This is a genomic window from Vibrio hepatarius (assembly GCF_011806575.1).
GTDB classification, from domain to species: Bacteria; Pseudomonadota; Gammaproteobacteria; order Enterobacterales; family Vibrionaceae; genus Vibrio; species Vibrio hepatarius_A.
This window is the reverse complement of sequence record NZ_JAATOO010000025.1, coordinates 1-57,671: the sequence shown is the minus strand read 5'-3', so window position 1 is coordinate 57,671 and position 57,671 is coordinate 1. Positions and strand designations below refer to the sequence as shown.

47 protein-coding genes (1 of these 47 running past the window's edge) are annotated in these 57,671 nt (G+C 46.0%); 12 read left to right on the top strand and 35 right to left on the bottom strand.

What is annotated here, in order from left to right; translation table 11 throughout:
- From HCZ42_RS17570 to HCZ42_RS17530, 9 genes are all read right to left on the bottom strand, one after another.
- Positions 1-111 carry the 5' end (the start) of a cell division protein ZapC gene (locus tag HCZ42_RS17570; protein WP_053408612.1) on the bottom strand. The gene continues 435 nt to the left of window position 1, outside the view, so only the first 111 of its 546 coding nucleotides appear in the window; its start codon is at positions 109-111; the stop codon falls past the left edge of the window.
- 195 nt (positions 112-306) lie between these two features.
- Positions 307-1,317: a quinone-dependent dihydroorotate dehydrogenase gene (pyrD, locus tag HCZ42_RS17565; RefSeq protein ID WP_167422070.1), complete on the bottom strand. Its 1,011-nt coding sequence runs from the start codon at positions 1,315-1,317 to the stop codon at positions 307-309.
- Positions 1,318-1,405: 88 nt separating this feature from the next.
- Positions 1,406-6,247 carry an NAD-glutamate dehydrogenase gene (locus HCZ42_RS17560; RefSeq protein WP_167422069.1) on the bottom strand — a complete coding sequence of 1,614 codons (4,842 nt, stop codon included), beginning with the start codon at positions 6,245-6,247 and terminating at the stop codon, positions 1,406-1,408.
- A gap of 188 nt (positions 6,248-6,435) precedes the next feature.
- A complete protein-coding gene (locus tag HCZ42_RS17555; RefSeq protein WP_167422068.1) occupies positions 6,436-6,654 on the bottom strand; it encodes a DUF2835 domain-containing protein in 219 nt (72 codons plus the stop codon).
- Between the two features lie 176 nt (positions 6,655-6,830).
- Positions 6,831-9,437 carry an aminopeptidase N gene (pepN, locus tag HCZ42_RS17550; protein ID WP_167422067.1) on the bottom strand — a complete coding sequence of 869 codons (2,607 nt, stop codon included), beginning with the start codon at positions 9,435-9,437 and terminating at the stop codon, positions 6,831-6,833.
- Positions 9,438-9,784: 347 nt separating this feature from the next.
- Positions 9,785-10,447 (bottom strand): hypothetical protein, encoded by a 663-nt coding sequence (locus tag HCZ42_RS17545; RefSeq protein ID WP_167422066.1) that lies wholly within the window; start codon positions 10,445-10,447, stop codon positions 9,785-9,787.
- Between the two features lie 133 nt (positions 10,448-10,580).
- Entirely contained in the window at positions 10,581-12,575 is a 1,995-nt protein-coding gene (prc, locus tag HCZ42_RS17540; protein WP_167422065.1) for a carboxy terminal-processing peptidase, read from the bottom strand.
- Positions 12,576-12,592: 17 nt separating this feature from the next.
- Entirely contained in the window at positions 12,593-13,222 is a 630-nt protein-coding gene (gene proQ / locus HCZ42_RS17535; protein ID WP_053408606.1) for an RNA chaperone ProQ, read from the bottom strand.
- 98 nt (positions 13,223-13,320) lie between these two features.
- The gene (locus HCZ42_RS17530; RefSeq protein ID WP_167422064.1) at positions 13,321-13,794 is read right to left on the bottom strand and encodes a GAF domain-containing protein; all 474 of its coding nucleotides are present in this window, start codon (positions 13,792-13,794) and stop codon (positions 13,321-13,323) included.
- A gap of 94 nt (positions 13,795-13,888) precedes the next feature.
- Between HCZ42_RS17530 and HCZ42_RS17525 the strand changes: the two genes are divergently transcribed.
- From HCZ42_RS17525 to rsmF, 4 genes are all read left to right on the top strand, one after another.
- The gene (locus HCZ42_RS17525; RefSeq protein ID WP_167422063.1) at positions 13,889-15,685 is read left to right on the top strand and encodes an ABC transporter ATP-binding protein; all 1,797 of its coding nucleotides are present in this window, start codon (positions 13,889-13,891) and stop codon (positions 15,683-15,685) included.
- Positions 15,686-15,718: 33 nt separating this feature from the next.
- Positions 15,719-16,975 (top strand): paraquat-inducible protein A, encoded by a 1,257-nt coding sequence (locus tag HCZ42_RS17520; protein ID WP_167422062.1) that lies wholly within the window; start codon positions 15,719-15,721, stop codon positions 16,973-16,975.
- The gene (locus tag HCZ42_RS17515) at positions 16,968-19,598 is read left to right on the top strand and encodes an MlaD family protein (RefSeq protein ID WP_167422061.1); all 2,631 of its coding nucleotides are present in this window, start codon (positions 16,968-16,970) and stop codon (positions 19,596-19,598) included. Before HCZ42_RS17520 ends, HCZ42_RS17515 begins: the two co-directional genes overlap by 8 nt.
- Positions 19,599-19,696: 98 nt before the next feature.
- On the top strand, positions 19,697-21,121 hold the full coding sequence (gene rsmF, locus HCZ42_RS17510) for a 16S rRNA (cytosine(1407)-C(5))-methyltransferase RsmF (RefSeq protein WP_167422060.1): 1,425 nt from the start codon (positions 19,697-19,699) through the stop codon (positions 21,119-21,121).
- A gap of 205 nt (positions 21,122-21,326) precedes the next feature.
- Here rsmF and HCZ42_RS17505 read toward each other — a convergent pair whose 3' ends face one another.
- Entirely contained in the window at positions 21,327-22,160 is an 834-nt protein-coding gene (locus HCZ42_RS17505) for a CvfB family protein (protein WP_167422059.1), read from the bottom strand.
- A gap of 89 nt (positions 22,161-22,249) precedes the next feature.
- Here HCZ42_RS17505 and HCZ42_RS17500 point away from each other — a divergent pair, with 89 nt between their 5' ends.
- Positions 22,250-23,635, top strand: coding sequence for a hypothetical protein (locus HCZ42_RS17500; protein ID WP_167422058.1), 1,386 nt, complete (start codon positions 22,250-22,252; stop codon positions 23,633-23,635).
- Here the strand turns inward: HCZ42_RS17500 and HCZ42_RS17495 are convergent.
- Together HCZ42_RS17495 and HCZ42_RS17490 are read right to left on the bottom strand one after the other, a co-directional pair.
- On the bottom strand, positions 23,604-24,083 hold the full coding sequence (locus tag HCZ42_RS17495; RefSeq protein ID WP_053408599.1) for a PaaI family thioesterase: 480 nt from the start codon (positions 24,081-24,083) through the stop codon (positions 23,604-23,606). The two genes, HCZ42_RS17500 and HCZ42_RS17495, sit on opposite strands and share 32 nt — an antisense overlap.
- A gap of 113 nt (positions 24,084-24,196) precedes the next feature.
- Complete coding sequence (locus HCZ42_RS17490; protein ID WP_167422057.1) at positions 24,197-25,084, bottom strand: putative PEP-binding protein; 888 nt, start codon at positions 25,082-25,084, stop codon at positions 24,197-24,199.
- A 209-nt stretch (positions 25,085-25,293) separates the two neighbouring features.
- Here HCZ42_RS17490 and HCZ42_RS17485 point away from each other — a divergent pair, with 209 nt between their 5' ends.
- Together HCZ42_RS17485 and HCZ42_RS17480 are read left to right on the top strand one after the other, a co-directional pair.
- A complete protein-coding gene (locus tag HCZ42_RS17485) occupies positions 25,294-26,343 on the top strand; it encodes a 3-deoxy-7-phosphoheptulonate synthase (protein WP_167422056.1) in 1,050 nt (349 codons plus the stop codon).
- Positions 26,344-26,364: 21 nt separating this feature from the next.
- A complete protein-coding gene (locus tag HCZ42_RS17480; protein WP_167422055.1) occupies positions 26,365-26,850 on the top strand; it encodes a YajQ family cyclic di-GMP-binding protein in 486 nt (161 codons plus the stop codon).
- 64 nt (positions 26,851-26,914) lie between these two features.
- On the opposite strand, the gene HCZ42_RS17475 is transcribed toward HCZ42_RS17480, so the two are convergent.
- Complete coding sequence (locus tag HCZ42_RS17475) at positions 26,915-27,850, bottom strand: precorrin-2 dehydrogenase/sirohydrochlorin ferrochelatase family protein (protein WP_167422054.1); 936 nt, start codon at positions 27,848-27,850, stop codon at positions 26,915-26,917.
- A 449-nt stretch (positions 27,851-28,299) separates the two neighbouring features.
- Here HCZ42_RS17475 and HCZ42_RS17470 point away from each other — a divergent pair, with 449 nt between their 5' ends.
- The 4 genes from HCZ42_RS17470 to HCZ42_RS17455 all read left to right on the top strand — a co-directional run bounded on the left by HCZ42_RS17470 (position 28,300) and on the right by HCZ42_RS17455 (position 32,478).
- Positions 28,300-29,328: an amino acid ABC transporter substrate-binding protein gene (locus HCZ42_RS17470; RefSeq protein ID WP_167422053.1), complete on the top strand. Its 1,029-nt coding sequence runs from the start codon at positions 28,300-28,302 to the stop codon at positions 29,326-29,328.
- Positions 29,329-29,400: 72 nt separating this feature from the next.
- Positions 29,401-30,606 carry an amino acid ABC transporter permease gene (locus HCZ42_RS17465; protein WP_167422052.1) on the top strand — a complete coding sequence of 402 codons (1,206 nt, stop codon included), beginning with the start codon at positions 29,401-29,403 and terminating at the stop codon, positions 30,604-30,606.
- Between the two features lie 2 nt (positions 30,607-30,608).
- A complete protein-coding gene (locus tag HCZ42_RS17460; protein WP_167422051.1) occupies positions 30,609-31,706 on the top strand; it encodes an amino acid ABC transporter permease in 1,098 nt (365 codons plus the stop codon).
- A gap of 22 nt (positions 31,707-31,728) precedes the next feature.
- A complete protein-coding gene (locus tag HCZ42_RS17455) occupies positions 31,729-32,478 on the top strand; it encodes an amino acid ABC transporter ATP-binding protein (protein ID WP_053408591.1) in 750 nt (249 codons plus the stop codon).
- A gap of 192 nt (positions 32,479-32,670) precedes the next feature.
- Here the strand turns inward: HCZ42_RS17455 and HCZ42_RS17450 are convergent, their stop codons facing one another.
- From HCZ42_RS17450 to fba, 22 genes are all read right to left on the bottom strand, one after another.
- Complete coding sequence (locus HCZ42_RS17450; RefSeq protein ID WP_167422050.1) at positions 32,671-34,857, bottom strand: PAS domain-containing hybrid sensor histidine kinase/response regulator; 2,187 nt, start codon at positions 34,855-34,857, stop codon at positions 32,671-32,673.
- Positions 34,850-35,323, bottom strand: a complete 474-nt coding sequence (locus tag HCZ42_RS17445; RefSeq protein WP_167422049.1) for a hydrogenase maturation protease — start codon at positions 35,321-35,323, stop codon at positions 34,850-34,852. The genes HCZ42_RS17450 and HCZ42_RS17445 overlap by 8 nt, the downstream gene beginning before the upstream one ends.
- 10 nt (positions 35,324-35,333) lie before the next feature.
- Complete coding sequence (locus HCZ42_RS17440; protein WP_167422048.1) at positions 35,334-36,857, bottom strand: nickel-dependent hydrogenase large subunit; 1,524 nt, start codon at positions 36,855-36,857, stop codon at positions 35,334-35,336.
- Entirely contained in the window at positions 36,857-37,810 is a 954-nt protein-coding gene (locus tag HCZ42_RS17435; RefSeq protein ID WP_167422047.1) for an NADH:ubiquinone oxidoreductase, read from the bottom strand. Before HCZ42_RS17435 ends, HCZ42_RS17440 begins: the two co-directional genes overlap by 1 nt.
- Positions 37,811-37,902: 92 nt before the next feature.
- A complete protein-coding gene (gene hypF / locus HCZ42_RS17430) occupies positions 37,903-40,266 on the bottom strand; it encodes a carbamoyltransferase HypF (RefSeq protein ID WP_167422046.1) in 2,364 nt (787 codons plus the stop codon).
- A 49-nt stretch (positions 40,267-40,315) separates the two neighbouring features.
- Complete coding sequence (locus HCZ42_RS17425; RefSeq protein WP_167422045.1) at positions 40,316-40,945, bottom strand: HupE/UreJ family protein; 630 nt, start codon at positions 40,943-40,945, stop codon at positions 40,316-40,318.
- A gap of 50 nt (positions 40,946-40,995) precedes the next feature.
- The gene (hypE, locus tag HCZ42_RS17420) at positions 40,996-42,066 is read right to left on the bottom strand and encodes a hydrogenase expression/formation protein HypE (protein ID WP_167422044.1); all 1,071 of its coding nucleotides are present in this window, start codon (positions 42,064-42,066) and stop codon (positions 40,996-40,998) included.
- A gap of 36 nt (positions 42,067-42,102) precedes the next feature.
- Positions 42,103-43,257 (bottom strand): hydrogenase formation protein HypD, encoded by a 1,155-nt coding sequence (hypD, locus tag HCZ42_RS17415; RefSeq protein ID WP_167422043.1) that lies wholly within the window; start codon positions 43,255-43,257, stop codon positions 42,103-42,105.
- Positions 43,258-43,276: 19 nt separating this feature from the next.
- Positions 43,277-43,549 (bottom strand): HypC/HybG/HupF family hydrogenase formation chaperone, encoded by a 273-nt coding sequence (locus HCZ42_RS17410; protein ID WP_167422042.1) that lies wholly within the window; start codon positions 43,547-43,549, stop codon positions 43,277-43,279.
- Between the two features lie 70 nt (positions 43,550-43,619).
- Positions 43,620-45,113, bottom strand: coding sequence for a sigma-54-dependent transcriptional regulator (locus HCZ42_RS17405; protein ID WP_167422041.1), 1,494 nt, complete (start codon positions 45,111-45,113; stop codon positions 43,620-43,622).
- A 21-nt stretch (positions 45,114-45,134) separates the two neighbouring features.
- Positions 45,135-46,046 carry a hydrogenase nickel incorporation protein HypB gene (gene hypB, locus HCZ42_RS17400; RefSeq protein ID WP_254868987.1) on the bottom strand — a complete coding sequence of 304 codons (912 nt, stop codon included), beginning with the start codon at positions 46,044-46,046 and terminating at the stop codon, positions 45,135-45,137.
- A complete protein-coding gene (gene hypA, locus HCZ42_RS17395; RefSeq protein WP_167422040.1) occupies positions 46,043-46,384 on the bottom strand; it encodes a hydrogenase maturation nickel metallochaperone HypA in 342 nt (113 codons plus the stop codon). Before hypA ends, hypB begins: the two co-directional genes overlap by 4 nt.
- Positions 46,385-46,776: 392 nt before the next feature.
- The gene (locus HCZ42_RS17390) at positions 46,777-47,280 is read right to left on the bottom strand and encodes a Crp/Fnr family transcriptional regulator (RefSeq protein ID WP_167422039.1); all 504 of its coding nucleotides are present in this window, start codon (positions 47,278-47,280) and stop codon (positions 46,777-46,779) included.
- A 29-nt stretch (positions 47,281-47,309) separates the two neighbouring features.
- Positions 47,310-47,804 (bottom strand): hydrogenase maturation protease, encoded by a 495-nt coding sequence (locus HCZ42_RS17385; protein ID WP_167422038.1) that lies wholly within the window; start codon positions 47,802-47,804, stop codon positions 47,310-47,312.
- Positions 47,788-49,254 (bottom strand): Ni/Fe hydrogenase subunit alpha, encoded by a 1,467-nt coding sequence (locus tag HCZ42_RS17380; RefSeq protein ID WP_167422037.1) that lies wholly within the window; start codon positions 49,252-49,254, stop codon positions 47,788-47,790. The genes HCZ42_RS17385 and HCZ42_RS17380 overlap by 17 nt, the downstream gene beginning before the upstream one ends.
- 20 nt (positions 49,255-49,274) lie before the next feature.
- The gene (locus HCZ42_RS17375) at positions 49,275-49,901 is read right to left on the bottom strand and encodes an NADP oxidoreductase (RefSeq protein ID WP_167422036.1); all 627 of its coding nucleotides are present in this window, start codon (positions 49,899-49,901) and stop codon (positions 49,275-49,277) included.
- Positions 49,898-50,602 (bottom strand): 2Fe-2S iron-sulfur cluster-binding protein, encoded by a 705-nt coding sequence (locus HCZ42_RS17370; RefSeq protein ID WP_167422035.1) that lies wholly within the window; start codon positions 50,600-50,602, stop codon positions 49,898-49,900. The genes HCZ42_RS17375 and HCZ42_RS17370 overlap by 4 nt, the downstream gene beginning before the upstream one ends.
- Positions 50,599-52,440, bottom strand: coding sequence for an NAD(P)H-dependent oxidoreductase subunit E (locus HCZ42_RS17365; protein WP_167422034.1), 1,842 nt, complete (start codon positions 52,438-52,440; stop codon positions 50,599-50,601). Before HCZ42_RS17365 ends, HCZ42_RS17370 begins: the two co-directional genes overlap by 4 nt.
- Before the next feature lie 404 nt (positions 52,441-52,844).
- Entirely contained in the window at positions 52,845-53,540 is a 696-nt protein-coding gene (gene rpe, locus HCZ42_RS17360; RefSeq protein WP_167422033.1) for a ribulose-phosphate 3-epimerase, read from the bottom strand.
- A 10-nt stretch (positions 53,541-53,550) separates the two neighbouring features.
- On the bottom strand, positions 53,551-54,585 hold the full coding sequence (locus tag HCZ42_RS17355) for a class 1 fructose-bisphosphatase (RefSeq protein ID WP_167422032.1): 1,035 nt from the start codon (positions 54,583-54,585) through the stop codon (positions 53,551-53,553).
- A gap of 10 nt (positions 54,586-54,595) precedes the next feature.
- Positions 54,596-55,522, bottom strand: coding sequence for a phosphoribulokinase (locus tag HCZ42_RS17350; protein WP_167422031.1), 927 nt, complete (start codon positions 55,520-55,522; stop codon positions 54,596-54,598).
- A 13-nt stretch (positions 55,523-55,535) separates the two neighbouring features.
- The gene (fba, locus tag HCZ42_RS17345; RefSeq protein ID WP_167422030.1) at positions 55,536-56,600 is read right to left on the bottom strand and encodes a class II fructose-bisphosphate aldolase; all 1,065 of its coding nucleotides are present in this window, start codon (positions 56,598-56,600) and stop codon (positions 55,536-55,538) included.
- A 466-nt stretch (positions 56,601-57,066) separates the two neighbouring features.
- Between fba and HCZ42_RS17340 the strand changes: the two genes are divergently transcribed.
- A partial coding sequence (locus HCZ42_RS17340) for a RuBisCO large subunit C-terminal-like domain-containing protein (protein ID WP_254868986.1) occupies positions 57,067-57,671 on the top strand: 605 nt, incomplete at its 3' end.

The window sequence follows — 57,671 nt, the reverse complement described above, 5'->3', positions numbered from 1 at the left end:
GAGTTTACGAGGAAGGTTTGTCTTGAATACCATGCCATCACCCAAGTCGAGCATTAAATGCCCTTCTGAGTCATCATAGTACCAAGTCCATTTGTCACTGGGTTTAAGCATTATTCCAATCTCTTAATTAGTTGTGATTCTAGGTAAAACGCTTAATTACCTTTCCAAGCAATAGATTGAATTTTATAAGCTCGTAAACGAAAAAAAAGAGGAAATGAAAACTCATTTCCTCTCGATAAAACGCTATAAAGTTAAGAACATCATCGCGTGACAATGTCACGACAATCAATAACTTATTGTCAGACCTTAAAGGTTTTTGACGATCTTCGCCACTAGGCCAGGACCGTGATAAATGAAACCCGAGTAAACTTGTACAAGTTTGGCTCCAGCCATCATTTTCTCTTTTGCTGCCACGTAGGAATCAATACCACCTACTCCGATAACTGGAATCTGTTCACCAAGTTGGTCGTGAAGTTGGCGAACCACTTCAGTACTTCTTGATTGAACCGGACGACCACTTAGACCACCCGCTTCATTCGCATGCTTCATACCGTCAACCATGCTACGGTCTAGTGTCGTGTTGGTTGCGATAACACCGTCAATGTTATTTTTGATCAATGATTCACAGATCTGTTTGATCTCATCATCGCTAAGATCCGGTGCGATCTTCAGTGCCAGCGGTACATACTTATCGTGCTTCGCCGCCAACTCTGATTGTTTCTGCTTCAGCTCTGCAAGCAGCTCATCCAATGCTTCACCGTATTGTAGTGAACGTAGTCCCGGGGTATTTGGTGATGAAATGTTTACCGCGATGTAGCCTGCGTATTGGTAAACCTTTTCCATACAGATCAGGTAATCTTCCGCGCCCTTTTCGATTGGCGTGTCTTTGTTCTTACCAATATTAATACCGAGTACGCAATCAAACTTCGCTTTCTTAACGTTCTCAATTAGATTATCAACACCTAGGTTATTGAAACCCATGCGGTTGATGATCCCTTCTGCTTCTACTAAGCGGAAAAGACGTGGTTTGTCATTGCCTGATTGAGGACGTGGTGTAACCGTACCTACTTCAACAAAGCCAAAGCCCATTGCATCGAAAGCTTCAATACACTCACCGTTCTTATCTAAACCCGCAGCAAGTCCTACTGGATTACGGAATGTAAGCCCCATGCATTCTACTGGACGAGTTGGAAGTTGTTGACGATAGAAAAGATCGAGAGGAGTGCCGGTGAAACGTTTGAAGTTTTGAATTGCAAGATCATGTGCCTTTTCGGCATCAAGTTGAAAAAAGCCAGTTCTGGCTAGACGGTAAAGCATCGTGCCTCCGAAAGAAAAAAACCCCGTTATAAACGGGGCTGTATTATCAAATGTTTTACCGAATAATTCAATTAATTATGAGTAATCATTACTCAATAGCTGAACAATTCAGATTTAGTAACATTAGTTCGCGCAATGCAACGGAGAACTTGGCAAACTCGTGAACTGAACCCACTTTGAACTCGTTTAGGATGCTTTCCCAACGTTGAAGTGAAACTTCGTTCGCGTTCACCCAGTCTTCTAACGCTTGCATTACGTCTAGCGCTTCAGAAGTACAACCGCAACTTAGCACTTGTCCAGTTAACTGGCGTTGTTGCCAATCGAGATCTTCACGGAATGCAGCACGAGCCAGTGCTTGCCAGTTGTTGTCTACCGCTTGGTTATTGATTTGTTTCAAGAACCAATGCAGTGACAAACGATCGCCAAGGTTGAAGTACAGTTTTGCACTTTTCTCAACTGATTTGCCTGTTTCACGGGATACTGTGGAAATATCCAGTACTGAGTATAGGCTAGACAAACGAGATACGTAATTCGCTAGTTCAGCGGTCACACCTTGCTCAATCCAAGCTTTCGCCATTTCGTCATGCTCTTTTACTTCTGCAGGAACCAGCATGTTGTCTAGATCAGCTTTGATTGTCGCAACGTCCGCTTGGTATAGCGCAATCAGTTCATTGACAGATTGCTTACCGGTACGATTACGTAGCAACCAGCGTGACAGACGACGTAGTGTACGACGAACATAGTACATCATATCGTACTGAGCTTGCGTCGACGCTTGGTTGTCTAACTCACGCAGTTCTTCGAACACTTGTCCTAGTCCGTAGATTTCACGAGCTGCAGCATATGCGTTTGCAATATCAACAACTGAAGCGCCCGTTTCTTCTTGTAGACGAGTGACAAAGTTACAACCCATTTCGTTAACCATTTGGTTTGCCAATGCTGTTGCAATGATTTCAACGCGCAGCGGATGGTTAACCATTTGGTCCATGTAGTTACGGCGTAACTCTGTTGGGAAGTACTTAACTAGCTGTTCTGCGTGGAATTTATCATCGGCGATCTCAGCTTGTGCAAGATCTTCTTTCAGAACCATTTTCGCGTAAGCGATCAATACTGAAAGCTCAGGGCGTGTCAAAGCTTGACCTTGTTTCTCACGCTCAAGCAGAGTTTCATCATCCGGAATGTATTCCAGTGCACGGTCTAAGTGACCAGATTTTTCCAGAGCATGGATGAAACGAATTTGTTCTTTCACCAACGAAGTACCCTGCTGCTCTGTCACTGAGATAGACTCAGATTGGCAGTAGGCGTCATCGAGAACAATCTCACCCACTTCGTCTTCCATTGACTCTAGGATTTGGTTGCGCTGTTTGATCGTGAGATCACCATTCGCCACAAGACCATTTAGGAAGATCTTAATGTTAACTTCGTTGTCCGAGCAGTCTACACCACCAACGTTATCAACGAAGTCAGTGTTAACACGGCCACCAGTAAGAGCGTATTCAATACGACCTAACTGAGTCATACCTAAGTTACCACCTTCGCCGACGACTTTAGCGCGTAGGTCACGGCCATCGATACGTAGTACGTCGTTTGCACGGTCACCAACATCAGTATGCGTTTCAGTTGATGCTTTCACGTAAGTACCGATACCGCCGTTCCATAGAAGATCCACTTTCATGCTTAGGATCATCTTGATGAGCTCGTTTGGTGCCATCGAAGCTTTCTTAGTACCGATCATTTTTTGGATTTCAGGTGTCAACTCGATCGATTTTGCACGACGTGAGAATACACCACCACCCTTAGAAATGAGTTCTGGGTTGTAATCTTCCCAGCTTGAACGCGGAAGATTGAACAAGCGATTACGCTCTTCCCAGCTTGGAGCTGACTCTGGGTTTGGATCGATGAAGATGTGCATGTGGTTAAACGCAGCTTGCAAACGAATGTGCTTAGAAAGCAGCATACCGTTACCAAATACGTCACCCGCCATATCACCCACACCAATCGCAGTGAAATCTGTGGTTTGACAGTCAATGCCCATTTCACGGAAGTGACGTTTCACTGATTCCCAACCGCCTTTCGCAGTGATACCCATTGCTTTGTGGTCGTAGCCATTTGAGCCACCCGACGCAAACGCATCACCAAGCCAGAAGTTGTATTCTGCTGAAACTGAGTTCGCAAGATCCGAGAATGTCGCTGTACCTTTATCCGCTGCAACAACCAAATATGGATCGTCTTCATCGTGGCGAACAACACTCTTAGGTGGTACTACTTCACCTTCGATGATGTTATCTGACACGTCAAGTAGTGCGCGGATAAAGCGTTTGTAACAACGTTGACCTTCAGCGAAGATCTCGTCGCGGCCATTCATTGTGTGCTGACGTTTACAAACGAAACCACCTTTCGCGCCCACTGGAACGATTACCGTGTTCTTAACTTGCTGCGCTTTCACCAGACCAAGAACTTCGGTACGGAAGTCTTCTTGACGATCCGACCAACGTAAGCCACCACGTGCAACTTTACCGCCACGAAGGTGAACACCCTCGATATCTGGTGCGTAAACGAAGATCTCAAACGCAGGAACAGGTTGTGGGATTTCCGGTATGTCACTTGGTTTCATCTTTAGAGATAACCAAGGTTTCGGCTGCTTGTTCTCGTCCAACTGGTAGTAGTTGGTACGTAACGTCGCCGTGATCATCTCCATGTAGCGACGAATGATACGGTCATCATCCAAGCTATCTACGTGGTCCAACTGCTCGGTAATCTTCTTGATAAGATCGTTTTGACCTTTTTCGCTACCTTTGAATTTTGGATCAAAGCGTTTCACGAATAGATCGACTAAGCCTTTCGCCAAATCTGGGTAGTGGCTTAACGTATCTTCAATGTATTGTTGACTGAATGGGAAACCTACCTGACGCATGTAACGAGCGTACGCACGTAGAATCGAGATTTCACGGCCAGTTAATGAAGCTCCAAGCAACAATCGGTTGAAACCATCGCTTTCTAGCTCACCTTCCCAAATCGCAGCAAACGCTTGTTGGAAACGATCGCGAGCTTCACGAAGATCCACCGTTTTCTCGCTCTTATGTAACATCGAGAAATCAAGGATCCAGTACACTTGGCCATTTGCTTTGCGTACTTCGTAAGGAGACTCACCGATAACGCGCAGACCAAGGTTTTCCAACATTGGCATCACGTCAGATAGATGGATTGGCTCGTCGCGATGGTAAAGCTTCAAACGTACGGCTTTTGAATCGGCGCCTAACTCTTGTGGGCGGTAGAACAGCATGCCTAGTTTGTTGTCGTCGCTCAACGCTTCTAAACGCTGAATGTCATCAACCGCAGAGCCCGGCATAACATCTTCTTTGTACGAACGTGGGAATGCGCGCATGTACTCTTTCGAGAAAGGCAGACCTTTGCTTTCACCAAAGTTCGCTACGATCGCGTCAGATAGGCGATCATCCCAAGTTGAAGATGCTTCCATTAAATTTTGCTCAATCGTTTTTACGTCTACGTCGATATTGTTGTTATCAACACGAACAATATAGTGTGTTCTTGCAAGCGGGCTTTCAGAGAAGTACGTCGTAAACTCCACTTCTTTATCGCAGCCAAAGTACTGCTTCAGAATGCGTTGAGTTTGACGGCGCAATTCAGTGTTGTAACGATCTTTAGTCACATACACCATGCAGCTGAAGAAACGACCGTAAGGATCACGACGAACAAACAAACGCAGTAGATCGCGATCTTGCATTTGCACCACGCCCATACCGACTTCAAGCAACTCTTCTTCTTTTGCTTGCAGCAGTTCATCACGCGGGTAGTTCTCTAAAATATTGTGCAGTGCTTTGTACGAGTACGAACCTTCACGGTAGCCGCTCGCTTTCAGAATACGTTGCACTTTTTCACGAATCAGTGGAATACCTGCCACACTCTGGTTGTACACTGCAGAAGTGTAAAGACCAGTAAAACGGTGCTCACCGATAACTTTGCCTTTCGCATCAAACTTCTTGATGCCGACATAGTCCGTGTACGCCGGACGGTGAATACGCGAAGGCACGTTGCCTTTGGTCATATTCAATAGGAATGGTTTCTTCGCTTCGAGACGTGCAGAGTCTGGGAACTCAGACAACTTAACTGCACGTACGCGAGATGGGTCAGAGAACAGACCAAGACCCGCTTCTTCGGTCGGACGAAGTTCAGTATCGCCATCGACAGAAACAAGGTCGAATTCTTTGTAGCCCATAAAGGTAAAGTTGTGCTGGCCTAACCAACGTAGGAAGTTAATCGTTTCTTCATAACGATCACGTTCTACTTCTACTTTGCCTTGTTGTGCTTCTACTTGATTGGTTACCACTTCAAGTTTTTCAACCATCGGCTGCCAATCTTGTACCACTAGACGAGTATCTTTAAGAATGCTTAGCAGTTCTTCTTTTAATGAACTCATCGCAGCTTTGTCGCTCAAGCGGTCAACTTCAATATGGAATAGTGACTGTAACGCGCCCTCACCCTGGTTAATGCTAGAGATATCACCAGTTGAAGAACGAGCAATTTGGGTTGGACCATGGAGCATTAAGTGAGATGCCAAGTCCAAACGACTAAGTGCCATCTTAATCGAGTCAACCAGGAAAGGACCATCTGGAACTACGATTTCAACAATAGTGTGTGTGGACTGCCAGCCTTGACGGCTAACGGTAGGGTTAAAGACTCGAACAGAAACATCCTCTGCACCCTTTTCACTGATGTGGTGCCAAAGGCTAACAACAGCGCCATAAAGGTCAGATTCGTTACGTTCGATTAAGTCATCTTGTGAGATATTGCTAAATAAATGCTGAGCAAGTTGAGTGACTAAGGGTTGATGAGCAAGCTCGAGTTTGTCTTGAATAAGCTTGTACACTTTTTCAAGAAGAACCGGCATCAATGTTTCACGCGCGGTCATATTCACACTCCACTATTAGAATATTATGTATTTGCAGGGGATGTCGTAAGCATAGTGCTTAACACGGGTAATGCAGGGTTATTGTAAAAGCTTTATTGACAAATAGTTAATTGTTTTGGGAGTGGTATGAGGTGAAATGTTTGATAATGTGACTAAGGTTCTATTTAAACTTCTATAAAATCAGTTTCTCACAGAACTTCTAACTTCATAAACTTATTATTATGGTCAGTTGTTAAGCGAAAACGGCCTTTTACGCCAATTTGGCTCAAGAAAGGTCTGAATCTGGATGCTGGCAATTGAAGGCGCAATCCATTGTCGGTAGTCACAAGAACGTTACTAGCCGCACCATTATAGTGCGAAAGAAAAGTTTGATATGAGATGTTGAGCGAAAAATAGTAATAATTCATTCTAGTTGTTCAAAAAAGTAGCGTTTTTAGCGAGATAACAAAACCACTGTATATATGCACAGCTATCTTTAAATTAACCGCTGAAGTACGTGTCATTTGCTTTCAGATACCTATTTCACCACAGATTACCGATAAAAAAATAGCACCCTGAGGTGCTATTTTTCATTTCTGTCGACTTAAGCTTCGAGCGCTTTGGTCACTTTCTCGAACAAGTCTTTAGCCAGGTTATCCATTGACTTAAGTACTTCTAGTTCGGCTCTGATTAGAGCTTGACGCTCCTCATCGTACTTACGGAACTTAAGTAGAGGGTCTATTAAGCGTGACGCTACTTGCGGGTTGCTGCTGTTGAGCTCGCGTAGAATTTCACCCGCGAACTTGTAACCTTCACCCGACTTAGCGTGAAAACGCACTGGGTTCATATTGAGGAATGAACCAATCAAACTGCGAGTGCGGTTTGGGTTTTTGAGGCTGAACGCCTCATGTTCCATAGTCGCTTTGATCACTTGCAGTACGTTATCTGCTGGGTTTGTTCCTTGCAGCGCGAACCACTTATCCATCACCAAGCCATCATGTTTCCACTGTTCACTGTAGCTAGCCATCAATGCTTCACGGCACGCAAGCTGCGCACTATTGGCAGCGCTCATCGCCGCAATGGTGTCTGTCATGTTGTTTGCGTCAGCATACTGTTTTTCTGCTAACTCATTACCCAATGCAGTATGTGCAAGGTAAGCCAGAGCGGTATTACGTAGAGAACGTTGGCCAATTGCCGCGTGCTCGATGGTGTACACATCTTGCTTTAAGCTATGGTAAATCGCGCTAAACTCGTCGATTAACTCGTTCGCCAATTGAACTTTGATCGCTTTCAATACGCTAGCAACCGAATCTACATCCACCTGTTTGTACCAACCAGACACTTCATTGTGGCTTGGTAATGCCAGCATCTCTGCGATAAACGCTGGTTCAAGATCTTGTGATAGCAATACACCACGGAAAGCATCGACAACCGCGGCTGGCAACTCAACGTCTTGCCCACTTTGAACGCGTGTTACGTTGCTGCGAATGTATTTCGCCAGTAGCATTTGTCCGGCATCCCAACGAGCGAACTCATTCCGCGCGCGAACCATTAGGAACACTAGTTCTTCATCGCTGTAGTCGTATTCCAGTACCACTGGCGCAGAGAACTCGCGCAGCAGCGATGGAATTGGCTGTTCAGCAACGTTTTCAAACACAAAGGTTTGCTTCGCTTCGGTCACATCCAGTACATTACCAACTGCCCTTCCGTTACAGCGTAACTCAATCACATCACCATTTGCTGCATATAACTCAACGTCGAATGGAATATGCAGTGGTTGTTTGTCTTTTTGGTCGTGAGTGGGTTCGGTTAATTGCTCTACCGTTAATGAGTAAGTTTGCTTGTCGGCATTAAACTCACTGCTGACTTTCACCGTAGGTGTACCTGATTGGCTGTACCAAAGACGGAATTGTTTTAGATCGACGCCACTTGCATCTTCCATTGCTGCGACAAAGTCTTCACAGGTTGCCGCCGTTCCATCATGGCGCTCAAAGTACAACTTCATGCCTTTTTGGAAGCCTTCTTCCCCGAGCAATGTATGCATCATGCGGATAACTTCACTCCCTTTTTCGTACACAGTCAAAGTGTAGAAGTTATTCATTTCTATTACTTTTTCTGGGCGAATTGGGTGTGACATTGGGCTAGCATCTTCGGCAAATTGAGGACCGCGAATAATGCGAACATTATTGATTCGGTTAACTGGGCGCGAACCAAGATCTGAAGAAAATTCTTGGTCACGGAATACCGTTAAACCTTCTTTCAGGCTTAGCTGGAACCAATCGCGACACGTCACTCGGTTGCCCGTCCAGTTATGGAAGTACTCATGGCCGATAACCGCTTCAATGCCTAAGTAATCGGTATCGGTTGCTGTTTTCTCGTTGGCCAGAACGAACTTAGAGTTAAAGATATTAAGTCCTTTGTTCTCCATCGCTCCCATGTTGAAGAAATCAACCGCAACGATCATGTAGATATCAAGGTCATACTCTAGGCCAAAACGCTCTTCGTCCCACTTCATCGAGTTAATCAGAGATGTCATCGCATGCGGTGCGCGGTCTAGGTTCCCTTTATCGACAAAAATTTCCAGTTCAACATTGCGTCCAGATTTAGTCACATAGTGGTCACGCAATACATCGAAATCACCGGCTACTAGCGCAAATAGGTAAGCGGGTTTTGGGTGCGGGTCTTGCCACTGAACCCAGTGACGACCACCTTCAAGATCGCCTTGTGCAATACGGTTACCGTTACTTAGCAAAAACGGGTACGCCGCTTTATCGGCGATCACTTTGGTGGTGTATTTTGCTAAAACGTCTGGGCGATCGAGATAGTAAGTAATGCGGCGGAAACCTTCTGCTTCACATTGAGTACAGAATGCACCACCCGACTTGTATAGACCTTCCAGTGCAGTGTTCGCTTCTGGATCAATTTCAGTCACGATTATCAGTTCGAACTCTTGCGGAAGGTTGTTGAGTTCAAGCATACCTTCGGCTTCTTGGTATTGAGTCCAAGCTTCACCATTCACTGTTACGCTAAGCAGCTTCAGACTTTCTCCGTCAAGCTGTAGCGTGGTTGAGTCTTTTAGTTGCTTAACTTGTGAAACTGCCGTCACGATGGTCTCGTTATCAAACAGATCAAAAGTTAAGTCTAGATCGGTAATAGTGTGAGATGGTGATTGATAATCTTTACGATATTTGGCTTGAGGGGTCTGAGCCATGTCTAAATCCTTCTGACTGAGTGGTGAGTAATGCACGTCGATGCATCAAACCTGAGCATCATTAATAGTGTGCTTAAGCACAAACGCTCCTGTGTTGTCTGTTACCCAAGAGCTCGTTTTACTAATGCTGTATGAATCGAGCGGTTGCTTGTTCCAGCTAGGCAGTTTTAATTTGCCCACTAGAAAAATAGCCCGAAAATTGGCTACTAGCTTACAACTCCACAAATAAAAAAACGAGGCATTAAAAACAAATACCTCGTTTTTTCTCTGATTCTTGTCTCTACACCAAACAATCTGACTATTAAACAAGCAAAAATCTCTTTAACAATCTAGTGGGTAATAACACGTTAGCGGATTCTATTTAGTACTGCGTACATACCACCTTCTTCTTCTCCTAAGGTCAACGTATCTCGGTTGAGTGTATAACGCGTTTCGTGCTCACCGTTTTCGTACATCAACACGAGTTGGTTGCCTTCGGTGTAATAAACGCCACTATGCACCACTTCTACGCCATTTTGGTTTCTGACTCGGAAGGTAAACAGAAAGTCTGGTTGCAACACGAGGTCCATTTTGTGGACGTCACTCGCCATCAGGTCATCACCTGCTAAGTGTTGGCTTGACCAAAATCCAGCGAGAGAATTGGAGAGTGCTTTAGTAAAGGTGACGCCATTGAGGTTAAGCAGATGGTGATTGGCAGAGTATTGGTAGACTTGCGGCTCTGATGTGTTCAATCCCAAAATCAACGTATTGTCGCTAGCGTTGTATTCACCGTCCCAGTGGTCAACGGAATAGTCTTTCTTCTGGATGTCGATGTTAAAACTGTAGTTGGAATTTAAAGAGAGCTTTATCGCCAGAAAGTTTTCTTGGGACGCTTCTGGGTTTGGGTTAATCAAATACCAATCCCCGAGCAGAAATGGTTGGTCGAATTGGGTTAAATCCGAGTTATCCCGTACCGGCTCACTAGACGCAGATATACTAAAAATGATGCAAATTAATCCAATCCATCTCATAACATGCCCCTCACTCTTTTTTCTAAGCTTAGGCACTGTCATACGATTTGGCTAAAATTTCGATCTAAATCACATTAATTATTGGCATAAAAAAAGCGAGCTAATTTAGCTCGCTTTTTGTCTGACTCAGTAATTATTGAATCATATCCACCATGATAGCAACGGCTTCATCAAGATACACATCCGGAGCCTCATAGTCTTTTGGCACATCATCCAAAGACTTAAACTCAGCCGCACCCTGCGATTTTTGACGTAAATTAATACGGTCTAAACGCTCTTGGTCTGCTTTGTCGTTTTCAGCTTTACGTGTTTTCTCGTTCAAAGACAGCAAGTTGTTATCTTTTTCTGCCTTGTATCGTTCGATATCATCAGCAATCAATTTGAACTCCAAATCATTTGCGATGCGAGCTTGGTGTTTAGCATCCAGTTTTGCAATCAACTCTTTGTTACGTTGTAACACATCATATTTCGCAGGTTCGATACTATCCCACGGCAGTGCGTTGTCTTCAACACTCTCGCCCGTTTCACTTGGATCAACCGCTGTTGGGAAAGCGATGTCCGGAGCCACACCTTTATTCTGTGTACTTCCACCATCGATTCGGTAGAACTTCTGGATGGTGTACTGAACATAACCTAGAGGTTTGTCGAACAAATCGTAAATTTTGCTCAACGCTCGGTGTTGTTGAACCGTACCTTTACCAAATGAGTTCTCACCCAAGATGATACCGCGACCGTAATCTTGCATTGCTGCCGCAAAGATTTCAGATGCTGAAGCACTGTAACGGTTAACCAACACAGTTAGCGGACCAGAGTAACTGATTTCACCGTCTGTATCGGCATTAACACGCACTCGGCCGTAGCTGTCACGCACCTGAACCACTGGGCCACTGGTTATAAACAGACCAGACAACGCCGTCGCTTCGGTCAGTGCACCACCACCATTGTTGCGCAAGTCAACAATAATGCCATCCACACCCTTTTGCTTAAGTTCAGTGATCAGTTTATCTGTATCGCGAGCTAGTCCTACGTAGAAGCTAGGCACTTCCAAAACGCCGATCTTCTTGCCGTCTTTCTCGATGACCTCAGACTTAACCGCTCTGTCTTCCAAACGAATCTTGTCACGAACAATGGTGATCACTTCTGCTTTACTGTCGTTACCTTCCGGTAAGATTTGCAGGTAAACCTTTGTTCCTTTCGGACCTTTGATAAGCTGAACAACGTCATCTAAACGCCAACCAATCACATCAACGATCTCTTCACCATCTTGACCTACGCCAATAATGCGGTCGCCTTCAGACAACTGCTTACTTTTAGACGCAGGGCCACCAGCAACCAGTGAACGAATCACTGTGTAGTCTTCCGTCATTTGAAGCACTGCGCCGATCCCTTCTAGTGACAGATTCATTTCTGTCTGGAATTGGTCCGCACTTCTTGGCGACAAGTAACTGGTATGCGGGTCAATCTCGCGAGCAAAGGCGTTCATGTAGAGCTGGAACGCATCTTCGTTACGCGCCTGGCTCAGACGTTTCAACGCATTGTTGTAGCGCTTACCTAAGATCTCTTTGATTTCTTTCCAGTCTTTGCCCGTCATTTTCAAGTTAAGTGCATCGTACTTAACTCGTTTACGCCAAAGTTCATCCAGTTCCGCGTCGTTTTTCGGCCAAGCGGCCTCACTGCGGTCTAGCTCAATACTTTCGTCCGTATCGAACGTCATTTCTTTATCGAGCAAAGATAATGCGTATTGGAAACGCTCGTAACGGCGTTTCATTGATAGGTTGTAAATATCAAAAGCAATATCGTTCTTGCCAGACTTTAGCTGATCATCGAGTTGAACAGCCCATTTAGCGAATGAATCGATATCTTGTTGAGTAAACACGTTACGGCTGTAATCAAGCATTTCGACGTACCGTTCGAACATAGCTTGAGACAACTGATCATCTAAGACGAAGTGTTTGTAATGAGAGGTTCTGAAGAAAGACGTGACACGTTTACTTGCTGTCGCATGCTGTGCTTCTGGGGTTAGAGTCGGTAAGTCATCAAGACTTGTCTTTGCTTCAAGAGCGTGAGCTGAAGAAGCTGCTAGCCATAGGCTAGCAGCAATCAGCGACAATTTTGAACGGCATTTCATGCGTAGGAGTATCTCCTTTATGCGCGTAAGTGCTCCGCTTTCACAACCATTTGCAGGCCGTTAGTCAGTTGAACTCGCACATCTTCCTTATTGATTTCTACGATAGTCGCAGCCATGTTGCCTTTGCCCATGTTCACGTTCACTTCTTTACCAACGATCATTTCGTCAGCATTCAGAGCGCGAGTTTCTACTGGCTTAGCAGCTTTTGGTGCTTTGTTTTGCTGTGGGCGACGGGCTTGAGGCTTTTTAGCAGCCGGTTTAGCCTTTGCTTTACCTTCTTCGCGAGCTTTTTGAGCTTGCTCTTTACGACGAGCTTGTACTTTCGCTTTGCTTTCTGCCAATGCAGTTTTCGCGTGCTCTACGTGTTCTTCTTCTAGTTCACCCGCTGGGTTACCGTCTAGGTCTACACGAGTTGCGCCAGGCTTAACACCGTGTAGGTAGCGCCATGATGAAGTGTACTGTCTTAACGCTGCACGAAGTTGGGTTTTACTTACCTTTGGATCATCGCTTAGACGATCTGCAAGATCTTGAAAAATACCAATTTTAAGAGGTTTTGCTTCACCTTCTAAAGTAAAGCACTTAGGGAAACATTCAGCAATATATGCGATAACTTCTTTGCTGTTTTTTAACTTTTCAGTGTTTTCCATGAGGATTCCTGGTTATTGCGGCTTGTCCGCGAGCATTAAGATAAATATTTCAGGTATTATAGTGACCTGCAAGGGAAAAACCACAGGGAAGAAGCAATTTATGCCTTGATAGCGTGTGAATTAAGCAGCTTTTCTACTTCATTCATCAAAAATGTTATGCCCTGCTCATCTATCTCACTGAATCTGCCCACTTCTGGACTGTCGATGTCTAAAACACCAGCAACCTCACCATTGATTGAAAATGGAACAACAATCTCTGAGTTGCTTGCCGCATCACAAGCAATATGGCCTTCAAACTGATGAACGTCATAAACGCGTTGCACAGTATTTGTCGCGACAGCAGTACCACAAACACCTCGTCCAACAGGAATACGAACACAAGCTGGTTTGCCTTGGAAAGGACCTAACACCAGTTGTTCTTCTTTGATTAAATAAAAACCAACCCAGTTGAGCTGCTCTAACTCCATGTTCAATAACGCACTAAGATTAGATAAGTTTGCGATAAGGTCCGTTTCATCTTCTAGTAGTGCGACAGCTTGTTTTGTTAAGCGTTGGTATTGTTCAAATGTCATAGTTACTGCTTTTTCCATTTTGAATTTCGAGACTTCCTTAATGAATTTACGTACAATCGTCATAAACCATTAAATAGTAAGCATTCTCATTATAATGAATACTTCTTCCAACACTATTAGCCGTTCTTGGTTGATAACTCAAGTAAAAAAACACAAAGCTAAACTGGTTTTGGCCAATGTGATTGCAATTATCGCCACTTTGGTCAGTGTCCCAATCCCACTTCTCATGCCTTTGATGGTCGATGAAGTGCTGCTGAACAAACCGGCAGAAGGCATCGCAATGATGAATGTAGTACTGCCTGCCTCTTTACAGACACCGACCGGTTACATCTTCCTGACACTATTAATGGTGATACTGATGCGCAGCGTCAGCCAAGCGCTGAACATCTTGCAGAACCGACAGTTCACGCTGGTGTCGAAAACCATCACCTACCAGATGCGCAGCAAAATGATCGATAAGCTTGGGCGCATCAGTATTCGCCAATACGAAACGCGCGGTAGTGGTAGCATTAACGCTCATCTGATTACTGACGTCGAAACCATCGACCAGTTTATCGGCTCTACCCTAAGCCGCTTTCTGATCAGTTTGTTGACCGTACTCGGCACCGCAGGCGTTCTGTTGTGGCTAGAGTGGCGCTTGGGTTTGTTCATCTTGTTGGTCAACCCAATTGTTATCTACTTTTCACGTAAGTTGGGTAACAAAGTCAAACACTTGAAAAAGCAAGAAAACCAATCGTTCGAGAAATTTCAAAATCGGCTGGTGGAAACACTCGACGGCATTTATCAACTTCGTGCGGCAAATAGAGAGAAAGAGTTTCTTGATCAACTCAAGCGACAAGCTAATGATATTCGTGTTGACGCGGACAAATACGCTTGGCAGACCGAAGCAGTCAACCGCGTATCCTTCTTGCTGTTCTTACTAGGATTTGAGTTATTCCGCGCGGTGGCGATGCTGATGGTGCTGTTCAGTGATTTAACTATCGGCCAAATCTTCGCAGTATTTGGTTACTTGTGGTTTATGTTGACGCCCGTCCAGGAGCTATTGGGTATTCAGTTTTCTTGGTACAGCGCTAAAGCCGCGCTGGGCAGAATCAACTTACTGCTTGAGTTAGAAGAAGAGCACCGCCCGCCAAGCAAAGTAAATCCATTTAAGGACGAACAAGAAGTCGATGTGCAAATCGACAACGTCTGCTTCTCATATAACGAAGAAAACCAAGTGCTCAACAACTTAAGTCTACACATTCCTGCAGGGAAAAAAGTGGCATTGGTTGGTGCAAGCGGAGGCGGAAAATCGACGCTAATTCAGCTCCTGATCGGCGTATATCGCGCAAATTCAGGTTCAATTCGTTTCAATGGTGAGACAGTCGACGATATAAGCTATGACGTGATACGTGACCAGATAGCCGTTGTATTACAACAACCTATACTATTTAACGATAGTTTGAGGCATAATCTCACGCTTGGTGCCCAGTATGACGATTTAAAACTCTGGCACGCTTTAGAAGTTGCTCAACTGCAAGACGTAATCAGTCAGTTGAATGACGGTCTAGATACACAAATAGGCCGCAGTGGTATTCGATTGTCCGGAGGCCAACGCCAACGACTCGCCATTGCACGCATGATTCTGAGCGACCCTAAATTTGTCATACTGGATGAAGCAACGTCTGCTCTAGATACCGCGACTGAAGCTGCTCTTCACAAAGCGCTTACGGAATTCCTCAAAGGACGAACCACACTGATCGTCGCGCATAGGCTTTCCGCAGTAAAACAAGCGGATATAATCTATGTTTTAGAAGACGGACAAGTTACGCAAGCGGGTACACATGGAGAGTTGGTTGAACAACAAGGCTTATATCAAACTCTATACGGTAGCGTGCAGTCGCACAGCTAATCCCTACCCTCAGATCTTAGTAGGAGGCTTGCGATGAGCCAGTCTCCTACTTGCTCACATCGTTCACCACTTTCAACCGTTCGCTTATGCCAAGGCTGTGAGTTACCCGTCGATAGCATTTCTATTGCAAAGGGCAAAAACGCGTATTGTCCACGATGCGGTACCCAGCTCTATCGCGGTGGCAATCCATCTTTGTCAGGCAACTTAGCTATCGCTATCACCTGTTTGTTACTATTTATCCCTTCGCACTTTTTTGACTTCATTAGCATTCGCCTTGTTGGCGTGATGATCCCGGCAACACTACCTGAAGGGATTTGGGCGCTAATTCAAGAAGGGTTTCCGCTGCTCGCGCTACTGATCGTTTTTTGTAGCTCAATCGCACCCTTATTAGTCTCTTCGTCTGTGGTCGTCGCCCACCTAGCACTTAAATACCGCTCTTTTAAGTGGTTAAAGTTATCGTTGGCGACCATTCAGCACTTAAAAGCGTGGGTGATGATCGATGTGTTCTTGGTCAGCTTAGCGATCTCTTGCTTTAAGCTCCAAGATTACTCAGATATTTTCATCCGCTCTGGGGCATTCGGGTTACTCTTGTTGCAGCTCTCCACCGTACTGTTGGTAACGCGAGTCAGCGTTCGTCGCTACTGGGAAAACTATTTACCCGAAAATCAACTCAATGCTGGCGTCAAAAAGCTACACTGTCACACATGCCACTTATCCCAACCTGAAGGTAATGCGTGCCTACGCTGTAAAAACCCGATTCACCATCGTAAACCACAGTCGATTCAGAAAACTTGGGCTTATCTAATTGCTGCATCAGTCGCTATTTTTCCTGCCAACTTGATGCCGATTTCGATTTTGATTACCAATGGCCAACGTCTTGAAGACACCATTTTCTCGGGAGTCGCCTCTTTAATAAACAGTGGCATGACAGGTATCGCTATCATCATCTTTGTCGCGAGTATTGTCGTGCCTATCGCCAAGATCTTGGGCTTAACTTACCTGTTGCTCGCTATCAAATTTAAACGACGAGTGTTCCACCGACAGCGGATGATGATGTACTTTATTATCAAATGGGTCGGCCGCTGGTCGATGATGGACTTGTTTGTTATTTCGATCATGATGACTTTGCTCGACCGCGGGCAAATTCTTGATTTTACACCGGGTTACGGTGCAGTCGCTTTCGGCCTTGTCGTCGTCTTCACAATGTTAGCCGCTGAAAGCATAGATCCACGCCTAATTTGGGACAATTATAAGAACCCAGAACACAGTAGAGAGTCGTTAAATGAGTAACCCTACTCCTTCGCAAAAGTCATACTCGCCAGATGTAAAAAGCGTTCGTGGCTTATCTCCTTTGTGGTTATTGCCAATATTGACTTTAGTCCTAGCGGGCTGGTTAGTATTCAAAGCGATCCAAGATGCTGGAGAAAGAGTACAAATCTACTTTTCGGATGCACAAGGCTTAGTCGCGGGCCGCACCACCATTCAGTACCAAGGTCTGGAAGTCGGTATGGTACGTGATATCAAGCTTGCAGAAGACTTGGGCAGTATCTACGTTGACGCAGATATTTACCCAGAAGCGACCAAACTATTGGGTAAAGGCACACGTTTTTGGATGGTAAAACCGACCGCTAGCTTGTCCGGTGTCTCTGGATTAGACGCGTTAGTCTCGGGTAATTACATTGCCATCTCACCGGGTGAAGAAGACACCGACGCAGAGACGGTGTACAAAGCACTTGAACGTGCGCCTTCCGATATCCTTGCTCAAAAAGGCTTGAGTATTACACTAACAGCGCGTGACTTGGGCGGCCTCTCTATCGGCTCTCAAATCATCTATCGTAAGATTCCAATCGGTGAAGTGTATAGCTATCAGCTCGATGAAGAAGCTAAGAACGTGCTGATTCAGGCGTCTATCCGCGAGGAGTTCCGTCATATCATCACCGACGACAGTCGCTTCTGGAATGTGAGCGGTCTGGGTGCAACCATCGGCTTTGATGGCGTCGATGTGCGTTTAGACAGCTTAAGTTCTCTTATCGGCGGCGCAATTGCTGTGGACTCACCAGATGGCGGTGAACCCGTGGCCGAGCACTCTGAATTTAGACTCTACCCTGACCTAAAAACGGCCGGCCGAGGTATTGCAGTCAAAGTAACGCTGCCGGACGATAATAACCTCAGCGCATCTGCACCAATCATGTACCGTGGGATTGAAATTGGTCAGGTGACTGACCTACAGCTGCGTGATGAGCGCAAAAACATCGTCGCTTCCGCTGCTATTCAACCCGCATTTAGCGACATGCTGACTTCGGGTACGCGATTTATCCTAGAAGAAGCCAAACTGTCATTGTCGGAAGTTCGCAACTTATCTAACTTAGTCAAAGGCAACTACTTGACGATAGTGCCAGGAGAAGGCAAACGCGCGCGTAGTTTTAACGCGATTAGGCAGAATGACTTCGACCGCCAGCAAGCTCGCTCTATCTCGGTACAGCTTATCGCTGACAACTCTTTTGGACTCGATAAAGGCGCCAATATCCTATACAAAGGCATCACCGTGGGTTCGGTTGACGCAGTGAAGCTTGTCGATGATCACGTCAGCATCGATACCCTAATCGACGTCAACTACGCTCACCTGATCAAATCCAAGAACCGCTTTTTCGTCACCGGTAGCGCCAGCGCCGAGCTGACCGAGTCTGGTTTAAACATTAATGTACCCCCAGCGAAACAGTTACTGACTGGCTCGATTAGCTTTGTGAGTGAAGGAACAAACGATACGCTCAAGCAATACAAGCTATACCAAAACAAATCTCTAGCTGAGTTAGCAAAATACAATTTATCGGGTTCGACCAAGCTCACCATGTATGCCTCGCAGTTGCCTCCTATCAGTAAAGGGAGTCCACTGCTCTATCGCAACCTGCAAGTTGGTACGATTTCAGATTTTAGCTTGGTAGATGGTGGCGTAGTTATTACTGCAAGCATAGAAAACCAGTACAAATATTTAGTCACCGACCAAACCGTGTTCTGGAATCGCTCAGGAGTTGAGGTCGACGCAAGTCTCACTGGTATCAATGTTACCGCCGCGCCGCTTAAAACACTTGTTCAAGGCGGTATTGCGTTTGATTCCCTACCCGGCGTCGAGAACAAACTTAACGGCAAGTGGCGATTGTACGAAAACTTTAAGATGGCACGTAAATATGGCCAAGTCATCACTCTGACGTTTGACGGAGAAAATACCCTCGTTGAAGGAACTGCAATCAAGTACAACGGCGTACAGGTGGGTGAAGTTACTCTAATCGTTCCAGACTTTAAACGCGAACACGTTGAAGTCACCGCGCGTATCCTGCCAGAGTTTGCTGATAAGATTGCCAAAGCAGACTCCTACTTCTGGATAGCGAAAGCTGAAGTGGGTTTAAGTGGCGTGAAGAATATTCAAAACCTACTTAGCCAATCGATCAATGTAGCACCGGGCAAAGGTGAACCTGCGAGTCAGTTTACCTTGAACGCCGAAGCGCCTGTGAGCGACAGCGTGACCTTTACTCTACAGAGCGAGAGTCGTGGCTCAGTGAGCAAAGGCACGCCTGTGCTCTATCGTGAGATGGAAGTAGGACGCGTTACATCAGTGGAACTTGGTCAGTTTGCCGACCGCGTTGTCACTACGATAAGCATCAAACCTGAATACGCCTACTTAGTCAGACAAAATAGTGTGTTCTGGAATACTTCTGGTTTGGACGTTTCCATTGGTATTTCTGGCGCAGATATCAAAGCGGGCACGGTTGATAGCCTAATTCGCGGCGGCGTTACATTCGCTACTCCACAAGATAAACAACTGGCACCTGTTGCCAAGCAAGGTCACTCGTTCTACCTCTATCCAGCGGCAGAACAAGAGTGGAAACAGTGGCGTACCGCGATCCCAAAACCTTAATTGACCACGTTTAAACCGATAAAACGCAGCTCTTCGCTGCGTTTTTTGTATTAATTCGGTATAATCCGTGCCCCTTTATCGTTCCTAGAGAAAGAACATTGCACTCTAACGTTTATTTGCCTCAGGCTTTCCTTGATGAAATCGCAGCAATCCTTCCCAAGCAACTCAACATGGAAGACTTTGTTGCCGCATGTCAGCGTCCGCTAAGAAAGAGTATTCGCGTCAACACGCTTAAGATTTCTGTCGAACAGTTCGTTCAACGTGCTCAAGAAAAAGGCTGGCAATTAAGCCCTGTACCTTGGTGCGAAGAAGGTTTCTGGATCGAGGCGGATGAAACGATTGTTCCTCTAGGAAATACAGCCGAGCACATGTCAGGCTTGTTCTATATCCAAGAAGCGAGTTCGATGATGCCCGTTTCTGCGCTGTTCAATACGGAAGAAGACCAGTTTGACAGCGTTCTCGATATGGCGGCGGCTCCGGGTTCAAAGACCACGCAAATCGCGGCGAAAATGGAAAATCATGGTGTGTTGGTAGCGAATGAATTTTCTGCAAGCCGAGTCAAAGTGCTTCATGCAAACATCGAGCGCTGTGGCGTGCGCAATGCTTCTCTGAGTAATTACGACGGTCGTGTGTTTGGCGGTTGGCTACCTGAACAGTTTGAGGCGGTATTGATCGATGCGCCGTGTTCGGGCGAAGGAACCGTGCGCAAAGATGCGGACGCGATGAAAAACTGGAGCAAAGAATCGGTTATCTCGATTTCTGACACGCAGAAGGACCTGATAGAGAGTGCATTTCATGCGCTTAAGATTGGCGGCACCATGGTGTACTCAACTTGCACTCTCAGCATCGAGGAAAACCAGCAGGTCTGTCATCACCTAAAACAGAGCTTTGGCGATGCAGTGGAATTCGAAAGCCTTGTCGACCTATTCCCTGGCGCAGAAAAAGCACTGACGGAAGAAGGCTTCTTACATATTTTCCCGCAAGTTTATGATTGCGAGGGTTTCTTCGTTGCGCGTATTCGTAAAGTGGGTTCAGCACCAGCGCCGCAAGTGAAAAAGCGTTTGGGTAAGTTCCCTTTTGAGAAAGCTAGCCATAAAGTTCAGGCCGACGTGGCAAAACAACTGGAGCAAACACTGTCTATTTCGCTACCAAACGATGCGAGTGTGTGGCTACGAGATAAAGATGTGTGGTTATTCCCTAATGCGCTTGAACCTATGTTGGGCGAGTTCCGTTTTTCTCGCATGGGGATCAAAATTGCTGAAGCGCACAAAAATGGCTATCGCTGGCAACATCAGGTAGCAACAGCATTGGCGACGGGTGAAGAAGCGATTTCTGCTTCACTAAGTGTTGACGATGCCCGTGAGTGGTTTATGGGACGAGATGTGCGTCCTGAAGGTCAATCGGGTAAAGGTGAAGTGATCGTCAAACTGAGTGGTGACGTTATTGGATTAGGCAAATGGGTAGGCAATCGTATTAAGAATGGTCTGCCAAGAGAGCTGGTAAGAGATAAAAACCTATTCTAAACGGTAGTAGCCCAGTATGAAATTCTGAGGCGCTCTGGCTAATTGTAACGTATGCACTAGACTTAGAAAGACTGAGCATACAAAGGCTCACACAATTAGCGCAGGCTCTTTTAGAGCCCTTTCCCCTATGCCCAGAGCGCCCAACGCTTTGGGCTTTTTTTGTGTGAGTTAACGCTTGGTTAACCCACACAAAGATAGAGCAGTGTTAAGCCAGTCGAATGCCGTCTTGGTCAATTACGATCTTACCTTGTTTGTACAGACCGCCAATGGACTTCTTAAACGTCCCCTTACTGGTACGAAACGCAGCAAAGATCGCCTCTGGGCTTGATTTGTCATTCAATGGCAAGAAACCACCTTTCTTTTCCAACAGTTCAAGGATCGACTCGCTCAAATCGTCCATTTTCGCCACGCCTACCTTTTGCAGTGACAAATCAATCTTGCCGTCGTCACGAACGCTCTTGATGTAACCTTTGAGCTTCTTACCAATGAACAGTTTACCGAACACGTCTGATTTGAAGATCATTCCCCAGTGCTGACCTTCAACAATCGCTTTGTAACCTAAGTCACTGCGCTCAGCAATAATCAAAGAAACCTGTTGGTTGCGGGTGTAGTTCGCAGGTGTTTTATCCAACAGTTTGTTGAATTTTGTTGTACCGACAATACGTCCAGACGCTTTGTCTGTGTAGACGTAAACCAATACGTTTTGTCCAGCAGTGAAGCGCGCACGCTGCTCGCTAAACGGAATCAATAGGTCTTTGCCTTTGATGCCCCAGTTAGCGAATGCACCGGTGCTATTCACACCTTCAATTTTCATTAGACCCCACTCGCCGACTTGTGCGATTGGCGTTTCAGTTGTAGCGACCAGCTGGCTATCAGAATCGAAGTATAAAAATGCATCAATAGTGTTACCTACCTCAGTGCCTTCAGGAACAAAACGGTTAGGTAACAACACGCTACCGTAATCGCCAGCATCCAAAAACACGCCGAAATCTGCCTTTTTCACTACTTCTAAGTGGTTAATCTGACCAACTTTAATCATTTAAACTGTCTCTTGTTAAATTTGCGGTGATTATAACGAATCTCTGTTATGCTTTCGCCAGTTATTCACACTTTTTTAGGAGCTTTTCATTGATCACCGTTGATAAGCAGGACGGCATCACCTTAAAAGTATCTCACGCGATGGCTTCAACCAAGAAATCGACTGTCGACTTGTACTTTTTCATTCCCGGTGAGTTAGGTCTTTCTGCAGATGTTCTGAAAGAGAGTGAGTTTTACTACGAATCTCTGGTTCAGAAACGGGCTTATTACAGTGACAAAACGCTTCTACCTTTGGTTCACAGCCGCCTAGCAAAACGCGGCCGACTCTCCTCTACCCAATACCGAGTAAGTTTGAGTTTGTTCGCTTACCAGTACGTCATCGCGCTGGATAAAGCTATCAGCCAACTCAACGAAAACAACAAAGAATCCGTGACGATTGATGAAGTCGATGAAGTCATCAACTTGGCACTCGATATCCTTAAAAAGCTCCGTCGTGGTATTCCTTACGAAGAAAGTTTAAAGCGCTACTACGCCAACATCGATAATTATCTCTCTTGGTATACAGGCCAGCGATTGATGTCTTTAGTTGCCCATATGCCACGTGAAGGCGAATACAAATCGATTAAAGAAAGCCTGTTAGCAATCGTTGAGAAAGAAGCTGCGCATCGTAAGCTCAACAACTACAACTCGGAAAGTGTACGTGACGACGTAACGCGGCTTAGCAACAAGATGCGCCTACTGCGCCGCTTGATTGAACACCCTGTTGTACTACAGGAGAAAACGCAGTCGCTCGGCAAAAACATGAAACGTATGGTAAAAGGCAGTGCGACTGGTTTCGTCATGGTGTTCGTAACCATCACCGCGATTCTGGCACGTGACTACTGGGGCGAAATTACCGTCTCGTTTATCGTTTTAATGTCTTTCGTCTATGCGCTGCGTGAAATCTTCAAAGACGACTTGCGCGATGTGATGTGGCGTTGGCTTCGAAAAGGTCGGCCAAAGTGGCGAAAGCTCTATTTGGACCCAACCACAAAAAAAGCCGTCGGACAGAAACTCGAATGGCTCGACTATAAATCGCTGGAAAAACTTCCGGACAGAATTAAGTTAATCCGTAAAAAACGAGTCGTACAGAGAGAAGAGAACATTCTCCACTATCGCTCTGCGGTGGAAATGTCGACCTCAAAATTTATGAGTGGTTATGAGGAAACACGCGAGTCTTTGCTCGTCAGCATGCGCCCGTTGATGCGTTTGATGGATAAAGGGTCAAATAAGGTGTACACCTTAAATAACGGTCAAGTCAGTCGAGAATCGGTGGAAAAGCGCCACCTTATCAACTTGATTGCGAAGGAGAACAACCACGACGGTAATCCGAAATACTATCGCTGGAAGATAGTACTAAACCGAAGCAAGATCGTCGCGGTTGAACAAATCGAAGTGGATGACATCAGCCACCCATTTTCTTCAGTGAAAGAGTAAGCATAAATTCCGCCATCGGTTCGTTACCATGCAGAGACGGGCAAATGGCGGTAATTTTAACCGCTTGATTAACCCTTTCTCCGGTCTCAAAGGTTTCGTCTAACATCTTGTCAATCAGCGGGCCGTCATCGCATACAAAATGCACATCGGCCTCAGGGCGCTTTAGGAACTGCCCCTCTACTGCTTTAAACGCAAGCGAAACCTTCTCGCCACGCTCCTGAGCTTTACTCATTGCCATAAAGCCACCAGCCACATCTGCGCCAACCGCAAGCACACCAAAATACATGCTGTTTAAGTGGTTCTTAGTTTTTCGTTTTAGAGGGATCTTAATCTCAACACTGTTGCGATCCAGTTTGAGAATTTTAGGCCTGCAAATCCAAATTAAAGGAACTTTGAAAAAGCCAAACGACTTTAAATAGAGATTTGCTTTAGTTAAGGGAGAGAGCATAAGGTGGTCCGATTAGTAGTTTTTATCCACCCCAGTTCATAACGAACAAAGGCCAATGTCAACATTTTATTAACATTAGCCTTAATAACAGTGAGGATTACCCCAACTAAAAGTTACATTGTCACTACTGTTTCAATTTGTGGGTTTTCAACAATGTATTCCTGAATTTTTGGGTAGTCCGCTAAGCCACTGCTCGCGATAAGCACCGTTTTATTGCTCGCAGAAACCGCTTTAGTTGTCATGATAATAAGGTCAAGCACTGCCTCACTTTGTGGGTCAAACAAATAGCTAAGTTTTTCGTTAAAGCGATCGACACCAAGCGTAAACTGCGCCAAGTTTTCCAAATTAATCACCACACCGTCAAAGTAATGCAACAGTCTTTCTGCCAACAGTGCCGCAGACGGAACGTCAATGGTGTAAAACACTTTGAGTCCGTTCAAGCCACGCGGTAAACCTTGTTCCGCAAGCAGGTCGATGACTTTTGCCGCATCTGACAGAGCGCGAACAAAGGGTACAACGATTTCGACCGTAATGCCCTGCTCTTGCAACGCTTTAATCACCTTGCACTCAAGGGCAAAAGTATGGCTAAACTGCTCAGAAGCAAAACGAGACACGCCGCGCAAACCTAACGCGGGGTTGATTTCAGCTTCTTCTACTTTCCCACCCAGTAGCGAGCTGAAGCTATAGCTCTCAGCATTGCTTAAACTGACGCGAATCGCTTTGTGCTCTGGTTTAATGCTACTCAGGATCTGTTGAGTCAGTGTCGAGACAAAATGTTCCTCTAGCGCAACCTCACCCAAAATAGCGGCAATCGACGCCGATTCGACGCTATCAAGTTGTTCTGAGATACGACCAAATTCAGGATGGTAAAAGACATGCTCCATAATCATGTCAGATAGGGATACAAAAAGATGAGCATCACCGCTTACAGAATCAATCGCGGGAAGTGACTCTCCTAAAATAAGTGCTGGATGCAAACCACTTGAAGTTTCTAGACTCATTACTGCTCCGTGCATAGCGTTATTTATTGTTATACAAAACATACCCATTGATATAATCGAGCACAAGAGTAAATAACATTTTTAAGCCATAAAAATGCATAGTTTTTCACTTTACGCTTTAACCACATGAAGAATGTCGATAAGTGGTTTATTCCTTTGAATGTTTCCGTTATCTTTATCGCTTCGCAATAAAAAGAACAGGCTACAGTATGCCACTCAAAACCGATGAATTAAGAACCCAACCTTTGGGTCCAATGCCAACTCCGGCAGAGCTAGGAAGCGCCCACCCTATTACGGACGATGTCGCGGAACGCATAGCTGAGTCTCGTCGTCAGATTGAAAAAATTCTAATAGGAGAAGATGAGCGTCTCCTTGTGATTGTAGGTCCATGCTCAGTACACGATACCAATGCCGCACTTGATTACGCAGAGCGTTTAGCGCATGTGCAAGATCTTCATAAAGATGAATTATTCATCGTTATGCGTACCTACTTTGAAAAGCCACGCACGGTTGTAGGTTGGAAAGGACTAATTACTGACCCGAACCTAGACGGTTCTTACGCACTTGAAGCAGGCCTTCACAAGGCGCGTAAACTGCTTTTAGACATTAACAAACTTGGCCTTGCCACTGCGACCGAGTTTCTCGATATGATCACCGGCCAGTACATCGCAGACTTGATCTCATGGGGCGCGATTGGTGCCCGTACTACTGAGTCTCAAATCCACCGTGAAATGGCGTCTGCGTTGTCATGCCCTGTTGGTTTTAAAAACGGTACGAACGGCAACATTAAGATTGCAATCGATGCAATTCGCGCGTCAAAAGCCTCTCACTACTTCTATTCTCCAGACAAGAATGGACGTATGACGGTATACCGCACCAGCGGCAACCCATTTGGTCACGTGATCCTTCGTGGTGGCGACAAAGGGCCAAACTTTGATGCTGAGTCAGTCGAAAACGCGTGTAAACAACTGGCAGAATTTGGTTTGCCGCAACGCCTAGTTGTCGACTTCAGCCACGCTAACTGTCAAAAACAACACAGAAAGCAGCTAGAAGTAGCTCAAGATATCTGTGAGCAAATTAAATCAGGTAAAAACCAAGTGGCTGGCATCATGGCAGAGAGCTTTATTGTTGAAGGCAACCAGTCTATGGCAGACATCAACAATCTAGCTTATGGTCAATCGATCACTGACCCTTGTCTGAGCTGGGAAGACACAGCTAAAATGTTGGACATGTTGGCCGCTGCTGTTAAAGCGCGATAAATACAATCAGAGGAAACTATAATGCCATCTTTTGATATCGTATCTGAAATCGATACTGTTGAACTGCGTAACGCAGTAGACAACGCTTCTCGTGAGCTGTCTACTCGTTTTGATTTTCGTGGTGTAGAAGCATCGTTTGAGATGCAAAAAGATGAATCAGTAAAATTGAACGCTGAAGGCGACTTCCAGCTCAAGCAAATGCGCGATATCTTGCGCTCTCACCTGTCAAAGCGTGGTGTAGACGTTAACGCGATGGAAGCAAAGCCTGAAGAAGCAACAGGTAAGAAGTGGCACCAAGTTGTTGTGTTCAAACAAGGTATTGATACGCCAATGGCGAAGAAAGTCGTGAAAGCGATCAAAGATGCCAAGCTAAAAGTGCAAGCATCTATCCAAGGTGAAAAAGTACGTGTTACAGGTAAAAAACGCGATGATCTGCAAGCAACAATTGCACTGATCCGCGAGGCCGAGCTAGGTCAGCCGTTCCAGTACGAAAACTTCCGCGACTAAGCGCTTATACGCTATATAGAAAAAACCGCCTTTTGGCGGTTTTTTTACATTTTCGGTACGAAATCTACTGACTGCCAAGTTTAATATGCAGGTCGTTGCTTTTAAGCAAGTTAAACTGCGCAGAACTAGGCAGGACAAACACCACGATTCGCAGTTTGTTTTGCTTTGCTTCACTCAGTTTATCAGCAAGCTCGCTATCGCTAGCGTATTCGCCTCTCTCTGCGTCACGCCTGGTCAAATCAATAAATGCATACGGACACTGTTGTGGGAACAGCACCAATTCCGCTTCCTGCATAATTCTCAGCGCTTTAATCGGCAACATTTCTACATCGTCGCCAAAATCAATCCAAGTTATGCTTCCTTGCTCTGAGACGCCACTTTTCAACGTGTCTTGATACAAAGCTTCCAGTTCTGCTCGAGTTTCTGCTTTATCACTACGTGGGTCAGCAAAGAAGTTCTCCCAAAACTTACGCCGAGAATCAACACTCGGTAAAGCCTGCTTGATATCATTACGCTTAGACGCACCATAATCAGCAAGCAAGGCTAAGTTATGCGGTAGCGAAGCTTCAAGCTTCTCTCGAATATTTCTCACCAAAACTGGCGAGGCGCCACCGCTTGAGATCGCCAGTTGAATACGTCCACGGTTGATAATCGAAGGGGTAATGAAGTCGCAGTACGGTAGGTCATCAACCACATTAACCAAGATACCAAGTTGCTTTGCGTCTCGGTGAACTTGGTGGTTGAGTTCAGGGTTGTCTGTAGTCGCCCAGACTTGAACGAACTTCGCATCAAGCAACTCCTTGGAATAGAAATTCTGGATCCAGATACACTCTTGTGAATCTACAAGCGTTCTTAAGTAGTCTTCTATTTGCGGTGATACGATGGTCACCATCGCCCCTGCCCTAACTAATGTGTCTACTTTACGGCACGCAACTTCACCGCCACCCACAACAAGTACAGGTTTGCCTTTGAGATTCAAAAACAGTGGAAAATACTGCATTTCATTCCTTGAATAATTCGACTGACTAATTGGACGATACTACCAAAAATAGGGCAACAACTTAAATGGGTCAGCCTTCCATATAAAATAATTCACCGAATTTATAACTATTTTTAGCATTAAAAACTAAAATGATTCTTATCAACAATTCTTAAACTCGTATTCAGACATTGGTTTAGCGTGTGTATTCTGTTGCACCAGTAATGTGAACCCTTGCACTATTTACATTCCGTTAACACTTCGTCATTCTAATTGCAGATCGGGTTTGTGAGTCCAATCAAAATTCTATTTAAATTATACATTTGAGAATTCACAGATCCTTTCCTACGCTTATAAACGGTTGATTTGTATACAGCGAAAATCAACCAATAATGAAGAAACACAACATATTTTCATTTGTTGTATCAGGTGTTACCTGGTTTAACATGGATCATACAGGACGGATACAGATGACAAATAAACTAACACTCCTTGCTTCAGTTGTAGCTGCATCTACTGCTTTTATGGCTACGAACGCTTCAGCAGCAGATAGCACGCTTGATAAGGTAACTAAACAAGGATACCTAACTTGTGGTGTAAGTACTGGTTTGCCAGGTTTCTCAAACCCTAACTCAAAAGGTGAATGGGAAGGCATCGACGTAGAATACTGTCAGGCGCTTGCAGCGGCTGTACTAGGTGACAAAACTAAAGTTAAATATGTTCCTCTAACCGCAAAAGAACGTTTCACTGCTCTGCAATCTGGTGAGATCGACGTTCTATCTCGTAACACGACTTGGACACTGCACCGCGATACGGCTCTCGGCCTTAACTTCGTCGGTGTGAACTACTACGATGGTCAGGGCTTCATGGTTAAGAAAGACCTTGGCCTAAAAAGCGCAAAAGAACTTGATGGCGCTTCAGTATGTGTTCAGTCAGGTACAACAACCGAGCTAAACCTAGCAGACTACTTCCGTAACAACGGCATGTCTTACAAGCCAGTAGTATTTGATACAGCTGCGCAAACATCTAAAGGTTTCGACGCGGGTCGTTGTGACGTTCTTACCACTGACCAATCAGGTCTATACGCACTGCGTTTAAACCTAGAAGATCCGAAATCTGCACAAGTTCTTCCTGAAATCATCTCTAAAGAGCCGCTAGGCCCTGTTGTACGTCAAGGCGACGACCAATGGTTCAACATCGCTAAGTGGACACTAAACGCGATGATTAACGCAGAAGAATACGGCATTACGTCGAAAAATGCAGACGAAATGCTTAAGTCTGACGATCCAAACATCAAACGCATCCTTGGTGTCGATGGTCCTAAAGGTAAAGGTTTAGGTATCCGTGATGATTGGGGCTACCAAGTTGTCAAGCAAGTGGGTAACTACGGTGAAAGCTTCGAGCGCACGGTTGGTGCAGGCTCTCCGCTAGAGATTTCACGTGGTGTTAACGCACTGTGGAACGCGGGCGGCTTTATGTACGCGCCACCTATCCGTTAAGCAAGACATACCTACAAAAAGGGGCGGTATTCGCCGCCCTACTTACAAAAATGGATTTGAGGTTGAAGCTGTATGAAACCTACTGATACTGCTGCGTCGAAGCCGGTTAACGGGCCATCTTCAAGCGCGAGCCTAATTTACAATCCCACCTTTCGTTCAGCCGTATTTCAGATTATTGCGATACTTGCGCTGATCTTTTTCTTTTACACGATTGTCAACAATGCACTAAATAACTTGGAAGCCCGTGGCATTGCTACTGGTTTTGGTTTCCTCAATCAAGAAGCGGGCTTTGGGATTGGCCTTACATTGATTGAATACAATGAAACCTACTCTTATGGTAGGACGTTTATTATCGGCCTGCTAAACACTGCTTTGGTTTCGTTTCTGGGCATCATTTTGGCAACGGTTATCGGTTTTGTTGTCGGTATTGCGCGTCTATCGTCGAACTGGTTGGTCAGTCGATTTGCCGCGGTTTATATCGAAACGTTCCGTAACATCCCTCTTCTTTTACAGATTTTCTTTTGGTATTTTGCTGTACTGCAAGCACTGCCTTCCGCAAGACAGAGTATGAGCTTAGGTGAAGCCATCTTCTTGAACGTGCGTGGATTGTATTTCCCCGCGCCCGTGTTTGGCGAAGGCTCTTCAGTGGTCATTGCGACGTTCGTGATCGGCATTGTAGCTTCGGTCCTAATCAATATTTGGGCTAAAAACAAGCAGCGACTGACGGGTCAACAAACGCCAATGGGTCGAATTGTTTTGGGCTTGGTGGTGGTACTACCAACTATCGCTTACTTCGTTATGGGTTCACCAATCTCGGCGGAATACCCAGAGCTTAAAGGCTTCAACTTCCGTGGCGGTATCAGCATCATCCCTGAACTTGCTGCGCTACTTTTGGCACTAAGTATCTATACCGCTTCGTTTATCGCAGAGATTGTTCGTTCTGGTATTAATGCGGTTAGCCACGGTCAAACGGAAGCAGCAATGTCTTTAGGTTTGCCTCGCACCAGAACATTAAAACTGGTCATCATTCCTCAAGCTCTGCGTATCATCATTCCACCATTAACAAGTCAGTACTTAAACCTGACGAAGAACTCGTCGTTAGCAATGGCGATTGGTTATCCAGATTTGGTGTCTGTGTTTGCGGGAACCACGCTTAACCAGACAGGTCAGGCGATCGAAATTATTGCGATGACAATGGCGGTTTACTTAACGCTAAGTTTGGTGACGTCTGCGTTAATGAACCTATACAACCGTAAAGTTGCGCTGGTGGAGAGATAAGCATGAAAATACATCAATTTCAGCCTGATCTACCACCGCCAGGCAACACGGTTGGTTTCGTAGGTTGGTTACGTAAAAACTTATTTAACGGTCCAGTCAACTCTGTACTTACCGTTATTATCGCCTACTTTGCCATTTCACTGGTTTGGACGGTATTTGACTGGGCGATTCTTAAAGCGGATTGGGTTGGAACAACCCGTGACGCATGTTCTCGTGATGGTGCGTGTTGGGTGTTCATCAGCGTTCGCTGGGAGCAGTTCATGTACGGTTTTTACCCACAAGCAGAATTGTGGCGCCCTCGCCTGTTTTACATCACATTAGCTATCTTCACTGTGTTACTCGCGTATGAAAAAACGCCGAAACGCACATGGATTTGGCTGTTCTTCGTCAACATATACCCGTTCATTATTGCCGCACTTTTGTACGGTGGCGTGTTTGGGTTAGAAGTTGTCGAGACTCACAAATGGGGTGGCCTACTTGTTACGCTGATCATCGCACTTGTCGGTATCGTAGTGTCGCTACCAATCGGTGTAGCGTTAGCCCTAGGTCGACGCTCAGATATGCCGATCATCCGAAGTATTTGTACGGTCTACATCGAGGTTTGGCGTGGCGTTCCACTGATTACCGTGCTGTTTATGGCATCGGTAATGCTACCTCTGTTCCTTTCTGAAGGTTCTGAGACAGACAAGCTGATTCGCGCCCTTATCGGTGTGGTGATGTTCAGTTCAGCCTACATGGCGGAAGTGGTACGTGGTGGTCTTCAAGCGATTCCAAAAGGTCAATACGAAGCAGCCGATGCGCTTGGTTTGAGCTACTGGAAGAAAATGGGGTTAATCATTTTACCTCAAGCGCTAAAAATTACCATTCCATCAATCGTAAACACCTTTATTGGCTTGTTTAAAGATACCAGTCTGGTTCTCATCATCGGGATGTTTGATGTTCTGGGTATCGGTCAAGCCGCGAACACCGACCCTGAATGGTTAGGTTTCGCTACAGAAAGTTATGTATTTGTCGCGTTAGTGTTCTGGGTATTTTGTTTTGGCATGTCGAGATATTCGATCTGGCTAGAAAACAAACTTCATACCGGTCACAAACGATAATCAGAAAGCTCAAGGACGTATTATGACGCAACAGCAAGATTACATGATCCAAATTCAGGATATGAACAAGTGGTACGGTGAGTTCCACGTACTTAAGAACATCAACCTAAACGTGAAAAAAGGCGAGAAAATCGTTATCTGTGGCCCTTCTGGCTCCGGTAAATCGACTATGATCCGCTGTATCAACCGTTTGGAAGAGCACCAAAAAGGACATATTTATGTGTCTGGTAACGAACTGACGGAAGATTTGAAAAACATCGAAGCGGTTCGCCGTGAAGTGGGTATGTGTTTCCAGCACTTTAACCTGTTCCCTCATCTTACTGTGTTAGAAAACTGCACATTGGCGCCAATTTGGGTTAAGAAAATGCCGAAAGAGGAAGCGGAAGCCATTGCGATGAAGTACCTAGCGCGAGTAAAGATTCCAGAGCAGGCCGATAAATACCCAGGTCAGCTTTCTGGTGGTCAGCAGCAGCGTGTGGCAATCGCCCGTTCTCTATGCATGAATCCGCAAGTAATGCTGTTCGATGAACCAACCTCTGCACTCGACCCTGAAATGGTACGCGAAGTACTGGATGTAATGGTTGAGCTTGCGGAAGAAGGTATGACGATGCTTTGTGTAACGCACGAAATGGGTTTCGCAAAAGAAGTCGCTGACCGAGTCATCTTTATGGATGCGGGTGAAATCATTGAAGAGAACAACCCTGTTGAATTCTTTGAGAATCCGCAGTCAGACCGTACGCAAAACTTCCTGTCTCAAATCCTAAGCCACTAATACATTCATGGCGCAGAAACAAAGAGGCGACTTAGGTCGCCTCTTTCATTTGTGTTACATCTAATTTAATTTGAACACATACAAAGCAAAAGTTATAAAACTTACTGCTAAGTAGTCAAAACACCATGCTCACTAAGGCATGAGCAGTACTATTTGAAAGTAGGATGAACTTAGCATACGCGAGTCGAAATACTAATTGGCTTCCTTCTTCAGATAGGCTTCTACTTTTATCAGTGTTCTTTCCTTGAGCCTTTCTATATCGTGTTTATAAGTGGTCCCAACCTCGCGGTTTCTTACTTGTTGCTCTGCGTTTTTGCACGATAGCGACAAAGCATCTGCCCCCGCAGTAGCACTTGTACCAGCGAAATCATGTAGCAAATCAGCCATTCGTTCTGGTTGATTTTCCACTTGTTTCATCGCAGCAGAGATATGGGTAAGTTCAGTTAAAAACTGTTGCAACAGTTTTAGATAAACACGCTTGTTTCCCCCCATACGTGAGATAGCGATGTCTGGAGAAAAGAGTCGAGTTTCAGAATGTGTATCTTGCTGGTTGGTGTGGAGTTTGAGTTCCTTCTTATCTGACAGCCCTTTAGACAAAACACTTGTCAAGAGCGCTAGATCTATCGGCTTAGGTACAAAACTACTCATTCCTGCCACTTGGCACTGCTTGCGTATTTCGATAGTCGCATTTGCAGATAACCCAACGATGAAAAGCTCGTTTCCATGCGGTAGGCGTCGCAGTTTTCGGGTTGTTTCCAACCCATCCAAGCCTTCCATTCTGATATCCATCAGGATTACATCAAAATTTTCCGTAGACACTTTATCTAGCGCATCTTCGCCGCTTCGGGCGGTACTAACGACCATGCCAAAACTTTCAAGTAATGCGGAAATCATTTCAAGGTTCATGTTGTTATCATCAACCGCTAACACATTTCTCCCCCGTAAGGCTAGATTGGGCTCCAGCCCTTTTTCCCGCTGTAAGGTAGCTTCGTTAGGATAACGACAATGCTCAACTTCTAGTCTAGCGGTAAATCGACACTGAGTTCCTTTGCCTAATTCACTGTCGATTTCAATATCACCCTGCATCAGCTTCGCAATCTGTTGGCTTATCACTAGTCCTAGCCCTGTTCCTCCATATTTTCGCGTTGTGGCAATATCGACTTGCTGGTAATGGTTAAAAAGAGTCGATAGCTGTTCGGCTGTCATGCCAATACCGGTATCGTTAATAGTAAAAGTCAGATCAACTGTCTCATCCGAATGGTGGTTAGCAACAACATTAAGGCTAACTTCACCCCGATGAGTAAACTTCACAGCATTACCCACTAAATTGATCAACACTTGTTGCAGCCGTAGTGCATCTCCGAGCAAATAAGATGGTACGTTACGATCAATATTGACGCGAAAATCAATATGATTTTGAGCGGCTTCTAAGTTGAGCACATGACTCACATTATCAACCACTTGCTTTAAGTTAAAAGAGGTGTGTTCAAGTTCCAGTTTCCCGGCTTCAATCTTAGACAGATCGAGTACACCACTGATTAAGTGGGCTAATGCGTGAGAAGCCACGTCCACTTTACAAAGATAGTCTCTCTGCTCTGCATTTAGGTTGTCCCTCAAACAGAGGCGAGTAAAACCGATGATGGCATTGAGCGGGGTACGGATTTCATGGCTCATGTTCGCTAAAAACTGACCTTTGGCCCTGTTAGCGTCTTCCGCTTCTTGTTTGGCACGTTGCAGCGCTTCTTCACTTTTGTGGAGCGCTATTTCGCGTTGACGTAATTCCGAGATATCAGTGGCAGTCAGCAGTACGCCCTGTAACTTCCCTTGGTGACTGTAGAACTGCTCTCCTTTAATTAAATAGATGGCAACCGTTAGTGTTCCATCACTACGAAATAACCGACTTTCTAATTCTAAATGGCTGAGGCGGTTAATGGTCTGAACAAGGTTAGAGGTATTGCTGTCAGCGTTACTCACCCCTTTTTTCCGCATACTTTCCAGCGCATCTGTTGGCACTATCGCATCCACATCCAAGGTACCTAAGCTTTCTTCGTCCCAGCCTAGATGCTCTGAGAATACGCGGTTGATTTGTGTAACTACGCCATTTCGATCCGCAACAATCAGTAGGCTGTCCATTGTGTCATTGATACTACGAATGTAAGCATTCAATTCCAAAAGCTGTTTGTTTTTCTTTTTCAGCGCGTTCCGTTGGGACTCGATTTCCAGTAGCATTTCATCCATTGCTTTCGTTACCGCCAACAGTTGCTGTTCTTTGGCTGTACCTGCTGCATAGAGCGCGTCAATTTCTTGCTTCAATTGCTTCACGTCTTGTTCGGGATCTATACTCCCACCATTGCTCAACGTGTTCTGAGTGTCATTCATGATCATTTACTGCATGCGGCCAACAATGCGCTACACGAAGCACCTCTTTTGTTACGGTGTCGACTGCATTTTCAACACAGGGAGATAACTCCGGATGAAAACTTTTGACACTTTCTATCTGCACACCTATCAGCCCTAACACAGGGCATGGGTCAATAATGGCTTGCACGGCGTTGAGCAAATAACTTAACCCACCACCATGATCTTCAGTATTTACCTCTTGGCGAGCTAGCTCATTAACGTCGATGTATCGCCAACTCCCGGCGGAATCTCCCAAATCACAGGCATCAATCATGAGCACATGGTCGCAATCAGTGAAGAAAGGCAACGCATTTAAACCAGCAATACCACAATCAAATACTTTCGTCTGCGCGGGTAACGTTTCACCGAGCAAATTTGACGCAATCCTTGGTCCGATACCATCATCACCGTGTAATTGATTCCCAAAACAGAGCACATGCAACATAGTGTATCTCTCATAAACCAAAGTGAATCTTACGCCGGTCTGGCAGCATATGAACCGTACACACTAAACATGGATCATGAGACCGAATAATGTGACCAATTAATAAAGGCGCTTTGGTGTCATCCTCAACAGGTAAGCCAAGTAAACTTTGTTCCCAATGTCCATGCTGACCCTGAGCATCTTTAGGGGACGCGTTCCAAGCGGTGGGTGTAATGATCTGATAGCGATTGACGACACCGTCTTTGATACTTACCCAATGACCTAACCCACCTCGTGCGGCTTGAACTAGGCCAAAACCCTGACCATCGATTTCTGATCGCGGATCGGGAGGGATAAAGTGTTCGTCTGTGGCGTTGTCAATCAGCGCATCAATTAAGCGCAACATTTGATAGAGGCTGAACCCGATACGACGCAGGCGCGAAAACTGTCGTAACCAGGTCGACGCTCCCTCTTCGCGAAATAGCGATTGGATAAGCTCATCACCACCGATGAGAAGTTCTGCCATCGGCCCCGTTTGTACAACATCATTTCCATAACGTGGTGCTTTCGCCCAAGTGTAACGGTCGCTGTCTGGCTGAAAATCGGGAAGCGTCTCACCAATAGATGGATGCTTCCCATTTTTATAGGGCTTAAACCAAGAATGGCGTACGTGCTCATTAATCAGGCTCTGGTCAAAGTTATGCACTTCTCCATCTGTTGCACGATAGTACCCTGATTGGAACACCATGTTTTGGGGCGAGTCAGCATCTGAGATCGCACCATAGCTGAGCATGTTTTCCACTCCGACACCCAACTGGTGTAAGTTCAACTCTCTGGCAAAACGAGTAAATAACCCCACCGATGAGTGGCGAAAAACGTCATGCCCACCCAACAGCTCAAAGAGTTCTTTGCGGTGAGTCAGCGTCAGCCACCTGTCGAGGGGCAATCCTGTTACGCTATGTTCGTACCAACGAATCAGATTACTGACCGTATCTTTCGCTTCAATCAGTTTGCGAATCGTCGGTTTACTGACCACGCCTCCTGGTAAAATGTATGATGAATGTGGCCATTGTCCGCCGAATAAAGCCACAACACTGATAATGTCTCGGGAATGTGCCAATGCCTCTAAATGATGCCTTCCTTTGAACGGCTCAAACTTCGACATAACATCCGCGTATAGCGCATGTTTCTGATAGGACGGGTGACAGAAATCAACTAAAAACATAAGGAAAGACTGGCGAATATCATTTTGCACACTTTCAGTCAGCAGACATAAACTACGAATGCGCATCGCGTTATCGGGCACCGGAGTTTGCCAGATTTGCTCCAGCGCTAACGTGGCAGCATAAAGATGCGCCGTACTACAAATGCCACAGACTCTTGGGGTGATCACAGCCGCGTCGCGAGGCGTCCTGCCAATCATAATTTGCTCGAACCCTCGATACATCACGCCTACACACCTAGCATCGACTACCACATTATCTTCAATGTCCAACTCTAGTTCTAAGTCACCCTCAACTCTGTTGAGATCAATATTCAGTGTGCGTCTAACCATCAGGGCTCCATTTTTCGATTTTTGACGCGCGTTGGTGCGGCCGCTTTCGCTAAATTTTTATACGCCATATAATTGGCTCGCTCGACACCGACTGGCAACTTTACTGGAATAGGTCCCAGCTTTTCGGTGTGGAACATGTCTTCATCGCTGGGAAACTGAGGTGAAGTACAGCCAAAGCAAGGAACACCCGCTCGGGTCTTACTGCTTTTGCCATTCCAAAGATCCGTATTGCAAGTAGCTTGGGTGTATGGCCCCTTACAACCTAGATTGAAATACATACAGCCATTTGAGCCGAGCTCTTCTTCCTCAACGTCATATTCGTGATACTCGTTTCTGGTACAACCTTGATGGACTAGAGTGCTGAAAAACTCTCGAGGACGATGATGCTCGTCAAGCTGAAGGATGATCCCGCTGGCAATCATTGCAAGAGTTTTGGTGATCGTATTAGGATGCGCCGGACAGCCTGCAATATTAATCACCGGGAAGCCAGCTCCTGAACGCCACTCCGGTGGCAAAAGCCCTCCGATGCTCTCCTTGGTAAATTGTAAACCAACACAATCAGATGGGTTGGGTGGTGCCGCATGGACACCTCCGAATGCAGCACATGTTCCCACTGCAACGACATATCTCGCTTTATCGACCAAACGTGTCACCCACTCTTTTTTGGCTTTTTTACGGTATTGATCAAACATCCCTGTTCCGTCAGGTGCGGTAATGATACTGCCTTCAACGCACAAAATATCCAGAGCTTGTTTATCGTTCAACACATCATCAATGACGTCGTTCAGATCTCTTCCTACAGACAGTGAAAGTGAGGGCTGCCACAGCAAGTGCAATTGATACGTTTCTAATAGGTTGGCGACTGATGGACGATCAGCATTCAGCAACGCCATAGTATCCCCACCACAGCTTCCGGTCTGGAACCAGAGAATAGTCATTGCCTTTTTTGCCATGCTACGGCTCCTTAACCATTTACCTGAGTTGAGTATAGTCTACGATTCACTTAGCCCTTTGAACCCACTAAAGAACCACATGTACTAGCTCGCTAGTCAGCGTTTTTTAAAGTCTGGGCAGCAGCAATGAGAGCCTGCCCCAGTGCCAAGCCCCCATCGTTAGCTGGAACGTGCTGGTGAGTAAGAACCGTAAATCCTTGCGTTGTGAGTAACGTATGAGTCAACTCAAGCAAGAGTTTGTTCTGGAAAACACCACCGCTAAGCACCACGCTTGGAGGCTTGTCAAAATAATCAGAAAGCTTGATTACTGTCGTCACCACTGCTTGGGCTAGTCCGATATGAAATCTATTTGCGATCTCAGCTTTACTGGTGCCGGAATGTAGGTCATCAATCAATGCTCTCCACATCGGTTTCGGATCCAGAATCAGGCCGTTATCATTTCGCCATTCAAACGGATACGCCACATCACCAACTGGATCTTGCAATGCACAAGCTTCCAGCATCATCGCGGCTTCACCTTCGTAACTGATCGACTCTGGGACGAGAGATAAAGCAGCAGCAACAGCATCGAATAGACGCCCAATTGAACTGGTTTGTGGGCAATTCAGTTGATTGCGAATCATGTCCCTAACTATTCGAAGTGGTTGCTGATTAAGCTGCTTTACAGCTTGCCAATCGTTATCACTTGTAAAGTCAATAGAACATCGGTCCAGCCAAGCCAACAGGTTGCGCCAAGGTTGGGTAACAGCCTGCTTAGCGCCAACTAATGGAATGGTGTCTAAATGCGCTAAACGAGAGTAGCCAACGTAGTCGGCCTTGATAAATTCTCCGCCCCAAAGCGTACCATCGTCGCCATAACCTATCCCGTCAAACACCACACCGAGCACTGCGGGATGATGCAATGGAATTCGATTTTCAGCCAAACAACTGGCAATGTGTGCATGATGGTGTTGAACTGAAACGGTGTTGAGCGGTGTCGAATCGGGCGTCAAATTCTCTCTTAGGCTATTTGCATATTTTGAGGCGATGTATTCCGGGTGTGAGTCATAAGCCAGTGTATTCGGCGTGAACTGAAACAAAGCCTTATAGTGTTCAATCATTACAACAAAATCTTGCCAGACACGATGACTTTCTAAGTCTCCAATGTACTGACTCAATACCGCACCTTTTGAAGTTAGAATACAGAATGTATTTTTCACCTGCCCACCAACCGCCAGCACGTTGTCAATGTCTTCAAATCCATCGGGAACAGGGATAGGTAGCGGAGCATATCCCCTTGCCCGGCGCATGAGCTGCGTACCTAAGCAAGTTTGGCGAGCCACTGAATCATCCACACGAGTAACAATATCGCGATCATGCATCAGCCATACATCCGCAATGTCGGTCAGATCGTGCAACGCCTGGCTATTGTCTGTGCACTGTGGGTTTCCGCTGATATTGGCTGAAGTCATAACTAGCGGGCGTCCAACATACTGCATCAACATCAAATGCAGCGGGGTATTTGGTAACATCACGCCGATTTCGTTCAAGTTGGGAGCGACTTGCTCACTGAGTTGCGTCAAGACACCAGTTTCATTTGGAGCTGGAGGCTTTTGGGGAAGTAGAACAATCGGCGCGGCACTGCTTGTCAATAAACGCTCACTATCCGATGTAACGTGACAATAGTGACGAACCATGTTCATTTCGCCCATCATCAGTGCAAACGGTTTAGCAGGTCGAGATTTGCGCACTCTTAACGTCTCAACAGTACCGCTATTGGTTGCGTCACATACTAGATGAAACCCACCCAGTCCTTTAACCGCGGCGATCTGACCATCAAGAATCCGTTTACCCAGCGCCTCAATAGCATCCCCGTTTTCGAACGACACGGTATTCCCTGATTGATCACATAACCACACGCTCGGACCACACTCTGCACACGCAACGGGTTGGGCATGAAAGCGCCGATCGGCAGGATTCGTGTATTCGTCATGGCAGGTATCGCAAAGCGGAAAGGTCGCCATGCTCGTTAACGGACGATCATAGGGCATGGATTTGATGATTGAGAGCCGAGGACCACAGTGGGTGCAGTTGGTAAAGGGATAACGGTAACGACGCTGATTTGAGTCTGCTACTTCTTCGGCACAAGCAGCACAGATCGCCGCATCAGCCGGAACCCCAGCGGTGACTTTGGTGCTAGACTGACTCTCGGAGATGCTAAACCCAACAGGCGCACTTTCCTGCTCGATGATAACTCGGTCAATGGTGTCTATATTGGCCAGTGGGGGGCACTGACGGCCAAGTTCAACAATAAACCTATCGTGGCTAGTTTTACTATTCCAAAGTTCAACCAGCACCCCTTCACCGTCATTGAGCACTTGACCATTAAGTTGCAAGTCAGTCGCGATGCGCCAAACGGTGGGTCGAAAACCCACCCCTTGAACAACACCAGTAATTCGCAAACGCTCACCTTTCAAGAACTCACCTTTTTTGTCATGTCACTTAACGACACACATCTTTACTGTCTTACGCTGTGAGTAAGTAAATCCCACTTAACGATATCGCCATACCAATGACGGCATTCCAACGTAGCAGAAAGCGACCATTGTTTTGTTTAGCTTGCGTTGGTAGCACACGACTAAATAGAATGATCCCAATGATATGCAATAACGCAGTTGCGAATACAAAGCCCAAGCTATAGCCGATCACTCCCATTTCAAAAGGAATTTCTGCGCCGTGTGCGAGGCCATGAAAAACAGCAAAGACTGCAACAATGAAGGCGCCGAATGCAACACTGACGTTAAGGCCTACCGTCAATAAGAGTCCCATCAGTACCACCGAGAGCCCAATACCGAGCTCTACATCGAGCGTCATCCCGATACCCGACATTGCAAGAAATGCCGAAACCGTCATGGCTAAAACAAAAGCCGTTGGCACTTTCCAGAGCACGCTAGCATTGCGCTGCTGGAAAGCCAATTGAGCAGCCCACCCACCAACGGCGAGCATTACGAGTGCATGGTCTAATCCCGTGAGAGGGTGAAGCCCTCCCGAGACAATGCTGTGCACATAACCGGCACCATCGTGTGCGAGGGCCAGCTGCGAGAAAAGCAGGGTAAACACCGCGCTTATTTTAATTGTCAGTAGATTCCACTTCATTGTGATAACTCCTCATTAAGTATAAATGTGTCGATTGAGCCAACCTGCACTCAGCAAATCCTTGGAAGCTGGTCACCAATCAACATATCGAGCATCCGTTCACTGCCAAAGGGGGTTTTCATTGTCACTACAGGTTTGGGGTGTTTTTGATCAACATCCTCAATTTTGCCGATGATTGCCGCATGCTCGGCACCCTCTATGCGCTTAAGTACCGCTAAGCAGTCGTTGGCGTAAACCTTTGGCACAATCGCCACAAACTTTCCTTCGTTAGCAAGATACAAAGGGTCAAACCCAAGCAATTCACACAACCCTCTCACTTCTGGGCGAACCGGAATGGACGACTGCTCAAGGACAACTCGCACCTGGCTACTTTGAGCAAATTCATTCAGCACCGTCACCAAACCACCTCTTGTCGCATCTCGCAAACAGTGGATATCCGGGCACACTTTCTGTAGAGCCTGTACTTCCAGAGTGAGTGGACGACAATCAGAGGCAATTGAGGCTTTAACGTCCAGCTCATTTCTTGCCGTCACGATCGCCGCACCGTGATCTCCGACCCAACCATTAACGATGACCACATCCCCGGGTTCAGCACGGTTTGCCCTAATGTCTACATCGCGCGGGATAACGCCAACGCCACTGGTATTAATAAAAATCTTATCTGCTGCACCGCGATGCACGACTTTCGTGTCACCGCTGACAATCGCAACGTTGGCCTTATCTGCTGCTCGCCGCATACTCGCAACAATCTGGCGAAAGGTTTCTAAAGACAGGCCTTCCTCAATAATAAAGCCACAGGTCAGATACAGAGGTTGAGCGCCTCCCATAGCCAAGTCATTGACCGTTCCATTCACCGCTAGGGAGCCAATGTCTCCACCGGGGAAAAAGAGAGGATCAACAACAAAAGAGTCGGTGGTAAACGCGAGCCTGTCACCAAAATCGGTTAGCAAATTCAATGGAATACGCGCTTGGTCTTCCAGCGGTGTCAATAATGGATTTTCGAAAGCCGCAACGATCTCTTGCTCCACTAACTCCCGCATCGCTTTACCACCACTACCATGAGACAGCGTGATCATGTCTGAAAACTGCGTATCATCCACTGAACCTTGTTCCTGTTTCATCTTTACCTCACATACCTATTCGACAGTCAGTGAATATCACTTCACTGCACTACTGTCGTCCGGAACTCTAAAACCATGATTGAAATACGCCGCGCATGCTCCTTCTGAAGAAACCATCAATGCGCCTATCGGATGTTGCGGTGTACAGTTTTTTCCATACAGCTTGCACTGCCATGGTTTTATTAATCCCTTGATGACTTCTCCACACTGACAAGCTTCTGGTTCCATGACCTTTTTATGCACGAGTGAAAACTTGCGCTCTGCATCCCACTGAGCGTATTTATCACTCACTCTGACACCGGCTTCACCAATTTCACCTAGCCCTCTCAACTCGGTAACATTGCAGGCTTGATAGACATCTGCCATTGCAGCAAGCCCTGAATAATTTCCGGCGTCCTGCACAACTCGGCTATATTGGTTTTCCACTTCACACCGACCTTCAGCAATTTGCGTTACGGTCATAAGCAGAGATTGGAGAACATCAAGCGGTTCAAACCCAGTAATAACAATCGGTTTACCGTAATCCCGAGCGATGAACTGGAATGGCTCAGTGCCAAGTACCATGCTGACATGACCGGGAGCGAGAAAACCGTCTAAATGTAAACCGGGTTCATTCAATACCGCCTCAATGGTTGGTGCGGTCGTTATGTGATTACAAAACAGAGAAAAGTTAGTGATACCTTCACGTTGTGCCTGCTTGACAGTCAATGCCGTGCTAGGCATCGTCGTTTCAAAGCCAAGTGCAAAGAAAACCACTTCACGTGTTGGATTTTGTTTGGCCAGTGCCAGAGCATCTAATGGCGAGTAGACCATGCGAATATCGTAGCCTGCCGTTTTGGCATCAAGTAAGCTCCCTTTGGAGCCTGGTACGCGCATCGCATCCCCAAAGGTGGTCAATATGACGTTTGGCAAACTTGCAATGTTTATACAATCATCAACTCGCCCCATCGGCAAGACACACACAGGACATCCAGGTCCATGCACCATTTCTATTCCATCCGGTAGCAACGATTCGATACCGTATTTGAATAAGGTATGAGTGTGGCCACCACAAAACTCCATCAACTGCAGAGGCTTAAACGTTCTTCCCTCAGCAAGGACACGGCGCTCGATCTCACTCACTTTGGCATGTATAGCGTCAATAAGCGCTTTGGCTTTTTCTGGGTCACGGAACTCGTCGACATACTTCATATCACATCTCCACAGGCAATCAGTTCTGCTGCATTACCTTCATTTCTTGTTCTAGTTCACCAAGTTCCGCAAGCAGCGACAAAGTCTTCTGCGCTTCTATTTCATCAATGATGCTCATCGCGAACCCCACATGAACCAAAACCCAACTGCCTATATAGTTGGCTAAGGAGTGAGTATCATCGACAACGCAGGCAATATTTACTGGGCGCTCGACGCCTGATATATCAACAGTAGCGACGCAATTTTGCTCATCCACAATGGCGACAATTTGCCCCGGAATTCCAAGACACATACTCATTTCTCCTTAACATGCACGCTAGTGATCACTGAATATCAACAACCGCCAATGTACCTATGAACAATTAACTACTGAGTTTATTTGGCTCCAAACCATACCTTTCTAACTTCGCTCTCAGACCAACCCGCGACAATCCAAGCTCTAGTGCCGCCTGACTTTTGTTCCATTTAAGCCTTATCAATGTTTCACGTAAGATTTTCGCTTCCAGCATTTCAACTCGGTCTTTGAGACTGCCTTCCATCCCTACTGATGGCTGCTCATCTGATTCAATATTTCGGTCGCCTTGTACAACGTGCGGAGATAACAAGTCCGCATCTAAATAGTCAGTTTTTGCTAATACCAACGTACGTCTCACTTCATTCTCTAGCTCACGTACATTGCCGGGCCAGTGGTACTCCGTCATGCATTCTATTGCCTGTTCCGTAAAGCCTTTCACCGACTTCTTATATGTTTTCATGGTCCTACGCAGCACAGCGTCTGCGATGACCGCAATATCCATCGGCCTATCCCTTAACGGCGGAATATGAATTGGCATCGCAGCGAGTCGGTAGTAAAGGTCTTCTCTAAAGCGCCCTTCTTTGACATCTTTCTTAAGATTTCGATTGGTCGCTGAAATAACACGTACATTCACATGCCTACTGCGATTGCTTCCGAGAGGTCTTAACTCTCCTTCCTGCAAAAATCGCAGCAATTTGACTTGGAACTCCAAAGACGTATCACCTATCTCGTCTAATAACACGGAGCCACCATTCGCTTGTTCAAGTAACCCAGTACGTTCCGATGCCGCCCCAGTAAATGCGCCTTTCGTGTGACCAAAAAGCTCACTTTCTAACAATTGAACTGGCATCGCCCCACAGTTTTCGGTGAGAAACGGGCGATCAGAACGGTGACTTGCATAATGAAGGCAACGCGTAATCAACTCTTTGCCGGTTCCGGACTCTCCGGTAATGAGAACGGGGATATCAAACGGGGCGACTTGTTCTACCTGATCGAAAATTGCCATCATCGGGCTATCAGGTGCACAGACAATTTGTTCAAAACTATGGTGTCGTTTAAGTTTCTGCCGCTTTTCACGTGTGACTTTATGGGCTGAATCGAGTGAGCGACGCAACTCGAGATTTAATAGTGAGTTTTCTTTTTCCAGAGCATAAAGCCAGCAGGCATTTCTCACTGAAAGTAGTAACTGTTCAGGTTGCCAAGGCTTGGGAATAAACTGATAAATGCCCGCTTCATTGATACTTTGAATGAGATCACTCGGGTCTGTATAAGCAGAAATCATCAAACGCACAACATCCGGCCATTTTTCTCTCACCCGAGTAAGAAACTCACTTCCACTGGTATCCGGCATTCTTTGATCAGCCAAGACGACTTGCACAGGCATTTCAACTAATACTTGTTCCGCTTCCTCAACACTCTCTGCGGTGATGATGGCAAACTCATCCTTAAGATTTCTTTTGAGTGCTTGCAAAGACAGACGCTCGTCATCGACCAACAACACGACAGGACGCTCAGTCCGCGTATGATGTTCACTGTCACGTGTATGATTTATTTCCTCCATGTCTCTCCCTCGCCTTCCAAATCAATGTTGCGATCGCAATTGATACTCAAGTTGCTCGAGTTGTTTAGTGAGCACTTCTTTACGCGCCATTAATAGGGCATTCCTACGTTGGTGAATCCAGTCTAACCAACCATCCATACCCGCTCCCGACGTTGCAGATACTTGGATAATGTCCGCGTTAGGGTTGACCTTCTTGATGCACTGCAGACATGCATCGAGATCAAAATTAAGGTGCGGAAGTAGATCAATCTTATTGATCAATATGAGATCAGAGGCAGCAAACATATCGGGGTATTTGAGCGGTTTATCCTCTCCTTCCGTGATAGAAAGGATGGTGACTTTATGTGCTTCGCCTAAATCGAAAGCCGCTGGACAAACAAGATTCCCAACGTTTTCAATAAAGAGTACGCTGTAATCCGGTTGCTTGAGCGTTTCCAACGCATGACCGACCATGTGCGCGTCTAAGTGACAACCTTTACCAGTATTCACCTGAACCGCTTTGACGCCAGTTGAGCGAATACGTTCTGCGTCATTTGTTGTTTGCTGATCACCTTCAATAACCGCCGTAGGAATGAGAGAGGCGATATTCTCTAGCGTTGCTGTAAGTAAACTGGTTTTTCCCGAACCAGGGCTGGAGACCAAGTTAAGAACAAACTGGCTCTTCTGCGCGAACAGACGTCGATTTGCCGCGGCAAATTGATTGTTTTTCCCGAGAATATCTTGCTCAATTTGTACCATTCTCGACTGACTGAGCCCTGCTACATGCGAACCAGCCGGGCCTTGACCAAAGTGAATGTCATAACCATGATCATGCGGCTTCTCATCGTGGTGGGAGTGATGATGTTTATGTGGAGATGACGACTGAGTATCCTCGCCGACTGTCTTCTCAATTGCCACATCACCTTCGGAGCATCCACATACAGTACACATCATTTCACCTCGACTTCTCTAATTCGCATTTCATCACCGCCAGTTATCGGTAAACCAACAGAACCGCAAAACTCACAAGGCGCATACCGAGCATCTATTCGCACAGTCCTTTGACACGACTCACACCACGCACTTCCATCAATTTGTTCGATCACTAGTTTGGCACCTTGGGCAATAGTGTCATTAGAAACGACGTCAAAACAAAACGTTAACGCATCGATTTCAACACTAGATAACTGACCAATCTCCAGCCAAATGGTTTTCACTGTCGTAAATGTTTGATCATGAGCATGCTGTTCTAACGTCTGGATAATGCTCTCGCAAATGGACATTTCATGCATAATTACACCTTTTGGTTAGAACAGCAGTGTCACTATTTGATGCCGTTAAAGGATTTGATTCGATAACAAGACAGCAATTCAGCAGTAACTGGTACAAAGAACATGCCATTTAGACGCACAAACAACATGTTAATTACTAACCTTTACATAACATACAGTTAACAATTGTATGACGAGTTAATTCAATATCTGTCCGACAAGCGTTTCGTCTGTGACTGGAAAGTATCTATCCAATTATAGTTAAAACTGGATAGATAGCGTTCAGTTGGGGAAGGACGGCATAGGTATATATGCTACGGGTTGAAAAAAGGTCCAGCTACTGGCTAGACCTTTCTCGCTAATTTGAAAAGACGCAGAAGCTTAGCGTAACCTGTGGGTTTTGCTCAACTCGACTACGAACGACCTCGACCACCTGTGGCAATATAGTGCGACAGTTCCGATTGCTGCTGACCGATTGCTGACACCGTATGATGGACGCGCTTCACAACCGCCCGCATAAAGTTGAAAATCACTTTTGGATACTCATCAATCAATGGTTCGATATCCTGTCGGTCAAAACACAGCACAGATGCATCGCCAAACGCCTCTACAGACAGACTTCTTGGTTCACCATCAATAAAGCTCAGCTCGCCAGTCAAATCCCCCTCTTCCAGTACATGTAATAATGTACCTTTACCTGTTTTCTGATTCTCTCTGATCAAACCAAGTCGTCCAGAGGTGACCATGTAAAAGCTGTTTGCTGCGTCTCCCTGACGATATAAAAACTCACCATCTTTCAACTTCTCAATTCTGGCCGCTCGCTGAGCGAGCACTTGTGCTCCCTCTTCTCCAATGTAAGAGCCTATTGGCGCTTGGAGTATCTGCTTCACGACTTGCTCTGCTTGGGGTTTGTTCATTCCTTCACTCCTTGATTTTTTGATAAAACCTACATGTGAGCCAATGCCGGACTGCAAGGATAAACCCCCGCGGTCATGACTTGATTGACTGCGTGATTTAACCGTTGCCGTGAGCAATCAGTCAGACCGAGTTTAAGCTCCCATTCATCACCTTTTATGGCTAACAACCAGACATCCGGATACACCTGATACACCTGATGGCATAAAGCTAAAATCGTCTGAACTGTGATGGCATGCGAAGTAAATGAATCATCGAGTCTTGGCTTAACTCTCGATAGGGAGAAACTCTCCGTACCAGAATCTTTTGTAGCATCGACAAACAGCACTCTTTTATGGCGCCGCAGTAAATCCACATCTTCAAAAAAGAGCTGATAGTGGCGTATTAAAGTAGCATCTAGGTCGGAAAGCGCCTCAATGTCATCAATAAAAGCCCACCCCAGACCATCATCTTGCCGACCAACATTGCCTATTCCATATATCAGATCGAACGAGTTCAGCGATATCGGACTATCTGTATTTTTCATCCAATAACCTTCCTGATTTATCAATAAGCGAGACTTTTAGTGGCATTTGTCCCATAGCGTGAGTTGCACAACTTAGACAAGGGTCGTAAGCTCTAATCCCCACTTCAAGTGCATTCATCATGCCTTCGGTAATTTCAGCTTTGCCTGAAATCCAGTCCTGTGCCACTGCCTGTACGGTACGATTGATCACCGTGTTATTTTGCGTCGTGGAGACAATCAGGTTGGCAAACGTCATATTACCGGCTTCATCAGCACGGTAATGGTGGAGTAGCGTTCCACGAGGTGCTTCGACCACACCGATTCCCTCTCCCGTCCAAGCGCCTTTTTCAGGAGTGATAATCAGTTGCTCACCTTGTAGGTCTGGATCGTTTAACAGTTCTTTAATCAGCTCTGCAGAATGAAGAATTTCGATCGCCCTCGCCCAGTTGGTATGCAACGTCATATTATTCGCTTTACCCTGAGTGTAATTATGGAAACGTTCGAGGGCCTTCTGAGCTAACGGCGTATGATATCGGCGTGTCACGTTCACCCTTGCCAGTGGCCCAACCCGTACAGAGCCAGCTTCTCTACCCAGCGCTTTAAGGTAAGGAAATTTCATATAGCTCCAGGGCTCTGTCGCTTCGGAGAAGTGATCAAGGTAGTTGTGATAATCCGTTTCCAGAACGACATTCTTATCTTTATCTATGACTTTTAATGTGCCGTGATAGTAGTCAACGTCACCGTTTTCATCGACAAGACACATATCCAGTGCTTCCACGACACCAAAGCCGTCAATCTCTTCTTGATGTTTCTCGTGATAGTCATAGAAAAGATTTAGAGCATCTTGCGCATAGTCAATCACTTGATCGATCGAAAGCGTATCTTTGCCACCCTTAAGAAAATAATCTCGTTGTTCTTCAGATAAATTGCTGTTTACTCCGCCCGGAACAGAACTGATACCGTGCATCCGTTTACCCAGTACTGCTTGAATAAGTTCCTGCCCCCAGCGACGTAGCTCAATCACTCTTTTGACAAGCTCAGGATTTGCTTCAGCAAGCCCCAAGATATTACGTTTTTCCGGAGCCTCTTCAATTCCGAACACCATTTCAGGCGCGATCAGATAAAAATAGGCCGTCACATGCGATTGCAATTGCTGAGCGTAATGCCCTAAACGACGCATTTTTTCCGGTGTGGGTAACATTTGAATTCCGTCTTTCAACCCCACGCCAACCATATCATCGAGTGCTTTCGCGCCACACAAATGGTGGCTCACAAAACAAATGCCGCAGATGCGCTGAAGCAGCATTGGGGCTTCCCAATAGGGGTGACCTTGGATGAATCGTTCAAACCCCCTAAACTCGACAACTTGCAGTTTGGCATCCACCACGTTGTTATTGTCATCAAGTTGGAGGGTCACCTTACCGTGCCCTTCTATACGGGTAACGGGGTCAATCACCAATGTTTTGCTCATGAGAATCACCTTCCATTTTGTTAATCATACCGATTGATCGATGATGGCAAGTCGATTTCGCGACCATTCACTAAATCATCCAAAACTTTAAAAATGGCATCCCCATCAGGGGGACAACCCGGTATGAAGTAGTCCATTTTCACAACTTGATGCGCGGGATATACTTTGGTTGTTATACGGGGAACATCGATATGCGGAATGACATTGTCCGAACCTGGCGGACGTGTAGTTGAAGATATATAAGCTTCGTCTAAACATTCCGTTAAGCTGACTTGGTTGCGCATCGCCGGAACACCGCCCCATACAGCGCAGGCACCGACTGATATCAAAATATCGCAGTTCTCACGAAAGTGCTCTAAGGTTTCAATATTCTCATCGTTGGCAACACCTCCCTCGACAAACCCGATCACACAACGTTCCGGTATACGCTTTACATCCGTGATGGATGAACGGGTAATCGTGACCTTATCCAGCAAACCGAGGATGCGCTCATCCATATCGAGGAAAGACAAAGTGCAGCCCCAGCAGCCACATAGTCCAATCATGGCCACTTTGATTTTATCTTCTCGTAGCGCGATGGTTTTCGCATCGAGTGGTGTTTTAGGCAACTCATGGGAGTAAATCACATTGGTATTACTAGTACTCATTTGTGCTCTCCTCTTAATGCGCGTTCACGAACGGTTTCAATCTCGTATTTACGCTTGCCAATTGGTGCGTCGAATCCCACCGCTTTCTTCAGAATGCAACCTACCGGACAAATGTCCATGGCGGCTTTCGCCTGCTCATCACTCATTTTATTCGCCAGCTCAACATCGATTTCTATCCGAGCTTTCGCGCCGCGTTCACTGATATTGAATATTTTTTGCCCTGTCTCCTCATCGCGAATAAACTCGACACAACGCTGACAAAATATACAGCGGTCTCGCTCTAACCAGATTTTATCTGAGCAATAATCGTTCTCGGTGATAGGGAAACGATAAGGGAATCGAGAGACCATCATTCCTGTTTCGTAGCCTACGGCTTGAAGATCACACCGACCGCTTTTTTCGCAGCTTGGGCAATTGTGCTTACCTTCCACGAACAACAACTCAATCAGCGCTTTACGCATGTCTCGTACTTCAGGTTCCTCAACTTCCACGACCATGCCATCCTGTACTGGAATCGTGCATGACGCCACCGGGTTACCATTCACTTTGCAAGTACAGACACGACAAGTACCAAGACAAGGTTTCCCTCTCTGATAGCAGAGAGACGGGATGTAGACTCCTGCGTCATTGGCAACATCTATCAAACCCTGCCCTTCTTCGGCAGTTACTGTCTTTCCATCAATGGTTAATGTGATTGTCATTTGATTGCCTCCTGAGAACCCGCAGCGGCTTTGGTCGTTTTCGGCATCAGAGCTTCGGATGCCACAGCAAACCCTTCCATCGCCGCATTGAGATCAAACGATGCTAATAGAGGACCTTGTTGCTGAGTCAGCTTGCTCTGATAGATTTCCGGGAATTGATTTAATGTGGTTAGAATCGGTTTCGAAGAAGTCGTACCAAGGCCACAACGACTGGTACTACGTATAATGTTTGACCACGCTATGATTTCATCCAAATCCTGCTCAACAGCATGACCGTTCATAATCAGGTTGATTTTGTCGTAGAGTGCAACATTGCCAGCGCGACAAGGAACACAAATCCCACAGGATTCTTCCATAAAGAAGTGGATAAAATCGCGTACGATCGCCAGCAGATCCCGCTGTTGGTTAAACACCATGACCGAGCCATTACATGACAAATCACTGTAATCAAACTTCCTTTGTGCCCCTTTAGAGACCGATACACATTCTCCTGAAGGGCCACTGATTTGCACTGCGTGGGCGTTCTCAGCCCCCACTAATGACAATACATCAGAGAGCGTAGAACCCCATTCAATCTCGTAGATACCTGGTTTTTTAACATCCCCAGCCACACTGATTAAGCGCGTACCCGCCGAAGTCGAGGTTCCCATCGCTTCATACCATTTCGCTCCTTTTTGCATAATGCGCGCGACAGTGGCAAATGTTTCTACGTTGTTCACCGCAGTGGGTTGACTGAGATATCCCTGCTGAACGGGGAACGGAGGTTTAACTCGGGGCGTCCCTCGCTTCCCTTCACAAGATTCGATCAGTGCTGACTCATCGCCACATATGTAAGCACCAGCCCCCAGTTGAATGCGGATATCAAAACTGAAGTCCGTTCTACCTTGTATTTGCTCACCTAACAATTGCTGGCTTCTCAGGTCGGTCAATTTAGCTTCAAGGTATGGAACTAGATAAGCGTACTCTGAACGAAGATAAAAAATGCCTTCTTTGGCTCCAATGGCATACGCCGCAATGATCATACCTGCAAACACCTGCTCCGGACTCTTTGTCATGATCACGCGATCCTTATAAGTGCCCGGCTCCCCTTCGTCCGCATTGCATATCAGGTATTTTTGTTTGCCTGGCGCATCACGACATAACTGCCATTTCAAACCGGCAGAGAATCCGGCACCACCACGCCCACGTAACTTAGAAGCACTGGTCGCATAAACCACCTCTTCAGGGCGTTTGGCAAGAATATCCGTCACAACGGCTTTAATATCAAAATCATCTTGGAAGAAAATTGGCCCCGCGTGGTAGACCTGAGTCTTCACCAAGTTGTCAATGTACTCCACCGAGTCTTCCGCTAACTGTTGTGGATTTGCTAGAGCTTGCGCCGTAGTGCCGTTTTTTAACGCTGTAATAACGTGACGAACTTTAGCGGGATCAAGGTGTGTAAAAGGAATACCATCTACCAGCATGGCAGGCTCTTGATCAGACAAACCAATACAATGAGTATCGAAAAGCCCAAAACAACCATCTACTGAAACCTGACCAAATTGGCAACCGACCGCATCTTCCAACGCTTCACGGACCGCTTCGTATCCATTCATACGTGCGATCACAGTATCGGCAAGATAAATTTTATGTTCACCCGATGGACGACTGTGGAAGAAGTGGTAAAACGACAGGGTTTCCTGAACATCCAAAACAGATAGATTTAATCCTGCGGCTAACGCTTCTGTGGCTGGTCGTGAGATATACCCGTCTCGGTTTTGAACCTGCCATAACATATCAAGCAGCCGATCTCGGCGATGTTGATATTGGTTTAGAATTGAAGATACGTCATTGCTCATTCTTGTACTCCTTGTTTGCCTGTTACCTACGCTACGTCCACAGCATCCCAGCTAATGTATTTATTGTTATTCACACATCTTATGAAGTTCGGTCAGTCTCGCTTTGAAGGCAGCGGCACAAACAAACCTGATGTTTAATTCCACTCACTGAAACACATCCACTGAACTGAAAGGAGGGGCACTTTCTCGACTTTCCCTAATTTATGTAAGGTTATGCAAAGGGCACGCCAATCGTTAATTAAATGTTAATTTCATTTGTTTTCATATGGATAGAGATAAGCCCTTGGTGCTTTTCAATGTCTGGGTACTTAACTTCTTTCCACTTTCACGTTGCAATTGGTTATTTAGCTTCCAGTTATTTAAACCAACTGGACGCCACGCTTACGTATACTTTTGGCGTAGACTCACTCAGTGATTTGGTAAATGGCAGAGTCCATAGCCGCACGAAATGCGCTTAATGTCTCTCGATAATCAGGTGTTTTGAAAATGGCGGAGCCTGCAACAAAACAGTCGGCACCAGCGCTGGCCAAACGAGCCACATTTGTGACGTTAACCCCTCCATCCACCTCTAAACGGATGTCTCTACCTGATGCTTGGATCATTCGTTTGATTTGCGCGATTTTCTCGTAAGCAGAGTCAATAAACGTTTGCCCACCAAAACCGGGGTTGACCGACATAACCAGAACGAGATCCACTTTCTCCATCACATACTTGATCGTCTCGGGAGACGTGGCGGGGTTGAGCGCAACACCAGCTTTACAGCCGCAGCTCTGAATCAGTTGCAATGTGCGGTCAAGGTGTGGGCAGGCTTCCTGATGAACCGTAATCCATTTCGCACCAGCTTCAGCGAAGCTTTCAACTAACTGGTCAACCGGTTCAACCATAAGGTGAACATCTAACGGCGTTGTAATTCCATACTCTTGTAGATGCAGATACAAAGAGCGACAAACGTCCGGACCAAATGTGAGATTAGGCACAAAGTGATTATCCATAACATCGAAGTGGATGAGATCCGCTCCTGCATCAATGACGTTTCGCACTTCCTCTCCCAAGCGGGCAAAATCTGCGGACAAAATGGAAGGGGCTATCCATGGTTTCATTGTTCTCTCCCTATTTTTCTGATGTGGTAAGTTCAACTTCCATCTCACGGTAATAACGCATTACCCGTTCGACTTCCTCTTTCGCTCCAAGGATGACCGGAACGCGTTGATGTAACGATTCAGGCTTAATAGAGAGCAAACGTTCGCGACCGTTTGTGGCCGCACCGCCAGCTTGCTCAACGATAAAACTCATCGGATTGACTTCGTAAAGAAGACGTAAGCGACCGTTTTTCACATTTTCACGTCTGTCAGCAGGGTAGAGAAACACCCCTCCTCGAATCAAAATTCGATGCACTTCTGCAACCATGGAAGCGATCCAACGAGTATTGAAGTTACGCCCTCTGGGGCCAGCTTCCCCTTCGACCAGTTCATCGATATAACGCCTAATGGTCGCATCCCAATGACGATGGTTAGAGGCGTTGATGGCAAACTCACTGGTTTTAGAAGCGATAGTTAATGATGGGTGGGTCAGAATAAACTCACCTACGTCATGGTCGAGCGTAAACCCATTTACACCATGTCCGGCTGTCAGGACCAGATTCGTCGCAGGTCCATAAAGCACATAGCCCGCGCAAACCTGGCGCGCACCGGGTTGAAGAAAATCTTGCTCTTGTGGTTCAGTCACCCCTTCCGGACAGCGTAAAATAGAGAAGATCGTTCCGATAGAAACATTAACCTCCGTATTGGATGAGCCATCCAGTGGGTCAAATACCAGTAAATATTTTCCTTTTGGGTATCGCCCTGGGATCTGGTATACCTCTTCCATTTCTTCAGACACCATCCCAGCTAAGTGACCTGACCACTCCAGCGAGCGCAACATGACCTCGTTTGAGATGACATCCAGTTTCTTCTGCATCTCTCCTTGAACATTTTCGCTCTCCGCGCTGCCGAGCACATCGATCAACTGACCGCGATTCACGTCATCTGCAATCTCTTTACATGCAGTAACAATCGCATTTAACAGCAACGTAAATTCACCCGTAGACTCAGGAATACGGCGTTGTTCTTCAATGATAAACCGGGTAAAAGTCATTCGTTTTCTCATAACAATTTCCTCATATTCTTGGTTCGTTATTGGGGAAACGCTGATGACTCGGTTCGACGCTTACTCGATTAGAACCATTGAATACTAAGTCCTCTATTAGTGGCTGCATAATAAGCTCCATCGCTAGCCCCATTTTCCCCCCGGGGACAACGATATTGTTACGTCGTGACATAAACGAGCCATGGATCATGTTTAAAAGGTACTGAAAGTCGACACCCGTTTTCTTAGGATCTCGAAAACGGATCACCACCATGCTCTCATCCAACGTCGGAATCGCTCGGGCTATAAACGGGTTGGAAGTATCGACCATCGGGACGCGTTGGAAATTAATATCAGTGCAGGAAAATTGTGGCGTAATGTAATGTATATAGTCATGCATACGGCGCAGTATGATGTCTGTTACCGCTTCGCGGCTGTATCCTCGCACACTCGTGTCGCGATGAATTTTTTGAATCCATTCCAGATTCACGATCGGGACAACACCAATAAGCAAATCAACATATCGCGCGACATTGCAAGATTCTGTTACCACACCGCCATGCAGTCCTTCGTAAAACAACAGATCAGAGCCTTCCTCTACCGGTTCCCACGGAGTAAACGTACCAACCTTCTGGTTGAACTGGTGGGCTTCTTCTTCGTTGTGTATGTAATAACGATGTTTAGCGGTACCTGTTTCGCCATAGGTTTTAAACGTTTTTTCGAGCTCTTCAAAACGGTTACCTTCAGGCCCAAAGTGGCTGAGGTTGCTACCCTCTTTCTGAGCATGCTCTAAGCGTTCCCGCATCTCAGCACGGTCATACCGATGATAACTATCACCTTCAATGATTACCGCTTTATAGCGGTTGCGGCGGAAAATCTGTTCCATCGCATTTTTTACTGTTGACGTACCCGCTCCAGAAGATCCGGTTACCGCAAGAATTGGGTGTTTAATAGACATAATGGGTACCTCCTTAGCTTGTCGCAGTAGCTCGCTTTTCGGATTGGTAACGTGCTGCCATTGACTCAAGGTTAAGTGGTGTAATCTTCGCTGCCATACCGGTGCAGCCAAAAGCGTCGTAGCGCTCTACACACAGAGCCTGCATTGCATCCGTAGCCGCTTGCAAAAATTTGCGTGGATCAAACTGTTGTCGATTTTCATACAGGTACTTTCTGACCGCTCCTGTACTCGCCATACGCAGGTCGGTGTCAATATTCACCTTCCTCACGCCATGCTTAATCCCTTCGACAATCTCTTCAACGGGAACGCCGTAGGCTTGTCCCATATCGCCACCGAATTCATTGATCGTCGCGAGCCAGTCTTGAGGCACAGAGGAGGAGCCGTGCATCACAAGGTGTGTATTGGGAATACGCGCGTGAATCGCTTTGACCCTGTCTATCGCAAGAATGTCTCCGGTCGGCTCTCGAGTAAATTTGTACGCTCCATGACTAGTACCGATGGCGATCGCTAATGCGTCAACGCCTGTTAGTAAGACGAACTCCGCCGCCTGCTCGGGATCGGTTAACAACTGCTCTCGGTCCAGTACTCCTTCGGCGCCAGAACCGTCTTCTTCTCCCGCTGTGCCACTTTCGAGTGAACCAAGACAACCAAGTTCACCTTCCACTGAAACCCCTCCGGCATGGGCTATCTCAACCACTTTCCGCGTGACATCGCAGTTGTATTCATAAGAGGCAGGTGTTTTCATGTCTTCGAGCAACGAACCGTCCATCATCACAGACGTAAATCCGTTTTGAATCGCTTGTAGACATACGCTTGGTGAAGCACCGTGATCTTGGTGAACAACAATCGGGATCTGTGGCCACTGCTCGACTGCTGCCAACATTAAATGACGAAGAAATGTACTGCCTGCATAGTTTCGTGCTCCGGCAGATGCTTGCAAAATAACCGGGGCGTGACAGGTTTCAGCGGCACGCATAATGGCATGAACTTGCTCCATGTTATTTACATTAAATGCAGGCACGCCATAACTATATTCCGCTGCATGATCGAGCAATTGCCTAAGGCTAATTAACGCCATAGTTATCTCCTTGTTCTAAGACAAAATAATTGAATTCGAACGCATATATATTTTGTTCTTACCTTATTTTGTTTGTCGCCAAATGGACTACTCATCATTAGAAATTATTAGAAACTGTTTCTGAGTAGTTATTTCCTTTTCTTACAACATTTATTAATCCATCCCGAGACCAAACAAGCCAATAAGAATTAACTTCCCAGAGAATAAATAAAACTTATATAACAATAATTCCACATATAAACAGTCACTTATAAATAACAGTTAAAATAAAATACAATTAATTTAACCTATTGAAAAACAACACGTTAGATCGCATAACTCGCTATATTAAATGAATAAAAACTTTTTCTTATAGAAGCTATAAGTGTTTCCAATTTTTATTAATTTCTTTGCCATACAACAATTAATACACGCATCACGCTCATACCTTAGAGCTGATGAACAACCATCAGAGAAGGAAATGATTATGGCTAAGAACTACCAAGCAGGGGTAAAGGAATATCGCGAGACCTACTGGGATCCGACTTATGTACCCGCAGATACCGATCTATTGGCGTGCTTTAAAATAAGTCCTCAACCTGGCGTTCCAAGAGAAGAAGCGGCAGCAGCTGTCGCTGCGGAATCTTCAACCGGGACCTGGACGACAGTCTGGACCGACCTATTAACCGATTTGGATTACTACAAAGGCCGCGCATATGCCATTGAAGATGTTCCCGGTGACGACACCGCCTTCTATGCATTTGTCGCCTATCCAATCGATTTATTTGAGGAAGGTTCGGTCGTTAACGTACTGACATCACTCGTAGGGAACGTATTTGGCTTTAAAGCGATACGCGGGTTACGCCTAGAAGATGTACGTTTCCCAATTGCGTATGTAAAAACGTGTGGTGGCCCACCAAACGGTATTTTTGTCGAACGAGATCGTCTGAATAAATATGGACGTGCTCTGCTTGGTTGCACCATCAAACCCAAGTTAGGTTTGTCTGCCAAAAACTATGGCCGGGCCTGCTACGAGGGGTTAAGAGGAGGCTTAGATTTCACAAAAGATGATGAAAACGTCAATTCACAGCC

Coding starts and splice junctions, on each gene's coding strand:
- HCZ42_RS17515 (WP_167422061.1), top strand. CDS start 16,968: ATGAGTAACCCTACTCCTTCGCAAAAGTCATACTCGCCAGATGTAAAA.
- HCZ42_RS17350 (WP_167422031.1), bottom strand. CDS start 55,522: ATGTCTATTAAACACCCAATTCTTGCGGTAACCGGATCTTCTGGAGCG.
- HCZ42_RS17490 (WP_167422057.1), bottom strand. CDS start 25,084: ATGAGTCTAGAAACTTCAAGTGGTTTGCATCCAGCACTTATTTTAGGA.
- hypD (WP_167422043.1), bottom strand. CDS start 43,257: ATGAAGTATGTCGACGAGTTCCGTGACCCAGAAAAAGCCAAAGCGCTT.
- HCZ42_RS17520 (WP_167422062.1), top strand. CDS start 15,719: ATGAGCCAGTCTCCTACTTGCTCACATCGTTCACCACTTTCAACCGTT.
- HCZ42_RS17495 (WP_053408599.1), bottom strand. CDS start 24,083: ATGCTCTCTCCCTTAACTAAAGCAAATCTCTATTTAAAGTCGTTTGGC.
- HCZ42_RS17425 (WP_167422045.1), bottom strand. CDS start 40,945: ATGAAGTGGAATCTACTGACAATTAAAATAAGCGCGGTGTTTACCCTG.
- HCZ42_RS17435 (WP_167422047.1), bottom strand. CDS start 37,810: ATGGCAAAAAAGGCAATGACTATTCTCTGGTTCCAGACCGGAAGCTGT.
- HCZ42_RS17560 (WP_167422069.1), bottom strand. CDS start 6,247: ATGACCGCGCGTGAAACATTGATGCCGGTTCTTCTTGAAAAAGTGTAC.
- fba (WP_167422030.1), bottom strand. CDS start 56,600: ATGGCGTTAATTAGCCTTAGGCAATTGCTCGATCATGCAGCGGAATAT.
- HCZ42_RS17440 (WP_167422048.1), bottom strand. CDS start 36,857: ATGGTTAGACGCACACTGAATATTGATCTCAACAGAGTTGAGGGTGAC.
- hypB (WP_254868987.1), bottom strand. CDS start 46,046: ATGATGTGTACTGTATGTGGATGCTCCGAAGGTGATGTGGCAATTGAG.
- HCZ42_RS17455 (WP_053408591.1), top strand. CDS start 31,729: ATGACGCAACAGCAAGATTACATGATCCAAATTCAGGATATGAACAAG.
- HCZ42_RS17385 (WP_167422038.1), bottom strand. CDS start 47,804: ATGAAAAATACAGATAGTCCGATATCGCTGAACTCGTTCGATCTGATA.
- HCZ42_RS17355 (WP_167422032.1), bottom strand. CDS start 54,585: ATGAGAAAACGAATGACTTTTACCCGGTTTATCATTGAAGAACAACGC.
- hypE (WP_167422044.1), bottom strand. CDS start 42,066: ATGAAACAGGAACAAGGTTCAGTGGATGATACGCAGTTTTCAGACATG.
- HCZ42_RS17410 (WP_167422042.1), bottom strand. CDS start 43,549: ATGTGTCTTGGAATTCCGGGGCAAATTGTCGCCATTGTGGATGAGCAA.
- HCZ42_RS17475 (WP_167422054.1), bottom strand. CDS start 27,850: ATGCAGTATTTTCCACTGTTTTTGAATCTCAAAGGCAAACCTGTACTT.
- pepN (WP_167422067.1), bottom strand. CDS start 9,437: ATGGCTCAGACCCCTCAAGCCAAATATCGTAAAGATTATCAATCACCA.
- HCZ42_RS17480 (WP_167422055.1), top strand. CDS start 26,365: ATGCCATCTTTTGATATCGTATCTGAAATCGATACTGTTGAACTGCGT.
- prc (WP_167422065.1), bottom strand. CDS start 12,575: ATGAAATGCCGTTCAAAATTGTCGCTGATTGCTGCTAGCCTATGGCTA.
- hypA (WP_167422040.1), bottom strand. CDS start 46,384: ATGCATGAAATGTCCATTTGCGAGAGCATTATCCAGACGTTAGAACAG.
- HCZ42_RS17390 (WP_167422039.1), bottom strand. CDS start 47,280: ATGAACAAACCCCAAGCAGAGCAAGTCGTGAAGCAGATACTCCAAGCG.
- HCZ42_RS17445 (WP_167422049.1), bottom strand. CDS start 35,323: ATGTTGCATGTGCTCTGTTTTGGGAATCAATTACACGGTGATGATGGT.
- HCZ42_RS17525 (WP_167422063.1), top strand. CDS start 13,889: ATGAATACTTCTTCCAACACTATTAGCCGTTCTTGGTTGATAACTCAA.
- HCZ42_RS17485 (WP_167422056.1), top strand. CDS start 25,294: ATGCCACTCAAAACCGATGAATTAAGAACCCAACCTTTGGGTCCAATG.
- HCZ42_RS17405 (WP_167422041.1), bottom strand. CDS start 45,113: ATGGAGGAAATAAATCATACACGTGACAGTGAACATCATACGCGGACT.
- HCZ42_RS17375 (WP_167422036.1), bottom strand. CDS start 49,901: ATGAGTACTAGTAATACCAATGTGATTTACTCCCATGAGTTGCCTAAA.
- HCZ42_RS17530 (WP_167422064.1), bottom strand. CDS start 13,794: ATGACATTTGAACAATACCAACGCTTAACAAAACAAGCTGTCGCACTA.
- HCZ42_RS17545 (WP_167422066.1), bottom strand. CDS start 10,447: ATGAGATGGATTGGATTAATTTGCATCATTTTTAGTATATCTGCGTCT.
- HCZ42_RS17470 (WP_167422053.1), top strand. CDS start 28,300: ATGACAAATAAACTAACACTCCTTGCTTCAGTTGTAGCTGCATCTACT.
- HCZ42_RS17465 (WP_167422052.1), top strand. CDS start 29,401: ATGAAACCTACTGATACTGCTGCGTCGAAGCCGGTTAACGGGCCATCT.
- HCZ42_RS17370 (WP_167422035.1), bottom strand. CDS start 50,602: ATGACAATCACATTAACCATTGATGGAAAGACAGTAACTGCCGAAGAA.
- rpe (WP_167422033.1), bottom strand. CDS start 53,540: ATGAAACCATGGATAGCCCCTTCCATTTTGTCCGCAGATTTTGCCCGC.
- proQ (WP_053408606.1), bottom strand. CDS start 13,222: ATGGAAAACACTGAAAAGTTAAAAAACAGCAAAGAAGTTATCGCATAT.
- HCZ42_RS17505 (WP_167422059.1), bottom strand. CDS start 22,160: ATGATTAAAGTTGGTCAGATTAACCACTTAGAAGTAGTGAAAAAGGCA.
- HCZ42_RS17460 (WP_167422051.1), top strand. CDS start 30,609: ATGAAAATACATCAATTTCAGCCTGATCTACCACCGCCAGGCAACACG.
- HCZ42_RS17380 (WP_167422037.1), bottom strand. CDS start 49,254: ATGAGCAAAACATTGGTGATTGACCCCGTTACCCGTATAGAAGGGCAC.
- HCZ42_RS17365 (WP_167422034.1), bottom strand. CDS start 52,440: ATGAGCAATGACGTATCTTCAATTCTAAACCAATATCAACATCGCCGA.
- pyrD (WP_167422070.1), bottom strand. CDS start 1,317: ATGCTTTACCGTCTAGCCAGAACTGGCTTTTTTCAACTTGATGCCGAA.
- HCZ42_RS17555 (WP_167422068.1), bottom strand. CDS start 6,654: ATGAATTATTACTATTTTTCGCTCAACATCTCATATCAAACTTTTCTT.
- HCZ42_RS17450 (WP_167422050.1), bottom strand. CDS start 34,857: ATGAATGACACTCAGAACACGTTGAGCAATGGTGGGAGTATAGATCCC.